The organism is Limnohabitans sp. WS1, assembly GCF_003063265.1.
In the GTDB taxonomy this organism is placed as follows: Bacteria; Pseudomonadota; Gammaproteobacteria; order Burkholderiales; family Burkholderiaceae_C; genus Limnohabitans_A.
The window spans coordinates 1-55,228 of the sequence record NZ_NERU01000002.1 but is presented as its reverse complement, the minus strand read 5'-3'; the positions used below and the strand labels follow the sequence as shown (position 1 = coordinate 55,228).

The 55,228-nt window shown below is 57.8% G+C and carries 57 protein-coding genes (1 of these 57 cut by a window edge); 33 read left to right on the top strand and 24 right to left on the bottom strand.

The features are described from left to right. The 6 genes from B9Z48_RS03985 to B9Z48_RS03960 form a co-directional block, all read right to left on the bottom strand. Nucleotides 1-1,376: the 5' portion of a TRAP transporter large permease subunit gene (locus tag B9Z48_RS03985; RefSeq protein WP_108377229.1), read on the bottom strand. 412 nt of this gene lie to the left of the window's left edge; the window shows 1,376 of its 1,788 coding nt (coding positions 1-1,376); the start codon lies at nucleotides 1,374-1,376; the stop codon falls past the left edge of the window. After that, entirely contained in the window at nucleotides 1,376-1,978 is a 603-nt protein-coding gene (locus tag B9Z48_RS03980) for a TRAP transporter small permease subunit (RefSeq protein WP_108377228.1), read from the bottom strand. The genes B9Z48_RS03985 and B9Z48_RS03980 overlap by 1 nt, the downstream gene beginning before the upstream one ends. A 280-nt stretch (nucleotides 1,979-2,258) precedes the next feature. After that, nucleotides 2,259-3,338 (bottom strand): TRAP transporter substrate-binding protein, encoded by a 1,080-nt coding sequence (locus B9Z48_RS03975; RefSeq protein ID WP_108377227.1) that lies wholly within the window; start codon nucleotides 3,336-3,338, stop codon nucleotides 2,259-2,261. A gap of 189 nt (nucleotides 3,339-3,527) precedes the next feature. Further along, nucleotides 3,528-5,375: a 1-deoxy-D-xylulose-5-phosphate synthase gene (gene dxs / locus B9Z48_RS03970; protein WP_089954660.1), complete on the bottom strand. Its 1,848-nt coding sequence runs from the start codon at nucleotides 5,373-5,375 to the stop codon at nucleotides 3,528-3,530. Nucleotide 5,376: 1 nt separating this feature from the next. Then, the gene (locus B9Z48_RS03965) at nucleotides 5,377-6,279 is read right to left on the bottom strand and encodes a polyprenyl synthetase family protein (protein ID WP_108377226.1); all 903 of its coding nucleotides are present in this window, start codon (nucleotides 6,277-6,279) and stop codon (nucleotides 5,377-5,379) included. Beyond that, nucleotides 6,276-6,530: an exodeoxyribonuclease VII small subunit gene (locus B9Z48_RS03960; RefSeq protein ID WP_089954668.1), complete on the bottom strand. Its 255-nt coding sequence runs from the start codon at nucleotides 6,528-6,530 to the stop codon at nucleotides 6,276-6,278. The genes B9Z48_RS03965 and B9Z48_RS03960 overlap by 4 nt, the downstream gene beginning before the upstream one ends. Nucleotides 6,531-6,817: 287 nt before the next feature. Here B9Z48_RS03960 and B9Z48_RS03950 point away from each other — a divergent pair, with 287 nt between their 5' ends. From B9Z48_RS03950 to B9Z48_RS03940, 3 genes are read left to right on the top strand one after another with little or no spacing between them, the layout of a single operon-like run. Next, nucleotides 6,818-7,945 carry an aromatic ring-hydroxylating dioxygenase subunit alpha gene (locus B9Z48_RS03950; RefSeq protein WP_108377224.1) on the top strand — a complete coding sequence of 376 codons (1,128 nt, stop codon included), beginning with the start codon at nucleotides 6,818-6,820 and terminating at the stop codon, nucleotides 7,943-7,945. Nucleotides 7,946-7,958: 13 nt separating this feature from the next. Continuing rightward, entirely contained in the window at nucleotides 7,959-8,837 is an 879-nt protein-coding gene (locus tag B9Z48_RS03945) for a DMT family transporter (RefSeq protein ID WP_108377223.1), read from the top strand. A gap of 26 nt (nucleotides 8,838-8,863) precedes the next feature. Next, entirely contained in the window at nucleotides 8,864-9,727 is an 864-nt protein-coding gene (locus B9Z48_RS03940) for a sulfurtransferase (RefSeq protein ID WP_108377222.1), read from the top strand. Between the two features lie 8 nt (nucleotides 9,728-9,735). On the opposite strand, the gene B9Z48_RS03935 is transcribed toward B9Z48_RS03940, so the two are convergent. Both B9Z48_RS03935 and B9Z48_RS03930 read right to left on the bottom strand, forming a co-directional pair. Continuing rightward, complete coding sequence (locus B9Z48_RS03935) at nucleotides 9,736-10,593, bottom strand: ZIP family metal transporter (RefSeq protein WP_108377424.1); 858 nt, start codon at nucleotides 10,591-10,593, stop codon at nucleotides 9,736-9,738. A 68-nt stretch (nucleotides 10,594-10,661) separates the two neighbouring features. Further along, complete coding sequence (locus tag B9Z48_RS03930; protein ID WP_089954687.1) at nucleotides 10,662-11,573, bottom strand: dienelactone hydrolase family protein; 912 nt, start codon at nucleotides 11,571-11,573, stop codon at nucleotides 10,662-10,664. Between the two features lie 127 nt (nucleotides 11,574-11,700). On the opposite strand from B9Z48_RS03930, the gene B9Z48_RS03925 reads away from it, so the two are divergent. Next, nucleotides 11,701-12,351, top strand: coding sequence for a glutathione S-transferase (locus B9Z48_RS03925; RefSeq protein WP_089955293.1), 651 nt, complete (start codon nucleotides 11,701-11,703; stop codon nucleotides 12,349-12,351). Between the two features lie 139 nt (nucleotides 12,352-12,490). On the opposite strand, the gene B9Z48_RS03920 is transcribed toward B9Z48_RS03925, so the two are convergent. Next, nucleotides 12,491-13,513, bottom strand: a complete 1,023-nt coding sequence (locus tag B9Z48_RS03920) for a metal-dependent hydrolase (RefSeq protein WP_108377221.1) — start codon at nucleotides 13,511-13,513, stop codon at nucleotides 12,491-12,493. Between the two features lie 193 nt (nucleotides 13,514-13,706). Here B9Z48_RS03920 and B9Z48_RS03915 point away from each other — a divergent pair, with 193 nt between their 5' ends. The 10 genes from B9Z48_RS03915 to B9Z48_RS03870 all read left to right on the top strand — a co-directional run bounded on the left by B9Z48_RS03915 (nucleotide 13,707) and on the right by B9Z48_RS03870 (nucleotide 22,334). Beyond that, complete coding sequence (locus B9Z48_RS03915; protein ID WP_108377220.1) at nucleotides 13,707-14,210, top strand: bacteriohemerythrin; 504 nt, start codon at nucleotides 13,707-13,709, stop codon at nucleotides 14,208-14,210. A 35-nt stretch (nucleotides 14,211-14,245) separates the two neighbouring features. Further along, nucleotides 14,246-15,010 carry an HpcH/HpaI aldolase/citrate lyase family protein gene (locus B9Z48_RS03910; protein WP_089954700.1) on the top strand — a complete coding sequence of 255 codons (765 nt, stop codon included), beginning with the start codon at nucleotides 14,246-14,248 and terminating at the stop codon, nucleotides 15,008-15,010. A gap of 8 nt (nucleotides 15,011-15,018) precedes the next feature. Then, the gene (locus tag B9Z48_RS03905; protein ID WP_089954703.1) at nucleotides 15,019-15,840 is read left to right on the top strand and encodes an NAD(P)-dependent oxidoreductase; all 822 of its coding nucleotides are present in this window, start codon (nucleotides 15,019-15,021) and stop codon (nucleotides 15,838-15,840) included. A 125-nt stretch (nucleotides 15,841-15,965) separates the two neighbouring features. Beyond that, entirely contained in the window at nucleotides 15,966-17,120 is a 1,155-nt protein-coding gene (locus tag B9Z48_RS03900) for an alpha-hydroxy acid oxidase (RefSeq protein ID WP_089954708.1), read from the top strand. Between the two features lie 113 nt (nucleotides 17,121-17,233). After that, nucleotides 17,234-18,466 (top strand): DNA polymerase IV, encoded by a 1,233-nt coding sequence (gene dinB / locus B9Z48_RS03895; RefSeq protein WP_228769123.1) that lies wholly within the window; start codon nucleotides 17,234-17,236, stop codon nucleotides 18,464-18,466. 224 nt (nucleotides 18,467-18,690) lie between these two features. Then, entirely contained in the window at nucleotides 18,691-18,981 is a 291-nt protein-coding gene (locus tag B9Z48_RS03890) for a helix-turn-helix domain-containing protein (protein WP_089954716.1), read from the top strand. A gap of 10 nt (nucleotides 18,982-18,991) precedes the next feature. Then, nucleotides 18,992-20,353: a HipA domain-containing protein gene (locus tag B9Z48_RS03885; RefSeq protein WP_089954720.1), complete on the top strand. Its 1,362-nt coding sequence runs from the start codon at nucleotides 18,992-18,994 to the stop codon at nucleotides 20,351-20,353. A gap of 82 nt (nucleotides 20,354-20,435) precedes the next feature. After that, nucleotides 20,436-21,278 carry an enoyl-CoA hydratase-related protein gene (locus B9Z48_RS03880; RefSeq protein ID WP_089954723.1) on the top strand — a complete coding sequence of 281 codons (843 nt, stop codon included), beginning with the start codon at nucleotides 20,436-20,438 and terminating at the stop codon, nucleotides 21,276-21,278. Nucleotides 21,279-21,314: 36 nt separating this feature from the next. Continuing rightward, on the top strand, nucleotides 21,315-21,794 hold the full coding sequence (locus B9Z48_RS03875) for a GNAT family N-acetyltransferase (protein ID WP_368664962.1): 480 nt from the start codon (nucleotides 21,315-21,317) through the stop codon (nucleotides 21,792-21,794). A 66-nt stretch (nucleotides 21,795-21,860) separates the two neighbouring features. Next, on the top strand, nucleotides 21,861-22,334 hold the full coding sequence (locus B9Z48_RS03870; RefSeq protein ID WP_089954729.1) for an OsmC family protein: 474 nt from the start codon (nucleotides 21,861-21,863) through the stop codon (nucleotides 22,332-22,334). Here the strand turns inward: B9Z48_RS03870 and B9Z48_RS03865 are convergent. Further along, on the bottom strand, nucleotides 22,291-22,590 hold the full coding sequence (locus tag B9Z48_RS03865; RefSeq protein WP_089954733.1) for a type II toxin-antitoxin system Phd/YefM family antitoxin: 300 nt from the start codon (nucleotides 22,588-22,590) through the stop codon (nucleotides 22,291-22,293). The genes B9Z48_RS03870 and B9Z48_RS03865 overlap by 44 nt on opposite strands. Before the next feature lie 464 nt (nucleotides 22,591-23,054). Here B9Z48_RS03865 and B9Z48_RS03860 point away from each other — a divergent pair, with 464 nt between their 5' ends. From B9Z48_RS03860 to B9Z48_RS03850, 3 genes are all read left to right on the top strand, one after another. Next, nucleotides 23,055-23,492, top strand: coding sequence for a GNAT family N-acetyltransferase (locus B9Z48_RS03860; RefSeq protein WP_089954738.1), 438 nt, complete (start codon nucleotides 23,055-23,057; stop codon nucleotides 23,490-23,492). A 35-nt stretch (nucleotides 23,493-23,527) separates the two neighbouring features. Next, complete coding sequence (yfcF, locus tag B9Z48_RS03855; RefSeq protein ID WP_089954742.1) at nucleotides 23,528-24,160, top strand: glutathione transferase; 633 nt, start codon at nucleotides 23,528-23,530, stop codon at nucleotides 24,158-24,160. Nucleotides 24,161-24,237: 77 nt separating this feature from the next. Beyond that, complete coding sequence (locus B9Z48_RS03850; RefSeq protein ID WP_108377219.1) at nucleotides 24,238-25,290, top strand: histone deacetylase family protein; 1,053 nt, start codon at nucleotides 24,238-24,240, stop codon at nucleotides 25,288-25,290. Nucleotides 25,291-25,612: 322 nt separating this feature from the next. Here the strand turns inward: B9Z48_RS03850 and B9Z48_RS03845 are convergent, their stop codons facing one another. Beyond that, nucleotides 25,613-27,019, bottom strand: coding sequence for a Fic family protein (locus B9Z48_RS03845; protein ID WP_089954748.1), 1,407 nt, complete (start codon nucleotides 27,017-27,019; stop codon nucleotides 25,613-25,615). Nucleotides 27,020-27,209: 190 nt separating this feature from the next. Here B9Z48_RS03845 and B9Z48_RS03840 point away from each other — a divergent pair, with 190 nt between their 5' ends. After that, entirely contained in the window at nucleotides 27,210-27,563 is a 354-nt protein-coding gene (locus tag B9Z48_RS03840; protein ID WP_089954752.1) for a type II toxin-antitoxin system RelE/ParE family toxin, read from the top strand. Beyond that, nucleotides 27,560-27,883: a DNA-binding protein gene (locus tag B9Z48_RS03835; protein ID WP_089954755.1), complete on the top strand. Its 324-nt coding sequence runs from the start codon at nucleotides 27,560-27,562 to the stop codon at nucleotides 27,881-27,883. Before B9Z48_RS03840 ends, B9Z48_RS03835 begins: the two co-directional genes overlap by 4 nt. Here the strand turns inward: B9Z48_RS03835 and B9Z48_RS21510 are convergent. Then, complete coding sequence (locus B9Z48_RS21510) at nucleotides 27,880-28,098, bottom strand: hypothetical protein (RefSeq protein WP_158273205.1); 219 nt, start codon at nucleotides 28,096-28,098, stop codon at nucleotides 27,880-27,882. The genes B9Z48_RS03835 and B9Z48_RS21510 overlap by 4 nt on opposite strands. A gap of 56 nt (nucleotides 28,099-28,154) precedes the next feature. Continuing rightward, complete coding sequence (locus B9Z48_RS03825; protein ID WP_108377218.1) at nucleotides 28,155-28,961, bottom strand: molybdate ABC transporter substrate-binding protein; 807 nt, start codon at nucleotides 28,959-28,961, stop codon at nucleotides 28,155-28,157. Nucleotides 28,962-29,149: 188 nt separating this feature from the next. Between B9Z48_RS03825 and B9Z48_RS03820 the strand changes: the two genes are divergently transcribed. Further along, nucleotides 29,150-31,945 (top strand): DNA methyltransferase, encoded by a 2,796-nt coding sequence (locus B9Z48_RS03820; RefSeq protein WP_108377217.1) that lies wholly within the window; start codon nucleotides 29,150-29,152, stop codon nucleotides 31,943-31,945. 242 nt (nucleotides 31,946-32,187) lie between these two features. Here B9Z48_RS03820 and B9Z48_RS03815 read toward each other — a convergent pair whose 3' ends face one another. From B9Z48_RS03815 to B9Z48_RS03800, 4 genes are all read right to left on the bottom strand, one after another. Continuing rightward, nucleotides 32,188-33,582, bottom strand: coding sequence for a DUF1566 domain-containing protein (locus B9Z48_RS03815; RefSeq protein ID WP_158273204.1), 1,395 nt, complete (start codon nucleotides 33,580-33,582; stop codon nucleotides 32,188-32,190). Beyond that, nucleotides 33,579-34,163, bottom strand: a complete 585-nt coding sequence (locus tag B9Z48_RS21340; protein ID WP_146186232.1) for a hypothetical protein — start codon at nucleotides 34,161-34,163, stop codon at nucleotides 33,579-33,581. The genes B9Z48_RS03815 and B9Z48_RS21340 overlap by 4 nt, the downstream gene beginning before the upstream one ends. Nucleotides 34,164-34,193: 30 nt before the next feature. Then, entirely contained in the window at nucleotides 34,194-34,709 is a 516-nt protein-coding gene (locus B9Z48_RS03810; RefSeq protein WP_108377215.1) for a DUF1566 domain-containing protein, read from the bottom strand. Nucleotides 34,710-35,370: 661 nt separating this feature from the next. Beyond that, the gene (locus B9Z48_RS03800; protein ID WP_255419473.1) at nucleotides 35,371-35,814 is read right to left on the bottom strand and encodes a C-terminal helicase domain-containing protein; all 444 of its coding nucleotides are present in this window, start codon (nucleotides 35,812-35,814) and stop codon (nucleotides 35,371-35,373) included. A 238-nt stretch (nucleotides 35,815-36,052) separates the two neighbouring features. On the opposite strand from B9Z48_RS03800, the gene B9Z48_RS03795 reads away from it, so the two are divergent. Continuing rightward, nucleotides 36,053-37,291 (top strand): hypothetical protein, encoded by a 1,239-nt coding sequence (locus tag B9Z48_RS03795; protein ID WP_108377214.1) that lies wholly within the window; start codon nucleotides 36,053-36,055, stop codon nucleotides 37,289-37,291. Nucleotides 37,292-37,312: 21 nt separating this feature from the next. Here the strand turns inward: B9Z48_RS03795 and B9Z48_RS21985 are convergent, their stop codons facing one another. Next, nucleotides 37,313-37,438, bottom strand: coding sequence for a hypothetical protein (locus B9Z48_RS21985; RefSeq protein WP_255419467.1), 126 nt, complete (start codon nucleotides 37,436-37,438; stop codon nucleotides 37,313-37,315). 55 nt (nucleotides 37,439-37,493) lie between these two features. Further along, the gene (locus B9Z48_RS03790; RefSeq protein WP_108377213.1) at nucleotides 37,494-38,681 is read right to left on the bottom strand and encodes a Fic family protein; all 1,188 of its coding nucleotides are present in this window, start codon (nucleotides 38,679-38,681) and stop codon (nucleotides 37,494-37,496) included. Nucleotides 38,682-38,836: 155 nt separating this feature from the next. Here B9Z48_RS03790 and B9Z48_RS03785 point away from each other — a divergent pair, with 155 nt between their 5' ends. Further along, nucleotides 38,837-39,178 (top strand): antitoxin, encoded by a 342-nt coding sequence (locus B9Z48_RS03785; RefSeq protein WP_089954785.1) that lies wholly within the window; start codon nucleotides 38,837-38,839, stop codon nucleotides 39,176-39,178. Beyond that, complete coding sequence (locus B9Z48_RS03780; protein WP_108377212.1) at nucleotides 39,175-39,582, top strand: type II toxin-antitoxin system VapC family toxin; 408 nt, start codon at nucleotides 39,175-39,177, stop codon at nucleotides 39,580-39,582. Before B9Z48_RS03785 ends, B9Z48_RS03780 begins: the two co-directional genes overlap by 4 nt. A 140-nt stretch (nucleotides 39,583-39,722) precedes the next feature. Here the strand turns inward: B9Z48_RS03780 and B9Z48_RS03775 are convergent, their stop codons facing one another. After that, the gene (locus tag B9Z48_RS03775) at nucleotides 39,723-40,622 is read right to left on the bottom strand and encodes a nucleotidyl transferase AbiEii/AbiGii toxin family protein (protein WP_233261015.1); all 900 of its coding nucleotides are present in this window, start codon (nucleotides 40,620-40,622) and stop codon (nucleotides 39,723-39,725) included. Nucleotides 40,623-40,868: 246 nt separating this feature from the next. On the opposite strand from B9Z48_RS03775, the gene B9Z48_RS03770 reads away from it, so the two are divergent. The 7 genes from B9Z48_RS03770 to B9Z48_RS21330 all read left to right on the top strand — a co-directional run bounded on the left by B9Z48_RS03770 (nucleotide 40,869) and on the right by B9Z48_RS21330 (nucleotide 48,496). Continuing rightward, nucleotides 40,869-41,210 carry a hypothetical protein gene (locus B9Z48_RS03770; protein ID WP_108377210.1) on the top strand — a complete coding sequence of 114 codons (342 nt, stop codon included), beginning with the start codon at nucleotides 40,869-40,871 and terminating at the stop codon, nucleotides 41,208-41,210. Nucleotides 41,211-41,362: 152 nt separating this feature from the next. Next, complete coding sequence (locus B9Z48_RS03765) at nucleotides 41,363-42,643, top strand: TolC family protein (protein WP_108377209.1); 1,281 nt, start codon at nucleotides 41,363-41,365, stop codon at nucleotides 42,641-42,643. A gap of 32 nt (nucleotides 42,644-42,675) precedes the next feature. Beyond that, nucleotides 42,676-43,212, top strand: a complete 537-nt coding sequence (locus B9Z48_RS03760; protein WP_233249808.1) for a hypothetical protein — start codon at nucleotides 42,676-42,678, stop codon at nucleotides 43,210-43,212. Between the two features lie 11 nt (nucleotides 43,213-43,223). Continuing rightward, nucleotides 43,224-44,354 (top strand): efflux RND transporter periplasmic adaptor subunit, encoded by a 1,131-nt coding sequence (locus B9Z48_RS03755; protein ID WP_108377208.1) that lies wholly within the window; start codon nucleotides 43,224-43,226, stop codon nucleotides 44,352-44,354. Nucleotides 44,355-44,366: 12 nt separating this feature from the next. Next, a complete protein-coding gene (locus tag B9Z48_RS03750) occupies nucleotides 44,367-47,486 on the top strand; it encodes an efflux RND transporter permease subunit (protein ID WP_108377207.1) in 3,120 nt (1,039 codons plus the stop codon). Between the two features lie 49 nt (nucleotides 47,487-47,535). After that, a complete protein-coding gene (locus B9Z48_RS03745; RefSeq protein ID WP_019425173.1) occupies nucleotides 47,536-47,910 on the top strand; it encodes a hypothetical protein in 375 nt (124 codons plus the stop codon). A 58-nt stretch (nucleotides 47,911-47,968) separates the two neighbouring features. Beyond that, on the top strand, nucleotides 47,969-48,496 hold the full coding sequence (locus B9Z48_RS21330) for a hypothetical protein (protein ID WP_233261014.1): 528 nt from the start codon (nucleotides 47,969-47,971) through the stop codon (nucleotides 48,494-48,496). 243 nt (nucleotides 48,497-48,739) lie between these two features. On the opposite strand, the gene B9Z48_RS03735 is transcribed toward B9Z48_RS21330, so the two are convergent. The 3 genes from B9Z48_RS03735 to B9Z48_RS03725 all read right to left on the bottom strand — a co-directional run bounded on the left by B9Z48_RS03735 (nucleotide 48,740) and on the right by B9Z48_RS03725 (nucleotide 50,820). Continuing rightward, nucleotides 48,740-49,078, bottom strand: a complete 339-nt coding sequence (locus B9Z48_RS03735; RefSeq protein WP_108377206.1) for a YnfA family protein — start codon at nucleotides 49,076-49,078, stop codon at nucleotides 48,740-48,742. Further along, nucleotides 49,075-50,118, bottom strand: coding sequence for a DMT family transporter (locus tag B9Z48_RS03730; RefSeq protein WP_108377205.1), 1,044 nt, complete (start codon nucleotides 50,116-50,118; stop codon nucleotides 49,075-49,077). The genes B9Z48_RS03735 and B9Z48_RS03730 overlap by 4 nt, the downstream gene beginning before the upstream one ends. A gap of 69 nt (nucleotides 50,119-50,187) precedes the next feature. Next, complete coding sequence (locus tag B9Z48_RS03725) at nucleotides 50,188-50,820, bottom strand: cation transporter (protein WP_040505710.1); 633 nt, start codon at nucleotides 50,818-50,820, stop codon at nucleotides 50,188-50,190. A 79-nt stretch (nucleotides 50,821-50,899) separates the two neighbouring features. On the opposite strand from B9Z48_RS03725, the gene B9Z48_RS03720 reads away from it, so the two are divergent. Continuing rightward, nucleotides 50,900-51,325: a Cd(II)/Pb(II)-responsive transcriptional regulator gene (locus B9Z48_RS03720; protein WP_019425169.1), complete on the top strand. Its 426-nt coding sequence runs from the start codon at nucleotides 50,900-50,902 to the stop codon at nucleotides 51,323-51,325. Between the two features lie 636 nt (nucleotides 51,326-51,961). Here the strand turns inward: B9Z48_RS03720 and B9Z48_RS03715 are convergent. After that, the gene (locus B9Z48_RS03715; protein WP_146186229.1) at nucleotides 51,962-52,705 is read right to left on the bottom strand and encodes a hypothetical protein; all 744 of its coding nucleotides are present in this window, start codon (nucleotides 52,703-52,705) and stop codon (nucleotides 51,962-51,964) included. Nucleotides 52,706-53,276: 571 nt separating this feature from the next. On the opposite strand from B9Z48_RS03715, the gene istA reads away from it, so the two are divergent. Both istA and B9Z48_RS03700 read left to right on the top strand, forming a co-directional pair. Further along, nucleotides 53,277-54,815 (top strand): IS21 family transposase, encoded by a 1,539-nt coding sequence (istA, locus tag B9Z48_RS03705; RefSeq protein WP_108377203.1) that lies wholly within the window; start codon nucleotides 53,277-53,279, stop codon nucleotides 54,813-54,815. Then, entirely contained in the window at nucleotides 54,812-55,171 is a 360-nt protein-coding gene (locus B9Z48_RS03700) for an ATP-binding protein (protein WP_108377202.1), read from the top strand. Before istA ends, B9Z48_RS03700 begins: the two co-directional genes overlap by 4 nt. Nucleotides 55,172-55,228 lie beyond the last annotated feature (57 nt).

Here is a 55,228-nt window from a genome sequence, read left to right as displayed (position 1 = left end):
ATCATGGCCTGGTCAGGTGTCATGCCGGGCACGAGGCCAGGCAAGATCTTTTCGGCCACAGGCGCCAGGATCGGGATCACGATGAAAGCGATCTCAAAGAAATCGATGAAACAGCCCAAGATGAAAATCAGCAAGTTCACCACGATCAGGAAACCGATGGCGCCACCCGGCATGTCGACAAACAAGTGTTCGACCCAGATGTGCCCGTCGGCCGCGTTGAACGTGAAACTGAACACGGTCGAACCGATGAGAATGAACAGCACAAACGAAGCCAACTTGGCGGTGCTCTCCAAGGCTTGGTTCAAAAGGGCCTTACCCAGACGGCCTTTGCCAATCGCCAGAATCAAAGCACCCAAAGCCCCCATGGCCCCGCCCTCGGTGGGCGTGGCCACACCGAGAAAGATGGTGCCCAACACCAGGAAAATCAAAATCAAGGGCGGCATCAGAACAAAGGTCACCTGCTCGGCCAATTTGGACAACAAGCCCATGCCCGTGAGGCGGTTGACAATGGCCAAACCCAAAGCAACCAAAGAAGCAACCGTCATGGACATGATGACCACTTCGTCACCCGGTGCTGCCTGGGTGCGGTCCAACCAAGCCATCATGATGCTGTCGTGTGCCGAGGCCCAGGCATAGCCCACCACGGTGCACAAAATCAACAAAAAGGCCAAGGACACATGGCCCGATTTGCCATTGGCTTCGCGGTAGATGCGGGCCTCTGGCGGCAAGGCCGGCACCATGGCAGGCTTGAAAATCGCCACCACCACGATGAACAGCACATACAAACCCACCAGCAACAAGCCCGGCACCAAGGCACCGGCATACATGTCGCCCACCGAGCGACCCAACTGGTCGGCCAGCACAATCAAAACCAAAGAAGGCGGAATGGCTTGTGCCAAAGTGCCAGAAGCTGTGATGGCCCCTGTGGCAATCACCCGGCTGTAACCGTAGCGCAGCATGATGGGCAAAGAGATCAGGCCCATGGAGATGACCGCTGCGGCCACCACCCCCGTGGTCGCAGCCAGCAAGGCCCCGACCAAAATCACCGCGATGGCCACACCGCCGCGCACCGGTCCAAACACCTGACCCACGGTTTCAAGCAGGTCTTCGGCCATGCCGGATTTCTGCAAGATGATGCCCATGAAGGTGAAAAACGGAATGGCCAGCAAGGTGTCGTTTTGCATGATGCCAAATATTCGCAGCGGCAAAGCTTGGAACAAGGATGGCGGAAAAAGCCCCGCCTCCATGCCAATGAAGCCAAAGCCCAAACCGCAAGCGGCCAAAGCGAAGGCCACCGGAAAACCTGTCAACAGCAAAACCAACAAGCCACCAAACATGATGGGCACAAAGTTTTGTGCCAGAAATGTCGCTTCCATCAACGTGCTCCCAGCGCTTGTTGTTGCGCAATCTTTTCAAGTTCCAAGAGTTCTTTTTGTTCGTCAGACATCGTTTCATCTGACGACAAAACATCTTCGCCCTGCCCCAACAAAAAGGCCAAACGCTTGATCAACTCCGACACGCCTTGCAGCATGAGCAAGGCAAAGCCAGCAGGCACCAGCGCATACACAGGCCAGCGGATCAGGCCGCCCGCGTTGGATGACATTTCACCCGTGTTGTAAGCCTGCATGAACAGTGGCCAGGACAGGTAAATGCAAATGACGCAAAAAGGGAACAAGGCCAACACAATGCCGCCCACATCAATCCAGTTGCGCATGCGCGGGCTGAGCATCCCCGAAATGAAATCGATGCGCACATGCGAGTTCTTGAGCAAGCCATAACCCGCACCCAACAAAAACACAGCGGCAAACAGGTACCACTGAATTTCCAAAAGCGCGTTTGAGCTCAAATCGAAGGCCTTGCGCACAATGGCGTTGCCAGCGCTGATCAAAGTGGTGGCCAAAATCAACCAAGTGGTGAAAAGGCCCACACCCTGATTCAAACGGTCAATGCCCCGTGAAATCAACAAGAAAAAAGACATGTTGTCCTCCAGAAAAACTGGCGCAATTGTAAGTCTGCGTTAACCTGCAAACGTGCTTTCAGGGTTGATCGGCGGCTTGATATTTTTATCGCTTGCCGTGAGCGCTTTTCAAAACCCCTGGTTTTCAGGGATAACCCTTGAGTCTGGAGGCTGCGTTCTGAGCGGCCACCCAGGCAAGGTGCTGCGCAAGAACTGCGCCTGATGCAGCGGCCCTGAGCTGGAATCACTCAAAACAAAAGGCCCCGAAGGGCCTTGTGTCATGCGGATCTTGCAGGCTGGATTACAGCTTGGCCGATTGCATGTAGCTGTCGAAGCGTGCTTCGGTGAAACGGAACCACTGATTGGCTTCTTTTCGGAATCCAGAGTAATCGGCGTAGATTTTTTTCCAACCAGGGTTTTTGGCACCGATTTCGTCGTACAGCGCCATGGATTCTTTGAAAGCTGCGTCCATCAAGTCCTTGGGGAAGGGGAACAACTTGGCACCACCAGCGACCAAGTTCTTGAGAGCGGCCGCGTTGCGAGCGTCATAGCGGGCTTGCATGTCCGTCGCTGCGAAACTGGAGGCAGCTTCGATGATCGCTTTGTACTCGCTGGACAAGCTGTCATAGGCTTTTTTGTTGATGTGCAAGTCCAGCTGAGGACCACCTTCCCACCAACCTGGGTAAGCGTAGTTTTTAGCGACTTTGTAAAAGCCCAACTTGAAGTCGTCGTATGGACCCACCCACTCGGCCGCATCGATCGTGCCTTTTTCCAGGGCTTGGTAAATCTCGCCGCCGGGGATGTTTTGGGGCACGCCACCGATGCGCTCGACGACTTTGCCGGCAAAGCCGCCCACGCGGAATTTGGTGCCTTTGAAGTCAGCCAAGGACTTGATGGGCTTGCGGAACCAGCCGCCCATTTGAGCGCCGGTGTTGCCCATCACGAAGTTGACGATGTTGTAGTTGTTATAGTGCTCGCGCATCAACTTCATGCCATTGCCATGCAGCATCCAGGCTGTCATTTGACGGCTGTTCAAGCCAAAAGGAATGGCGCAACCCAAAGCAAACACTTCGTCCTTGCCGAAGTAATAGTAAGGCGCGGTGTTGGACATTTCCACAGTGCCGTCTTTGGTGGCGTCAATGGTGCCAAAAGCAGGCACCAATTCACCGGCCGCGTGGGTGGTGATCTCGAATTTGCCGCCGGTCATCTCTTTGACCTTGGCTGCGAACACATCGTTCACACCAAACAAAGTGTCCAGCGCCTTGGGGAAGCTGGAGGTCAGACGCCAGCGCAAAGCGGCTTGAGCATGAACGGCAGGTGCAGCACCCGCAGCCAAAATACCGGCAATGCCAGCGTTTTTAATGACGGAACGACGATCCATGAATGGACTCCTGTTGAAAATTAAAGACACGCCCGGGACAACCGAGCGTTGACTCACAAGTCGAAGCGTATTGTAGGAAGCTGTTCAAGCCAAAAATGGGGGGGTTTACCCTTTTAATGGGGATTGAAATTCAACAAAGTTGAAGCAACAACAAAAATTGAAAGCTTTTCAAAACTTGTTGAATTGAATTCAAGCAGGCCAACGCTGACCAATGGACTTTTCTATGCCCGCCGCATCAAGCCCTTGCATGGACAAAAGCTTGGCCGGGTCGCCATGCTCAATGAACACGTCGGGCAAGCCCAGGTGCAAGACGGGCCGGGTGATCTGCAAGGTCTGCAGGGCCTCGGCCACAGCGCTGCCCGCGCCACCCATGATGCAGCCCTCCTCCACCGTCACCAAACGCTCGTGGCTTTGGGCGATTTGGGCCAACAACGCCACATCCAGTGGTTTGACCCAGCGCATGTTGACCACGGTGGCATTGAGCTTTTCAGCGGCCTGCAGGGCCGGGGTCAACAAGGTGCCGAAGGCCAAGATGGCCAGCTTTTCGCCTTGGCGGCGCACTTCGCCTTTGCCAAAAGGCAGGGTGTCCAGGTCGCGCCCGGGCTCGGTGCCCACACCTGCGCCGCGCGGGTAGCGCACCGCCACCGGGTGGTTTTGTGCATAAGCCGTGCTCAGCAGCTGGCGGCATTCGCGTTCATCGGCCGGGCAGGCCAGGCTCATGTTGGGGATGCAGCGGATGTAGGCGATGTCGTAAGCCCCCGCGTGGGTGGCCCCGTCAGCACCCACCAGGCCCGCGCGGTCCAAGGCGAACACCACCGGCAGGTTTTGCAGCGCCACATCGTGGATCAACTGGTCATAGCCGCGTTGCAAGAATGTGGAGTAAATGGCCACCACAGGCTTGAGGCCTTCGCAGGCCATGCCCGCAGCAAAAGTCACGGCGTGCTGCTCGGCAATGCCCACGTCGTAATAGCGTTTGGGAAAGCGCTGGTGGAAAGCCACCATGCCCGAGCCCTCGCGCATGGCGGGGGTGATGCCCACCAAGCGCATGTCTTTCTCGGCCATGTCGCACAGCCACTGGCCAAACACCTGGGTGAAAGTGGTTTTAGAAGGTGTGGCCGCAGGCATCAGGCCCACATTCGGGTCGAACTTGCCGGGGCCGTGGTAGGCCACCGGGTCGGCCTCGGCCTTTTCATAACCTTGGCCCTTTTTGGTCACCACATGCAAAAACTGCGGGCCGTCCAGGTGCTTGATGTTTTCCAGCGTCGGAATCAGCGACTCCAGGTCGTGCCCGTCGATGGGGCCGATGTAGTTGAAGCCGAATTTTTCGAACAGCGTGGCGGGCACGACCATGCCCTTGGCGTGCTCTTCCAGGCGCTTGGCCAGCTCAAACAGGGGCGGTGCGTTTTTAAGCACATTCTTGGCCCCGGCCTTGGCCGCCGAATAAAAACGCCCGCTCATGAGCTGAGCGAGGTAGCGGTTGAGCGCCCCCACGGGTGGGCTGATCGACATGTCGTTGTCGTTCAGGATCACCAACAGCTTGCACTCTTCGACGCCAGCGTTGTTCAGCGCCTCAAAGGCCATGCCTGCGGTCATGGCGCCGTCGCCAATCACGGCAATCGAATGGCGCGACTCGCCTTTTTGGCGGGCCGCCACGGCCATGCCCAAAGCGGCCGAAATGCTGGTGGACGAGTGCGCGGTGCCAAAGGTGTCGTATTCGCTCTCGTCGCGGCGCGGAAAACCCGACAGGCCGCCAAACTGACGCAACGTGGGCATGCGATCGCGTCGACCCGTGAGGATTTTGTGCGGGTAGGTTTGGTGCCCCACGTCCCAGACAATGCGGTCTTCGGGGGTGTTGAAGACGTAGTGCAAAGCCACTGTCAACTCCACCGTGCCCAGGTTGGAGCTCAGGTGCCCACCGGTTTTGGAGACATTGTCGAGCACGCAGTGGCGCAGTTCGTCGGCCAACTGGGGCAAGTCGGTGCGCTGCAGGCGGCGCAGATCGGCCGGGGTGTCGATGTTTTTGAGCAAATCGGACATGTCAGTTGTTTCTTTCTACCACCATGGCGGTCAAGGCACGTAAAGCAGCCAAACGAACTTCAGGCAAGCCCGTGTCGGTCAAGGCTTGGGTGGCCTGTGCGGCCAGTGCGTCGGCAAATGCTTTGGCACCCTCCAAGCCCATGAGGGCCACATACGTGGGTTTGTCGGCAGCTTCGTCTTTGCCTGCAGTTTTGCCCAAGGTGGCCGAATCTGCCGTCACATCGAGCACATCGTCCACCACCTGAAAGGCCAGGCCCAAGGCCTCGCCAAAACGACACAAAGCGGCCTGAACCGAGGCGGATACGCCAGGCACACAAGCCGCCCCCATCTGCACGCTGCACAGCAGCAGCGCCCCGGTTTTGAGGCGGTGCATCTGGCGCAACTGGTCTTCGCTCAGGCGTTGGCCCACACTGGCCAGGTCAATCGCCTGGCCCCCAGCCATGCCCTGGTAGCCCGAAGCGCGGGCCAACAAAGACACACAGGCCGCTTGCACTGCCGCAGGCACACGGCCGTCCAGCGGGGTCAAAAATTCGAAGGCCAGGGTTTGCAATGCGTCACCCGCCAACAGGGCTTGCGCCTGCCCAAACTGCACATGCACCGTGGGTTTGCCGCGCCGCAGCACATCGTTGTCCATGCAAGGCATGTCGTCATGCACCAAAGAATAGGCATGGATCAACTCGATGGCGCAGGCGGCATTGAACGCAGCCGGACTGCTCAGGTCATCACCCACCGCCTCGGCGGTGGCCAGCACCAACAAGGGTCGCAGGCGCTTGCCGCCGTCGAGCACAGCGTAGCGCATGGCCTGCCCCAAAGCAGCGGGTGACTCGGCCACCATGCCAGTCGACAAAGCCGACTCCACTCGTTCCAGATGCGCTTGCATCCAGGCTTTCAGGTCCAGGCTCATGCGCCACTCCAGGGTTTGAGTTGTCCGCCGTCCAGCACCTGGATTTGGTCTTCCACGGCTTTGAGTTTGTCACGGCAATAGGCCAACAGCACCGCGCCGCGCTGGTAGCCCGTCAACAGCTGGTCCAAAGGCATTTGCCCAGACTCCAACTGGCCAACCAGCAACTCCAGCTCCGACAAAGCTGCTTCGTAATTCGCAGGCAGGTTGACCGCCTCCGTATCGGCGGGGTCGGGTTTGGCAGCCTTGGGCATGAGGGTATTCCGGCAAAAAACCCGATTTTAGGCCTTAAGCCTTGATGGAGCTGACAGTGACCCATGTCAAGCCCATAAGACAAAAATGGGGGATGGGTGCTGTCGCTCAGGGGAACAAAGACCGGAATTTTCACGGCCTGTGTCCTGATGCACAGCAGCGCAGACCCCCCGGGGTAGAATCGGGCTTCATCGGCAGGATTTTCCTGTCATTTTTTTGCGCCGTTTTCCTTGAATTCAGCGCTTTGTCCCTGCCCCTTCATAGGGGGAGTCTCTAGGTCAGGTCACCCATGTCTGATTTAAGTCTTCAACTGCAGCAGGCCGCAAGCCAACTACCAGTTTCAACTTATTTCGATGAGGCGCTGTTTCAGCGCGAATTGAAAACCCTCTTCCAGCAAGGCCCACGCTATGTGGGTCACCAACTGGCCGTGCCCCATGTGGGTGACTACTACGCCCTGCCCCACGAGGCCCAAGGTCGCGCTTTGGTGCGCAACGCCCAAGGCGGAGTCGAGCTGGTCTCCAATGTGTGCAGGCACCGCCAGGCCATCATGCTCAACGGTCGGGGCAACCTGCAGACCCAGCAAAAAGGCAGCGCAGGCGGCAACATCGTCTGCCCGCTGCACCGCTGGACGTACTCGCCCAAAGGCGAGTTGCTGGGTGCCCCCCATTTTGGGCACGATCCCTGCCTCAATTTGAACAACTACAAGTTGCAAGAATGGAACGGCCTCTTGTTCGAGGACAACGGCCGCTACATCGCTGCCGATTTGGCCGGCATGGGCCCCAGAGCCCAACTGAACTTTGAAGGCTACGCACTCGACCGGGTCGAGCTGCACGAGTGCAACTACAACTGGAAAACCTTCATCGAGGTTTATTTAGAGGACTACCATGTCGGCCCCTTTCATCCGGGGCTCGGCCAGTTCGTCACCTGCGACGACCTGAGCTGGGAGTTCAAGGAACACTATTCGGTTCAGACCGTGGGCGTGTCGGGTGGTTTTGGCCAGCCTGGCTCAGATGCTTACAAAAAGTGGCATGAGGTGTTGCTCCACTACCGCAACGGCCAACTGCCCGAGCGAGGTGCCATCTGGCTGACGTACTACCCCCACATCATGGTCGAGTGGTACCCGCATGTGCTCACCGTGTCGACCCTGCACCCCATCAGCCCGACCAAGACGCTGAACATGGTCGAGTTCTACTACCCCGAAGAAATCGTCGCCTTTGAGCGTGAATTTGTCGAAGCCCAGCAAGCGGCCTACATGGAAACCTGCATCGAGGACGATGAGATTGCAGAGCGCATGGACGCGGGCCGCAAAGCCCTGCTGGCACGCGGCGACAACGAAGTGGGCCCTTACCAAAGCCCCATGGAAGACGGCATGCAACACTTTCACGAGTGGTATCGCCGTCAAATGAGCACGCTGTGAGCTGAAAGCGCCGATGCAAGCCTCCTGGATGATCCTGGCGTCGTTGTTTTTTTCAATGATGGGGGTTTGCATCAAATATGCGTCGGCGCACTTCCACACCTTTGAACTGGTTTTTTTCCGGGGCTTGATTGGCGTGGTCTTCATGGCCTGGATCTGCCGCATGCAAGGCATCACTTTGCGCACCCCCATCCCCATGATGCACGTCTGGCGCTCGGTGGTGGGCGTGACGTCCTTGGCGGCTTGGTTTTACGCGCTGGGCCATTTGCCGCTGTCCACCGCCATGACCCTGAACTACATGAGTGGTGTGTGGGTGGCGGTTTTTTTGGTGGGTGGCACCTTGCTGAGCGGGAAATTGCGTGAAATCCGCCGTCAAGTCCCGATTGTTTTGGCGGTGTTGGCCGGTTTTGGAGGCGTTGTCTTGCTGTTGCGCCCCACCATCGAGCAAGACCAGTGGGTGGCTGGTGTGGTCGGTCTCTTGTCGGGTCTGATTGCCGCCCTGGCCTATATCCAGGTGGCTGCACTGGGGCGACTGCATGAGCCCGAAGCCCGCACCGTGTTTTATTTTTCAGTGGGCACCACCGTGGTCGGAGCCGCCTTGATGCTGATCACCGGCATGAGCACTTGGCTTTGGCCCAGCGTCTTGTGGCTGCTGCCTGTGGGGGTGCTGGCCGCATTGGGGCAGCTGTGCATGACCAAAGCCTACAGCAGGGGCTCTACGATGGTGGTGGCCAATTTGCAATACTCGGGCATCGTGTTTGGTGCCTTGTTTGGCCTGCTGCTGTTTGGTGACCAAATCGCCCTGATGGGCTGGCTGGGCATGGCCTTGATCATGGCCAGCGGCATCGCATCCACCATTTTGCGCAACCGGGCCCTGCCCCGCACACCGGATTGACAACCCCCAACGGAGACTGAACTTTCATGCACACCTTGTTGATCACCGCCACCGAACTGCAACAACTGCAAGCGCAAGGAAGCCCCTGCGCCGTGCTCGACTGCAGCTTTGATTTGATGAAGCCCGAGCTGGCCGATGGTTTTTTTGACAGCGAACGCATCGCAGGTGCCTGGCCAGCCCACTTGGACAAGGACCTGAGCACACACACCCCGGGTCAAGCTGTCAATGGCGGTCGCCACCCCTTGCCGCAGCGCGAGATCGTGGCGCAATGGCTGGGCAGTCTGGGCATTCACAATGGCATGCAAATCGTGGTGTACGACCGCAACAAAAGCCAGTACTGCGGCCGGCTGTGGTGGATGCTCAAGTGGTTGGGGCACGACGCGGTGGCCATCCTCGACGGCGGCTTGCAAGCCTGGAAAAATGCTGGCGGTGCGGTGGACTCAGGCCCAGTAGCCACAGCCCCAGCCACCCCCGCTCAATTCAACTTGAATGCCCCCCTGCGCCAACTGGTGCTGACCGACACCGTGTCAACCGCCCTGGGTCAAGACACCCAAACCGTGGTGGATGCACGCGCAGGTGCCCGTTACCGGGGAGAGGTGGAGCCGCTGGACCCGGTGGCGGGCCACATTCCCGGAGCGCTGAACCGCCCATTCACCGAAAACTTCACTGACGATGGGCGCTTCAAACACCCTGACTTGCTCAAAGCCGAGTGGGACCAAGTGCTGGCGGGCCGTCCGGCCAGCACCGTGGTGCACCACTGCGGCAGCGGCGTGACTGCCGTGCCCAATATGTTTGCGATGGAATTGGCCGGATTTGGCCCCACTGCCCTGTATGCGGGCAGCTGGAGCGAATGGTGCCGAACGCCCGGCCTGCCCTGCGCCAAAGGCTAAGACGCCAGTCAGTGCTGATGCCCCCCCAGGGCACTGACCAGCACCACCATGCCAATGCCCAAGCCCAGCCAGATGATCTGGGCGGCCGTCTCGCGAGCAGACAGGCGTTTTTGCAGTTGGGGGATCAGGTCGGCCAAAGCCACATAAACAAAACTGCTGCTGGCCACCACCAGAAAATACGGCAGCCAGTCGTGCAGGGCATCGACCAACACATAGCCCACGGCACCGCCCAAAGCGGTGATGGCGCCGGCCATTGAGACCTTGAGGATGGCCGCTTGGCGGCTGCTGCTGCCTTGGCGCAACACGGCCAAATCGCCCATGTGGTGAGGAATTTCGTGGGCCAGCACGGCCAGCGCGGCAATCACGCCCAAACGCATGTCGGCAATGAAGGCCGAGGCGATCAGGATACCGTCACCAAAACAATGCACGCTGTCGCCTGCCAACACCGCCCACTGCCCGCGAAGCGGCTCTTGGTCGGCATGAGCGCTGTGCGCATGGGCATGGTCGGCGTGGTGCACATGGTCGTGCCCATGACCGTGTCCATGGTCGTGGCCATGGTCGTGGCCATGGTCGTGGCCATGGTCGTGGCCATGTTCATGTCCGTGGTGCCAAAGTTCGGCCTTGTCGAGCAAAAAGAAAAAGACCAAGCCCACCAACAAGGTCAAAAACAGCTCGTGCGCCCCAGCCTCACTCTCAAAGGCCTCGGGCAAGAGGTGCAAAAACGAAGTGGCCATCAAGGCCCCTGCGGCCAGGCTCAGCATGTGCTGGGTGTAGCGGCTCAAAATGCCAAAACTGAGCCAAGCCGCCACCCAGACGCTGCCAATGCCCGCCACCAAAGTGCCCAACAAAATTGCCAATAAAGTCATCATGTTTCCCGAGGTGCCCTGCACCCCATTAGAAACCGCCCCGAAGGGCGGTCTCTGCGTTCAAAAAATCAGGCCACGCCATGGCGTTTGAGCCAGGCCAGCAAACGCTGCCAGCCGTCTTCAGCGGGTCCTTTGCGGTAGCTGCCCCGGTAGTCGGCATGAAAAGCGTGCGGAGCCTCAGGATAAACCACAAACTCACTGGCTTTGGCCGCTGCGGGCCCCTGAGCCAGTTCCGATTTCATCTTATCCACCGTGTCAAGGGGGATGCCCGTGTCGGCTGCGCCATACAAGCCCAACACCGGGGCCTTCAGGCTGCCCACCAACGCCAGCGGGTGAGCAGGCGTTTGCGCCGTGGCATTGCCCACCAGGCGGCCATACCAGGCCACACCCGCCTTCAGTTTGGGCTGGTGCGCCGCATACAGCCAGGTGATGCGACCGCCCCAACAAAAGCCCGTGATGGCCAGTTTGTCGGTGTTGCCCCCGTTGGCCGCTGCCCAGGCCACACAGGCGTCCAGGTCGCCCATGACCTGCGCGTCGGGCACTTTGGAGATGATTTCGGCTTGCAGCTTGGCGATTTCGCCATATTCATTGGGGTCGCCCTGGCGCACAAACAACTCAGGCGCAATGGCCAAGTAACCGGCTTGGGCCAAGCGGCGCGTGACGTCGGCAATGTACTCGTGGACCCCAAAAATTTCGGAGATCACCAACACCACCGGCAAACCGGTCTTGCCCGCAGGCGCACTGCGGTAGGCGGGCATCTTGAACCCATTCACCTCGATGGTCACTTCGCCCGAAACCAGGCCCGTGACAGGGGTTTTGATGGCTGTTTGCGCCATGATCGGCACGGCAGCGGCGGCATAGCCCACGCCCAAAGCCGCTTTCAAAGCCGTGCGGCGAGTGGCCACGGCGTCTCCCAAGTGTCCGCCCAGCAAGGCTTGTGTGTCTTCAATCAGGTTGTTGTTCAAGGGATGTCTCCTCATTCGAGCCATAAAAAGGGGCTTATCTTGGCACAGTCGCTGAGCGATTGCACAAGACCCACTCGGAAGGCAGCGATGGGCTTGCCATGGCGCACAAAAAGCAATGGCGTCAGACATTTACACTGCCCCCATGTCTGACACTGCCCTGCCTGTCCTGTATTCGTTTCGCCGCTGCCCCTACGCCATGCGAGCCCGACTGGCCCTGCACGCCAGCGGCTTGGCGCATGAACACCGTGAAGTGGTGCTGAAAAACAAGCCTGTCCACATGCTGGCCCTGTCACCCAAAGGCACCGTGCCGGTTTTGTGGCTGCGCGGCACGGCAGGCGAAAAGGTGCTCGAAGAAAGCCTGGACATCATGCTGTGGGCGCTGGGCCAACGCGATCCGCTGAGCTGGCTGCCCGCCTCGGATGAGGCCATGGCCGATGCCCGGACCCTGATCGCACACAACGACGGCCCCTTCAAACGACAACTGGACCGCTACAAATACCCGAATCGATCAGGCCTGGAAAGCGGTGCAGCCGACCGCGATGAAGCGGCACTTTGGCTGCAAACACTGGATGCACGCCTTGGCCATCAGCTTTTTTTGGCCGGCGATCGCTGGAGCTTGGCTGACGCCGCCATCGCGCCCTTTGTGCGTCAATACGCCCACACCGACCCTGCCTGGTTTGCAGCGCAGCCTTGGCACGCGTTGAGGCCATGGCTGGCGGCTTTTGAAAGTTCAGCGCTCTTTGCAGCCATCATGGTCAAGTACCCGCCCTATGGGCCAAGGGAAGTGGCCTGACAGGCTTGCTCAAGTTGTCCCTTTCTTCTGTGCATGAAGCTGTGGACAAACGCAGGGGAATCCGTGCAAACCCTGATGCCATGCGCCCTGCCACACCGTGCGCAAAAAACAGGCAAGGCGATGCAAAGCAGTTTTGGGCTCAGTTGTTGACCGTGCCTGGCGCAGGAAGGTCGCGCCCCAACATGCGCTGGCCCAGCCATGTCAGTCCCTCAGCCACACGCATGCGGCGGCTCAATGACTCGGACTGGGGTGGGGTTTGGCCACTTTGCAAGGGCGCTCCAATGTCGAATGCGAAAACGTAATCGGGCTCTTGTCCCATTCGCAAATCGGTCACCACCAAGCGATCGCCCTGGGTGTGGACCTTGAAAAACCCATCGGTGAACCTGGCCAAACGCTGAATTTGCGGGTGATCCGCGTTTTGCGCAGCCAAAGCGCCACCGCGTGGGTAGGTCACAAATCGGATGGCGCGATCGCCATCCAGCCATGAATAAAAACCTTCATGAAACTGATCACCGTCCAAGGCCACCACACGCCACAGCAGCGTGTTCAAAGGTGTGGGTGTCACGAGCAGGGACTCGCTGGGCAAATTCAGTGCCTGCAAGGACTGGCGGGCATGTTGTGCGACCCCAGCTTGCCCCAGTGCACTCCAGACCAAATAGGCCGTGCTGAAAGCCAAGGTCCAGCCATTGATGGCCAAAGCTCGCCCCACCGTCTTGATGCGCAAAGCCGCCACCACCCCCCACAGCAAAGGCAATGAATACGCAGGGTCCACAATGAATATGCTGCCCAGGCCATAGGCTTCATCGGTGAATGGCTGAAAAACCTGGGTGCCATAAATGGTCATCAGGTCCAACAAAGGGTGCGTGACCAGCGCCAGCATGATGGCCCACCACCATCGCCCATACAACTGAGGCTGGCGGTGGATGCGGCAAACCCCCCAAGCCATGGGAAAGGCCCACAAGGCCAGCAACAGCAAGGCATGGCTTTCGGCACGGTGTCGGATCATGTTGAGGATCGGGTCACCGTGGTCGATCAACACATCCAAATCGGGCAACAGACCCGCCACGCCACCCCACAGTGCAGACTTCCAAAGCGCCGTGCGCCGCCCCATGACGGCCACACCAACAGAGGCCCCCAGCAGTATTTGTGTGACGGAATCCATGGTTTTGACTCAGCGCTAAAAAAAACCCTGAGGTTAACGGCATTTCAATGCCCCATGCACCTGCGCACCCTCTGGCGGCACAGGGCCACCGTCTTGACTTGGCCCCTGCCCTTTGGGGGCTGCTGATGTGGCGTGATAATCAAGCGCTGGCCCATTAGCCGCCTGATTGATCCACTTTTTCAACTGTTCAGCCATGTCCCACACCGCCACTGAAATCGCCACACCCCCCACGCTCATGCCCTGGACCGATTCGCTCCACACCGGCGACGCCCGCATGGACGAGACGCACCAGGAGTTTGTGGACATGATCAACCAGATTTTGGCCACCCCCGAAGACCAGCAGCTGCCGGTTTACAAGGCGTTTTTGAACCACACGGTTGAGCACTTCGCACAAGAAGAGCGCTGGATGCTGGCCACCGGGTTTTCGGCCGACAACTGCCACGCCGAACACCACGCCACCATTTTGGAGACCATGCGCGTGGTCGAAGCCCACTACCTGGACAGCGACACCACCATCATCACCCGCATGGCCGAAGCGCTGGCCGAGTGGTTTCCGGGTCACGCCAACAGCATGGACGCGGGTCTGGCGGCGCACCTCAAGTCAGTGGGTTTTGACAGTGTGACCGAAACCCTGGCCGACCCCTCGTCGATCAAAAACGTGACCATGTCGGGTTGCGGCAGCGTCAGCTGCAGCTGATTGACCGCTCAAAGCCAAACACGGAGACAAGCCCCATGGACATGCCCATCAACCATTTCAAACACGCCATCCAGTCCGGCCAAAAGCAAATTGGCCTGTGGTCGCACCTGTGCAGCAACATCAGCACCGAAATTCTGGCGCACTGCGGTTTTGACTGGCTGCTGCTGGACATGGAGCATTCGCCCAACGACCTGAGCGAAATTTTGGCGCAGTTGCAAGCCATGAAGGGCAGCCCCACCACGCCCATCGTGCGCCCACCGTGGAACGACATGGTGACCTTCAAGCGTTTGCTCGATGTGGGCGTACAAACCCTGTTGGTGCCCTACATCCAAACCGAAGAAGAAGCCCTCCAGGCCGTGTCCTACACCCGCTACCCACCCCACGGCGTGCGCGGTTATGCGGGTGCACCCCGGGCCAGCCACTATGGCCGCATCAAGGGCTACGCCCACCACAGCAGCGAAGAAATTTGCGTGTTGCTGCAGGTGGAGACCCTGCAAGGGCTGGACAACCTGGAAGCCATCGCCAACGTCGACGGTGTGGACGGCGTGTTCATCGGCCCTGGCGATTTGTCGGCGGCCCTGGGCCACTTGGGCAACCCCAAGCACCCCGAGGTGCTCCAGGTCATTGACGAATCCATCGCACGCATCAAGGCCTGCGGCAAAGCGGCCGGCATCTTGACCGGCGACGAAGCCCTGGCCAAACACTATGTCGAACAAGGCTGCCTGTTTGTGGCCGTGGGTGCCGACCAGAACGTGCTGCGCGACAGCGCCACCGCCTTGGCCAGTCGCTTCAAGGCTTGAGCACAGCCATGTTGACCACGCCTGCGTCGCCTCTGCGCTTTCACCGCTTGTTGCTCACAGGTGCCGCCGGTTATCTGGGGCGCGAGCTGCGCCCGCGCCTCAAAGCCTACTGCGAGGTGCTGCGCCTGAGCGACCGCGCCGACCTGAGCCCTGCCACCCAAGGCGAAGAGGTGCAAATCACGGCACTGGAAGACAAGGACCAGGTGCTGGCCTTGCTGACCGAGGTGAGCGCTGTTGTGCATTTGGGTGGTGTGTCCACCGAACAGCCCTGGGACGCCATCTTGGCTGGCAATATTTCGGGCATGGTCAATTTGTATGAAGCGGCACGCCTGAAGGGCGTTAAACGCATCGTGTTTGCCAGCTCCAACCATGTCACGGGGTTTTACCGCCAAGACGAAGTCGTCAACACCCGCATGCCCCCCAAGCCCGATGGGTTTTATGGCCTGTCCAAAGCCTTTGGCGAAGACGTGGCGCAGATGTACTGGGACCGCTGGGGCATCGAGACGGTGAGCATCCGCATTGGCTCTTCCACCCCCGAGCCCAAAGACCGCCGCATGCTGGCCACCTGGCTGAGTCATGACGACTTGGAGCGCCTGGTGGTGGCCGCGCTCACTGCGCCCATCGTGGGCCACAGCATCGTCTACGGCATGTCGGACAACCAGACCACCTGGTGGGACAACACGCACGCCAGGCACCTTGGTTACCGACCGCTCGACTCCTCCGACGTTTTCAGGAACGCCGTCGAGGCCCGCCAGCCCAGCATCGACACCCAAGACCCTGCAGCTATTTTTCAAGGCGGCGGCTTTGTCAAGGTTGCTCCGCACGGCTGAATCCCCTGCCGGAGGGCTCAGAAATTAATTTCAAACGCACTGTCCCAAGTTTCACAGCCTGCAGTGCGGCCAGCCGATACGATAGGTGCCACTGACTTACGCATCCAACCCTCTGGAGACAACCCATGCCCGTGATCACCAACATCGAAGACCTGCGCGTTCTGGCCGAAAAGCGCGTGCCGCGCATGTTCTACGACTACGCCGACAGCGGCTCCTGGACCGAGGGCACCTACCGCGCCAACGAGACAGATTTCCACAAGATCAAGCTGCGCCAGCGCGTGGCGGTGAACATGGAAAACCGCACCACGGCCACCCAAATGGTCGGCATCGACACCAAAATGCCCGTTTGTATTGCCCCCGTGGGCCTCACGGGCATGCAGCACGCCGACGGCGAAATGCACGCCGCCATGGCCGCCAAGAAGTTCGGCATCCCCTTCACGCTGTCGACCATGAGCATCTGCTCCATCGAAGACATCGCGGCCCACACGCAAGCGCCGTTCTGGTTTCAGCTGTACATGATGCGCGACCGCGAGGCCATGGCCCGCATGATCGACCGCTGCAAAGCCGCCAATGTGAGCGCCATGGTGCTCACACTCGACTTGCAGGTGATTGGCCAGCGCCACAAAGACCTGAAAAACGGCCTGACCGCGCCCCCCCGCCCCACCATCGCCAACATCATCAACCTGATGACCAAGCCGCGCTGGTGCTTAGGGATGGCCGGCACCAAACGCCACACCTTTGGCAACCTGGTGGGACACGTCAAAGCTGTGACCAACATGAAGTCGCTGGCCTCGTGGACCAACGAACAGTTTGACCCAACGCTCAACTGGGAAGACATCGCCTGGGTCAAAAAGCAATGGGGCGGCAAGCTGATCTTGAAGGGCATCATGGACGTGGAAGACGCCAAGTTGGCCGTGGCCAGCGGTGCCGACGCGATAGTTGTGAGCAACCACGGTGGTCGCCAACTCGACGGCGCACCCAGCTCCATCGAAGCCTTGCCAGCCATCGTGGCGGCTGTGGGCGACCAAATCGAAGTCTGGATGGACGGAGGCATCCGCAGCGGCCAAGACGTGCTCAAAGCCTGGGCGCTGGGTGCCAAGGGCGTGATGATCGGCCGCGCCATGGTCTATGGCCTGGGCGCCATGGGCGAAGAAGGCGTGACCAAAGCACTGCAAATCATCCACAAAGAGTTGGACGTGACGATGGCCTTTTGCGGTCACACCGACATCCAGAACGTCAACACCAACATCTTGCTGCCGGGCACTTTTCCGACCGCATAAAACCTCGCTGGGCACCTCCCGCCACATGAGAGGCCCAGCGCTGGCGCTATGCTCCAAGGGTGACTGAAACTGCACCTTCAACCCCTCTGCCTAGGCGCATCGCCCACCTCGACATGGACGCGTTTTACGCGTCCTGCGAGTTGCTACGCTACCCGCAGCTCAAGGGCCTGCCCGTGGTCATTGGCGGCGGCCGCCGCAAAGAAGATGATTTACTGGGCAAGCTGCAAACGGCCTACCCCGACGGTGAATGGACCGAAGAGACTTTTGCCGAACGGCTGGACCGCATCCCGGTCGACTTCTTCCCTCGCTTGAATGGCTACACCGGTCGCGGCGTCATCACCACCGCCACCTATGCGGCCAGGCAGTTTGGCGTGGGCTCGGCCATGGGCTTGATGAAAGCCGCCAAGCTCTGCCCGCAGGCGATCCTGCTGCCTGTGGACTTTGACCGCTACCGCTACTTCTCACGCACCTTCAAAAGCATCATTACCGACATCGCGCCCGTCATGCAGGACCGGGGCGTGGACGAGGTCTACATCGACTTCACCGACGTGCCCGGCGGCCAGCGTGAAGGCGGACGCGTGCTGGCGCGGCTGATCCAGAAAAGCATTTTTGAGGCCACGGGCCTGACCTGCTCGGTGGGCGTGGCCCCCAACAAGCTGATCGCCAAGATGGCCAGCGAGTTCAACAAACCCAACGGCATCTCAGTCGTGCACGAAGCCGACCTACAGACCCACATCTGGCCACTGGCCTGCCGCAAGATCAACGGCGTTGGCCCCAAGGCCGATGAAAAACTCAAGGCCTTTGGCATCCACACCATCGGCGACCTGGCTGCACGCGAACAGCACTGGCTGATTGAAAACTTTGGCAAAAGCTACGGTGCTTGGCTGCACGAAGCCGCTTGGGGCCGCGACGACCGCCCGGTCGAGACCGAGAGCGAACCCGTCAGCATGAGCCGCGAAACCACCTTTGAGCGCGACCTGCACGCCGTGCGCGACCGCGCCGAGTTGGGGGCCGTCTTCACCCGGCTGTGCGAACAAGTGGCCGCCGATTTGCAGCGCAAAGGCTACGAAGGCAAAACCATCGGCATCAAGCTGCGGTACGACAACTTCCAGGCCGTCACCCGCGACCAAAGCCTGACGGAATACACCGCAGACGCCAAACGCATCCGGCAAGTGGCCGGCCAGTGCCTCAAACGCGTGGACCTGTCGCGCCGCATTCGGTTGCTGGGTGTGCGGGTGGGCTCGCTGGTCAAGGCGGGGACAGCGCCTGATTTGGTGAGTCACCCCATGAAGGCCGAAGAGCCGGGTCATGAATGGCAAACGCAGCTTCTGTTCACAGACGACTGAGAGGCATGCCGCTGGTCTGCGGTTTGGGTCCAGAACTGTCCCGGAAGATGACACTTTTCATTTCGGAATAACTGAAATAAGTTCCTGGCCACGCATACCAAGATGTAAATTTCTGAAATACCGAAATATTTGTTGACGACGGAAGCAAAACCCGATAGTTTCGGATTGTGAGAAATACCAACCCCAAACCATGCCCCCGGATGCCTCTCAACCGAAAGTTCCACATGGATGATCAGCCCACCCGACAAGCCACAGTTTTGACGACAGCCAACGCACTCGGCCCCATCGTGCGCGAGCGGCGCAAATCCCAATCGCTGCGCATCGACGACGCGGCCGGGCTGCTGGGCGTGTCGGTGGACCTCATGTCCCGGCTCGAAAACGGTCAAGGCACAGTGCAACTGGACAAAGCCATGGCTGTGCTCGACGGCTTGGGCCTGGCGCTGATGGTCTTGCCCAAAGAACACCCTTGGGCGCGCGAAGCCAGCACCCAAGGCGGCGGCTCGCCCAAGGCATGAAAGCACTGCCATGACCGACGCGCTGCATGTCTGGACCGACCAAACACCCATTGCTGTCATCGAGCACGAAGGCCGCGATGACCAGTGGCGCTTGCGCTATGCACCGCCCTGGCTCGCCAACCCCCAAGCTTTTCCGTTGTCTCCCGCGCTGCCCTTGGCCAGCGCAAAAAGCGCACACGATGGGTACGGCTCTGCCACGATCAAGCGCTTCATCGAACACCTGCTCCCAGAAGGCCGGGCACTGGACGTGGCGGTCGTCTACAAGGGCCTGACCCCAAGCAATGTCTTTGGACTCATCCGGGCGCTCGGTGCCGAGACGGCAGGCGCCTTGCAATTCACAGGTGATGCCACGGCCGCACCCGCCGATGCGCCCATGCAGCGCGAAATACCCCTGAGCGAACTGGCAGAGCGGATCGCCCAGCGCGAGCAGCTGCCGCTGACCGTGTGGGACGGCCAAGTACGCATGTCGGTCGCAGGCTTGCAAGACAAGCTGGTGGTTTTCATCGACACACCGCTGGCCGAAGGGGGGCGGCTGTGGCTGGTGGATGGGCAGCGCCTGGCCTCCACACACATCCTCAAACCCGACACAGGCAACCCCAAGACACCGCACCTGGCCGTCAACGAGCACTTTTGCATGTCACTGGCCCGACGCATGGGCCTGCCGGTGGCTGAGGTGACCTTGTTGCGCACACCACGCCCCGTGCTGGTGGTGCGCCGTTTTGACCGGGCGATTCTGGGCTCTGGCGATCCGGTGCAGGTCCAGCGCCTGCACATCATCGACGCCTGCCAAGCCTGCGACTTGCCGGTGAGCTACAAATACGAACGCAACCTGGGCAACGCTGCCGAAGTGCGGCACATCCGCGATGGCCTGAGCCACGAAAAGCTATTCGCCTGCGCCGAACTGAGCGGCAACAAGGCCAGCACGCGGCTGGCGATGCTGCGCTGGGCACTGTTTCAGTTTCTCATTGGCAACAGCGATGCACATGGCAAGAACTTTTCGTTTTTCGTGCGCCCTGGCGGACTGCTGGAGCCGACGCCTTGGTACGACCTGGTGAGCGTGGTGCAGTACGACGGCTTTGACACCGAACTGGCTATGGCCTGGGGCGATGTTTTCGAGCACGAAGCTGTGAGCCCCTTCGCCCTGGCCGACTTCGCCACCCGCTGCGGCATCGACCGCAAACTGCTGCGCCGAGAAGGTCAGCGCCTGGCCAAACTGGCCGAACCCGCAGCCATGGCACAAGCCCAAGCAGCGGATTACGAACAAGACGAACGAGCCTTTGCCCAAGACATCGCCAGCTTTGTGGCCAAACAGGCCAAACGGCTGACACAGCTTGTCGAAGACGCTGCCCGCATCAAGGCCGAGTATCTGTGAATGCGACAACCCACCGACAGGTCAAAACCGAGACACAGCCGACCTTCCGCAACGGCTACATTGCAAAAACAGGAGACCACATATGAACAAACTCAACTGCTTTTCCCTAACGACTGAAGGCCACGTCGCCCACCTGGTGATGAACCGCCCCGAGGCGATGAACACCATGCACCCGACCTTTTGGCGCGAGCTGCACGAGGTGCTGACCAACATCCACAAGGCGGGCACCGCCCGGGCGCTGGTGATCTCCAGCACGGGCAAACACTTCAGCGCGGGCATGGACCTGCAGACCTTTGGCAGCGCCATTCAGATGGACGACACCAGCGCCGAAGGCCGCTCGGCCGTGTACGACCTGCTGACCGACATGCAGCACACCTTCACCCTGCTTGAAGAACTGCGCATCCCGGTCATTGCCGCCATCCACGGCGGCTGCATTGGCGGCGCGGTGGACATGGTGACCGCCTGCTGCATGCGTTATGCCTCAGCCGACGCGTTTTTCTGCATCCAGGAAATCAACATCGGCATGGTGGCCGACGTGGGCACCTTGCAACGCCTGCCCAAGCTGCTGCCCATGGCGCTGGTCAAAGAACTGGCCTACACGGGTCGCCGCCTGAGTGCCGACAAGGCGCTCGCCCACGGCCTGGTGAACGAGGTGCTGCCCACCCACGAAGCCACCGTGGCCGCCGCCCTGCAAGCGGCCAAAGAAATCGCCAGCAAACCACCCGTGGCCATCTGGGGCACCAAGCAAGTGCTGCACTACGCCCGCGACCACAGCACCGAAGACAGTCTGCGCCACATGGGCTGGCTGCAAGGCGCGATCTGGAGCAACGCCAACGTGCGCGAAGCCATCAGCGCCATGCAACAAAAACGCGAGGCCAACTTCGCGCCGCTGCCAGCGCTCAAGGGGTTTCGGGAATTTGGCTGAGGCGAGTTGGGCCACCACACAAAAACACCACACGCCATGTCAATGACCATTGCACCCGACGATCCCGCTCGGCCAGATGTGTATGCGCTGCTCGACGAGCACTTGCGGCACATGCATGAACTTTCACCGCCTGAAAGCGTGCATGCACTCGATGTGGCCCAACTCAAACGTCCCGAAATCACCTTCTGGACCGCTCGCGATGGCGATCTGCTTTTGGGATGTGGTGCCCTCAAGGAACTGTCCCTTGATCATGGCGAGATCAAATCCATGCGAACCCCAACGGTCCAGCGACGTCGGGGCGCGGGTCGTGCCATTCTGAATCACATCATCAGCGAAGCCATCGTGCGTGGCTACCAACGACTGAGCCTGGAAACCGGGCCAGCCAGTACGTTTGCGCCAGCGCACCAACTGTATAAAAGCGCCGGATTCCGGCCCTGTGGCCCCTTTGGCGACTACCAACTCGACCCCCATAGCGTCTTCATGACCATGGACCTCCAAAGTCATACGGCAGCTTGACTTCAGGTCACGCACGCCTGCGTTAAAGCTCTGAAAAAAATCACGCACAGGGAAGCGACAAACCACATGGCCATCTACACCGCCGAAATTCTTTGGGCTCGGTCTGATCAAAAGTTCACCGACAACCGCTACAGCCGCCAACACATCCTGCGCTTCGACAGCGGCATTGAGATTGCGGGGTCTTCATCCCCTCACGTTGTTCCACTGCCCTATTCCGTGGTCGATGCGGTAGACCCCGAAGAGGCCTTCGTCGCGTCACTGTCCAGCTGCCACATGCTTTGGTTTTTATCCTTTGCAGTCAAACATGGTTTTGTGGTCGACACCTACCATGACGCAGCAGAGGGCGTGATGGGCAAAAACCCAGAAGGCAAGCTCATGATGACCACCGTCACGCTCCGCCCTGAGGTCAAATTTTCTGGGGACAAACTACCGACCCAGGCTCAGCTGCAAGAGATGCACCACTTGGCGCACGACGAATGCTTCATCGCTAACTCTGTCAAGACAGACGTGCGTTGCGAGCCAAGGCAAGTGGCTCACTGAATTCCGCTGGCTTCTGAGCCATTTTTTTGACTTGTCCGCGTCGCGGGACGAGCATGTCGGTTCGTGCTTGGTCTGAGAGCAGCAGTTCTTTCAACGAAGGGCGTGCTGCAGATTGCAACCGTCGCCACTGCAGCAACGGCACCAAAACAGCGACCCCAATGCCATGCCGCGTGACCATTTGGGGCCCTTCGGACAGGCATGCATCCAATAATTCACTGAACCGGACTTCCGCGTCTTTTACTGGCCATGTGCGCATTGCTACCCCTGAACTGGTCATCTCAATTGCCAGGTGACTTCATTGTTTGTCATCCCGAATGCCACCGTCCTATCCTTGGGCATCGTAGCCAAAAATAATGCAAAAAAATTTTCAAGATGATTGCGTTTGAGAAAAAATCATCAAAAATTGCACCATAATTTCTTGAACAACTAATCCGAGCTCTTAGCGTGGCATGACCATCTGGGGCACGGGGGGAAAAGCCGGCAAAAGCCGGTTTTTTCGTTTCAGGGGGTCCTTTGGCTTCGTACCTCGTTTGCATCGACGGCTGCCTGAAGGGTACAAGAGACAAATGGCTTGACCTGGGGAGGTTGTTCAAAGACAAGGTTCTTCCGTCCTTCTCAGCGCAGCCAACGGCGTGCAAAGGGTTTTGAAAATTTGGGTGTATCGACTTTCCCTTAGGGTTTATGTAGCGAACGATAAATCACAAAAAGTGGAGGACTGACATGAACGAATTCACCATCACATTTGATCAATCACGTTTTGACGTGGATGCCATTCACGCGTTTCTCACCGAGGCTTACTGGTGCGTTGGCATTCCTCACGAGGTTGTGCGCAAGGCCATTGAAGGCTCCTTGTGCATCGGGGCACTGGCCGATCAACAACAAGTAGGCTTTGCACGCCTTGTGACAGATCGTGCAACTTTTGCGTACCTGGCTGATGTGTATGTTCTTCCTGCGTATCGCGGACAAGGCCTGTCTTACCGGATGCTCAATGCCTTGTTTGATCATCCTGATGTTCAAGGACTCAGGCGTATGCTGCTCGCCACACGCGATGCACATGGTCTCTATGCCAAATTTGGGTTTACACCACTGGCCGCTCCACCCCGTTTCATGGAGCTGCACAAACCTGATGTGTATCACACGCCAAACATCAGCCCATAGAAATCATCCACAACACCCACCGCAGCAGGAGCCTTATGGAACACGCCACCCTACGCCTATATGTTGATGCGCAATTCGCAAGTCCGTACGCAATGTCTGCATTCGTCGCGCTTCATGAAAAAGGCTTGTCATTTGAAGTCTCGACCGTAGACCTCGCCGCGAAAGAGAATCACGCTGACGACTTCGCCAGCATGTCCATCACACGCCGAGTGCCCACCTTGGTTCACGGCGACTTCTCTCTTTCGGAGTCGTCAGCCATCACCGAGTACATCGACACATTGTTTCCAGGGCCACCGCTGTATCCCGTTGACCCACGCGGCAAAGCCAAAGCACGCCAAGTTCAGGCTTGGCTTCGCAGCGATCTGATGCCCATCAGACAAGAAAGGTCTACCGAGGTTGTTTTTTACGGTCCAAAGATGCCACCGCTTTCCTCTGCCGCACAAGAATCGGCGCAAAAGCTCTTCTCAGCTGCAGAGTCCTTGCTTGTTGACGACTCCGAAAACCTGTGCGGCCAATGGTGCATTGCGGATGTAGACCTTGCGGTCATGCTCAATCGGCTCATCATGAATGGTGATTCGGTTCCAGAAAGACTGATCGCTTATGCCCAGCGACAGTGGCTTCGCCCCACCATACAGCTCTGGATCAACCAAACACGACCGCCTTTGTGATGACATGGGCAACACTTGACTTCAATCGATAAGACCTGTGGCGATACATTCATCAAGTCAACCGCAACACAATCACCATGAAAATCTTCCACAACACCCACCACGCCCAACACGCAGGCCGCCAGGAAATGTTCCGGGGCCGCTTGGTCGATTGCCACGAAGTGCCTGACCGTTTGCGATATGTGCTCGATGAACTGCAGCGCCGCCCTGTGGTGCAGTTGCTGACGCCCGATGCCGCGGCGGATGTGAACGCCGCCATGGCCCGCGTACATGCACCGGACTATTTGGCTTTTTTGGCTCGGGCGTGGAACGACTGGGTGGCGCTGGACCCGACCAATGCCGAGCGCGACGCCCTGCCCTCGGTCTGGCCGCTGGCCTCCAAACACGGCTTTCGCACCGATGTGCCGCCGCTCAACTTTGCGGCGCGGCTGGGGCAGTTTGCGTTTGACTCGGGCACGCCTTTGACGGCGGGCAGCTGGGCCGCCGCCCGCGAGGGCGCGGCCTGCGCATTGGCGGCCGCGCAAGCGGTGCTGGCAGGCGAGCGCTTTGCCTTGGCCCTGACCCGCCCACCGGGCCACCATGCGGGGCCCAACTACATGGGCGGTTACTGCTTCATCAACAACGCCGCCGTGGCCGCGCAAGCCCTGCGCGATGGCGGGCTGCAGCGCGTGGCCGTGCTGGATGTGGACTACCACCACGGCAACGGCACACAAACCATCTTTTACGAGCGCAACGATGTGTTCACCGCGTCCATTCACGGCGATCCGCGCACCGAGTACCCCTTCTTTTTGGGCCATGCGGATGAGCGCGGCGCGGGGGCTGGCGAGGGCTACAACCTGAACCTGCCGCTGCCGCGTGGCACCGGGTTTGACGTTTGGTGGGCCACGCTGCAAACCGCCATGCAAGCGGTGAGCGACTTTGCCCCGCAAGCGCTGGTGGTGCCGCTGGGGCTGGACACGTTTGAGGGCGATCCGATCTCGGGATTCAAATTGCGCAGTGCCGATTACCTGAAGCTGGGGCAAGCCATTGCGCAGCTGGGCTTGCCGACGGTGCTGACGTTTGAAGGCGGGTATGCCGTGGCCGAGGTGGGCGTGAACACGGTGAACGTGCTGGAGGGTTTGCGCGGCTGACAGGCTTGGCCATAGTGGTTCACCAGCGCCACGTCGGAGCTGAAGCTCCGACCTACGGGGAGCGTCTCTTGTAGGTCGGCGGCTTCAGCCCCGACATGGACCTGCGCCAAATCGGATCGATGTCGGAGCTGAAGCTCCGACCTACGGGGGGCGTCTCTTGTAGGTCGGCGGCTTTAGCCCCGACATGGACTTGCGCCAAATCGAATAAACGTCGGAGCTGAAGCTCCGACCTACAGGGAGCGTCTCTCGTAGGTCGGAGGCTTTAGCCCCGACAAACCTGCGCATGTCGGACCTGAAGGTGCCGACCTAAAAATAAGACTAATCACCCCTGAATGCTGCGCCAGCGCTCCATCTCTGCAGGGCGCAGGCCATAGCGGGCCAGCACGCCTTCGTGCAAACGGCGCAGCTCTTGCATGACCAAAGCCCGAACATTTTCACGATCTGGCCCGGGTGCGGCCAGGGCCACTTGGGTGGCCACCAGCGCCAGCGGGTCTTGCTCCGGGTTTTGCACCACGGCTTTGACAATGTGGCGAATGGCATCGCGGTAAGTCAGGCGCAGCACATCGGGCTCCACCACGCTCGACTTAGCAGTGAGGTATTCCTTGGTCGAGCGCTCATAGGCCCACATGAACAAATCGCGCAGCAGCTCCACGCGCCTCATCTCGTAAACGCCCAGCACCGAGGCGGTGTACCAGTCCTGCGACACGCCCAAAAACGTGAGCGGGCACAGGTTCGCCTGCAGCAGCGGCCAGTTGGCCAGAAGGCGCGACGTGCGCTTGTTGCAGTCGGCAAAGGGCTGCAAATACGGCAAGTGCACCATGGCAAAAAACGACTGCTCAAACGGGTCTTCGATGGCGTTGAATTTGGCCAGCGCTTCATCCAGCAAGGTGCCAATCAGCGACTGACCCGACGGCGGCTGGTATGGGCTTTGGCCTATTTGCACCGGATGCAACCGTAAGCGGCCTTCGTCCTCGGGTCTTTCGAGCAAGTTTTCTGACAAAGCGCTGTGCAGGTTCATCAGCAGGTAGCGGCTGAACTGCGGCGCGTCCATGTTGTCCATGAGCAGCTCGATGGCAGCCTTGTGGTTCAGGATCATCTGCGTCTCGGTCACGCCATGGCCTTGCGCCTGCTGACCGTGGGCGATCAGGGCGCGGGTGTCCAGGCGCGTGTAGGTGTTGCCCTCCAGGTGGCTGGACGCCCAAGACAAATCGATCAACAAACGGTCGAGCACGGCACGGCCATAAGTGCCCGCCGGTTGCGGCCCCGGCCCGGTGCGGCCCATGCGGTGCAACTGCGCCCGCACAGGCTGGGGCAGATAAAACGTGGCGTTGGGCTGGTAGGCCTGCAAAAACTCAGACTGGTAACCCACGGCTTGGCGCGTGCTCCAGGGCTGGGCCAGATAGGCGCGGATGTCTTTGCTGTCGGGCGAGAGCGGCCACTGGCCGCTAGAGAGTTCTTCTTCGGCCCGCCAAGTGGATGACTCGGACAAACCCACCGAAGTGGGTAAAGCGTGAACCACCACTTTTGGCGCGATTTCAATATTAGCCACATAACGGGTAGCACGAGCCTTGCCAACTGGCGCGATTTCACCTTCCGCCACCCACTTTGCCAAAGCTCTTTGCATGCTGCGGCGCGGCACATCGGGCCATTTTTCAGAGGCCTCTGCAAGCGACAAGCCGTCCGACTGGGCCTGAATGACGGTCAAGAGTTGGGTATTGAAGTCTGACATGATTGGCGCGATTATAAATAATCGCGCCAATTTGGCAAATCACGCCATAAGCTGTTAGCGGATTTCTGGTCTGCTTGGACTCGAAAAAATCAACGCTTGTCACCACGCCCAACGCTTCCTACACTGACTGGAAAAAAAGGGAGGCACAGATGATGACCAAGAAAAGTAACACAAGTGTTACCATTGAGCCATGAAGCGCCGGCTCGAAGAATACGTCCGGGAGGATGGCGGTAACCCCTACCAAAAGTGGTTCAACGGATTGGATGCCCAAGCGGCGGCCAAAGTCACTGTCGCCAAGGCCCGTCTGGAATTGGGGCACACCTCCAACTTGGAATGGTTCAGGGGAATCGGTGAATACAAGATCGATTGGGGTCCGGGGTATCGGATCTATCTGGCCAAAGAAGGTGATGCCTTGATCATTTTGTTCGGTGGCAGCACCAAGAAAGACCAGCAAAAGGCGATTGATCAGGCTGTCGCCCTGCATGATGAATACAAAGCCAGAAAGAAGGCCTTGGCTGTCAACAAAAAAGGAAAGTCAACATGACCTTGACGCGTGATTTCAGGCAAACCGTGGTTGAACGTGTGCAACGTGATCCGGCTTTTGCCAAAGCATTGCTCGACGAAGCGGCCACGCTGTTTCTGAGCGGTGAGCCCGATTCGGCGCGATTGATCCTGCGCGATCTGGTCAACGCCACGGTGGGGTTTGAAGGCTTGGCCGAACTGACCCAAAAACCCAGCAAGAGCCTGCACCGCATGCTTTCGCCCAAAGGCAACCCCAGCATGGACAACCTGGCCGCTATTTTTGATGCCATCAGAAATTGGCTCAAAGTGACTTTCGATGTTCGCGTTGTCGAGCTGGCTTAGACCCAAAAAAATGAATTATCTTTTTCCAGATAAAAATGGGTAATTGCTTGATCGCATTCCAACGTACAGCCTTGGGCCAGCAGCTGGGTCAGGCATTGCAGGGGCGTTCTTTGATGGGCGATGCCCACAACGGTGTGTTTTTGGCTGCTCCCACGCCAACCAGCAAAAGTACTTTTTTGCAAGGCGGCCTGCCCTTCGACGACGAATGAAACCATTCGGCATTCCAAAGTCAGCCAAGCCAGTAAGCCACTGACCTCACCCACTCAAAAAATCAAGGGCTGCCAAAGCCATAGCGTGCAAAGATGGTCTGTGCGCTGGGTGCCAGCAGGGCGTCGGCGAAGGCCTGTGCAGCGGGGTGGGCACCACGGCGCACGGTGAGGCCATAGCCCGCAGAGACCTGCAACTGCGGCGGCACGGCCACGATCTTCAAACGCGGTACCTCTTGTTGTGCCGCCACCGCATTGGTGCAATAGGTCAGAAAAATGTCGGCTTGCCCCTGGTCCATGACCCAAGCGTAGGCACCGCGACCTGCCGGGGGTTTGGGCGAACTGGGGCCGCCGGTCAACTGCAAAGCCTTGCGGTCCAGCGTGGCGTAAGCGCCTGCACTCAGCGCATCGGCTTTCCGAAACAGTGCCCACGCATAGTCACCCGCCGGATCGGCCTTGGGCGTGCTGGTGCCCAGGCGGATGGCTGGATCGAGCAAAGCACCCAGTAAACGCTCAGGCGTCAAATTCAGATGGGCTTGGGTGAGCGCACACAGTTGATTGCGCACAAACACGCGTGGCGCGCTCCAACTGCCGGCGTCCGCCAGTTTTTGCGGATGGCCCATGTCGGCCGACGCAAAAACCTGGGCCGCTTCCCCCTTTTCGATGCGCTCGCGAAGCAGGCCAGAGGCGGCAAAAGACAAGGTCAATTTTTGACTGGTACGCGCTTCATGCGCTCTTGCAATGTCGGTCATCGCTTCACGCAAACTGCCCGCCGCGACCACGGCAATGGGGTCAGCACTCAACGGCGTTTGAGGCGTGGCGCAGGCGGTCAGCAAACTTGTTGCCAGCAAAGCAGGGGTGATGAGTCGCATGGTGATGTTGGGGGCTCGGTCAGTAGCAAGGGCAAGAGACCGATGCTAACCAGCCCCAAGGGTTGTGCCATACGTGAAGACACGGTAGGAAATGCTTTGCATAGCCCGTTTTGTGACCCATATAGATCCAACAATCTTAAAAATAGAGAACTTTCCATTAACATCCAGACTCACTTTATGAGTACAAAATGGGTCTTAATTGGAACGAAATCAAATCCAGGGCATTGCAATTCAGCAAAACCTGGGCCGACGCCTGCAACGAAGACAGCGAAGCCAAGCCCTTTTGGATCGACTTCTTTGAAATCTTTGGCATCACCAACAAACGCGTCGCCACCTTTGAGCTGAACGTCAAAAAGCTCGGCGGCGCACAAGGCTTTGTGGACCTGTTTTGGCCCGGCGTGCTGTTGGTGGAGCACAAGTCGCGCGGCAAAAACCTGGACAACGCGGTGGACCAGGCCATTGGCTACCTGCACAACCTGCCCGAGCGCGACCTGCCCCAGCTGGTGGTGGTGTGCGACTTTGCCCGCTTTCGGGTGCGCCGCTTGGCCACGGGCGAGACGGTGGAATTTGAACTCAAGCACCTGCACAAACACGTCAAGCTGTTTGGCCTGCTGGCGGGCTACAAGGTGCAAGACATCCAGGCCGAAGACCCGGTCAACATCAGGGCCGCCGAACGCATGGGCCGACTGCATGACGCCCTGAAGGCCAGCGGCTACAGCGGCCACGCGCTGGAGGTGCTGCTGGTGCGTCTGCTGTTTTGTTTGTTTGCCGATGACACGGGCATCTTCCAGCCCGCGCAATCGTTCAGAGACTTTGTCGAAGAACGCACCGCGCCCGACGGCTCGGACCTGGGGCCGCGCCTGGGGCAACTGTTTCAGGTGCTCAACACACACGAAAGCCAGCGCAGCAAAAACATCGACGAACAGCTGAACCAGTTTGCGTACATCAACGGCCGCCTGTTTGAAGAAACCCTGCCCATGGCCGACTTCAACACCGCCATGCGCGAAGCCCTGCTGGACGCCTGTGGGCTCGACTGGTCGGCCATCAGCCCGGCGATTTTTGGCAGCTTATTTCAGAGCATCATGGACGAAAAGGCCCGTCGTATTTTGGGTGCGCACTACACGTCTGAAAACAACATCCTCAAAGTCATCAAGCCCCTGTTTCTGGACGAACTGCACGCCGAGTTTGAGCGCGTGAAAGGCCACCGCAACAAGCTGTTTGAGTTTCACAAAAAGCTGCGCCAGCTGACGTTTTTTGATCCCGCCTGCGGGTGCGGCAACTTCTTGGTCATCAGCTACCGCGAACTGCGCGAGCTGGAGCTGAAAGTGCTGCGGGCCGACCACGAACTGAGCGCCCACAAAGGCCAGTTGACGATGGATGTGCACAGCCTGATCGGCGTGAACGTGGACCAATTCTTTGGCATCGAGATCGAAGAGTTTCCGGCCCAAATTGCCCAAGTGGCCATGTGGCTGGTGGACCACCAAATGAACCTGCGCGTGAGCGTGGAGTTTGGCCTGTACTTTGCGCGCATACCGCTCAAAAGCTCACCGCAAATACGCCACGCCAACGCGCTGCGGCTGGACTGGAACGATGTGCTGCCTGCTGGGCGGTGCAGTTACTTGCTGGGCAATCCGCCGTTCATCGGTGCCAAATTCATGGGCGATGCTCAACGCGAAGACTCGCGTCTCGTTTTTGAAGGCATCGACAACTCGGGGCTGCTGGACTTTGTGGCGGCTTGGTATGTGAAGGCCACGCGATATGTGAAGTCTGAAACGAATTGCCGCTGCGCTTTTGTTTCCACCAACAGCATCACCCAAGGCGAGCAAGTTGGCGTGCTGTGGGGCTGGATGCTCAGCCAAGGCATTCGCATTCAATTTGCACACCGCACGTTCAACTGGAGCAATGAGGCAAGAGGAAAAGCCGCCGTGCATTGCGTGATCGTAGGCTTTGGGCTGCAAGACCTCACCAATAAAACGATCTACGAATATGTAGACATCAAGGGCACGCCTTTAGCCGTGCCTGCAAAGAACATCAATCCTTACTTGGTGGATGCACCTGATGTCGTTTTGCCAAGACGGAACAACCCCATCTGCGATGTTCCCGAAATTGGCATTGGAAACAAACCCATTGACGATGGCAGCTACCTTTTCAGCACAGAAGAGCGTGACGCATTCATTGCGCTTGAGCCCCAAAGTGAAAAGTGGTTTCGCCGCTGGTTGGGTGCCGACGAATTTTTGAATGGCTACGAACGCTGGTGCCTTTGGTTAGGCGACTGTTCACCGACGGCACTCAGGGCAATGCCTGAAGCGATGAAACGTGTTCAAGCGGTTAAAGCTTCACGCCTTTCCAGCAAAAGTCCTCCAACGCGGAAACTTGCAGATACCCCGACACGATTTCATGTTGAGTTCATGCCCACAAGCCCTTACTTGGCAATCCCAGAAGTATCTTCAGAGCGCCGCGAATACATACCGCTTGGCTACCTTACACCCTCCACTCTTGCAAGTAACAAACTGCGTCTGCTACCCAAAGCCAGTTTGGCCGAATTTGGCATCCTTCAGTCTTCAATGCACATGGCATGGACCAGATCAGTGAGCGGACGCCTCAAAAGTGATTTTTCGTACTCAATCAGCATCGTCTACAACAACTACCCTTGGCCGGGCTTCGCTGGCGAACCACTCAGCGACAAACACCGCAACTCCATCGAACAAGCAGCCCAATGCGTGCTCGACGCCCGCGCCCAATTTGCAGACGCATCACTGGCCGACCTCTACGACCCACTGACCATGCCCCCGGCCCTGCTCAAGGCCCACCAAAAACTAGACACCGCCGTAGACGCCGCCTACCAACCCAGCGGCGGCAAAAAGTCCTACGCCTCCGACGCCGAACGCGTGGCCTTCCTGTTCGAGCTGTACCAACGCATCACCAGCCTGCTGCCTGCGCCAGCCGCCAAGAAATCACGCAAAACCAAAACCACAGAAAATTGATCACGGTGACAGCGACAACCCATCGCTGAAAGCCGACACAACGAGGCGTGTGACCTCTATCCAGCAGGCGCTGACATTGACAATGCGGCCCGCACTTGCGGGTTGTCGAGCAACTTGGCAATCAGTTCATCATGGCTGAGCATGTTTCACATCTAATAATCGTTTGCGGGCCAAAGCCAAATCAGCCATGGGTTTGCCGCGCTACCTGATTCAACAAACCAAATGCGGCTACGCCGCCCCAATCACTGACTGGCACGCACCAACCGAACATGGACGTAGTGGTTGCCGCGGTCGAGTCTGTAGACGTTGCCATAGCCGAAATATACGTACCAAGCGTAGCTGGCGTCGCCCACATCGGGCGACGAAGACCAGAACGAGCTAGGTGGTGTGGCCGGGAATGCCATGTTGTCGATCGCGGGGGGTTGGCAGCCATTGTCGGCCAGACTGGCCAGCTCTTTCACGTTGGGCAGGCGCCAGAGGGTGGCGCTTTGGCTGGTGTTGGCGGCTTTAGCCAGTGTCAAAGCAGCCTCGTGGTTGTGTAACGTAGCGCTGCCGGTGCAAGTGCTGCCGTTCCAGTTCTGGCCCTCACTGCAGCGTTTCCAGGTCAGACCGGTGCGCTTGTCGATCACTTCCGCCCCGTTCAGGGTAAAGCGGTCTGCCGTGGGCCAAGTGGGGCAGATTTGTGCCCTCACTGTAGAGGCAAACAGTGTAGCGGCCAACAAACTGGCAAAAAGTGGCTTATTCATGGTGCGATCTCCGTAAAAATTTGGAAGTGAGTGATTTCGCGCCTGCTGGTGCCGTGGCGCAGCCAGCCGGTTTGCCTGGCGTGCACGCGGCTGACGTCGGGCGTTTGCGGCGAGGCAAAGCGCAGGGTTTCGTAGCCTTTTTGCTCGCTGCACGCTGCACACCGCAAGCGGCCATTGGTTGTGCAGCCCCTGAGCGTCATTCCCGCGAAGGCGGGAATCCATGGATGCCCTATCAAGACGGGCATGACGCGCGTTTACATAACGGAAGGTCACATGGCGCTGCGCCCAGGCGCTCAGCTTGCCCTTGCAATGCGCCACCACTCGGCGACGCACCAAACGGTGACTGGGGTAGAGCACATAGCCCAAAAAGTCCACCCCCTGCGCCAGCGGGGCCAGGCGGGGTTCGTCTTTGAGCCGCAAGCTCAAACGCGCTTGCAAAAACTGCGCAATTTGGTCGTACCACTGGCGCAGGGTGGCCGCGTTGGGGGCCAGCAGCACAAAGTCGCCCACATAGCTCACATAGTGCTTGGCTTTGAGCGTCTGTTTGACGAATTGGTCCAGCTCATTGAGGTACACGTTGGCAAAAAACTGGCTAGTCAGGTTGCCAATGGGCAAGCCGCAACCGGCGGGCGCATTGCGCAGACGCTTATGTGGCGGCACTTTGACGGCAGCGGCAGGATCGGCGCACCACTCTTGCACCGTCTGTGCCAGCAGTTTGTGGCACAGGCTGCGCAGCGCGCCGCCGCCCGAGCTCTTGCGGGTGTAGAGGTAGCGGCACATCAACCATCCATGCCCGTTGCGCTGGCGCATAAAAGCATGCAGGCGGTCCACCGCCGCGTGGCTGCCTTTGCCCGCGCGGTTGGCAGAACGCAGGTAGCATGGCTTTGTCATGGTTTGCCCTCTGGCCCTAGTAGTTCTGCAGAGCCCAAGGGCACAGAGGTGGCGCATCCACTCAGTGAAGCGGGATGGTACTGCACCGGCGGTGCAGGCTGTGACCCGGCGCCCGCGCTGGCCATGCCAGACGGAGCAGCTTGCTCTGCGCGTCGGCGAAGGCGACGGGCCAAAACCTGCACCCAACTGCCGCACTGTTTGCCAACGGCAGCGGCAAGGGTGGCCGCTTGCTCAAAATTTTGGAAGCTCAATCTTGCTTTGACCCTAGCCTGCGATATACCCGCTGCATTTGCACCACCAGCACTACCTTGTTGACCAGGAGCAAATAGGCCCACGCCCATGCTCAGCTGCGGCGTCGGCTTATAGTCGTCCCCCCGCCAAACTAGAGCCTGCACGTGCTGGGCCTGGCGCGGTTTGTCGTACACGGCTTGATTGACGGTGCGCATGATGCCCATGGCTGACTGACGCAAGTCGGTGCCCAGGGTATATTTGTGGTAACAGCTGAAACGCAGCACCATGTCTTCGGTCGGCACTAGCAACCTGCGGCAGTTGGGGTAGATGGACGGTAGAGGTGTGCTCATGCTTTTATGTCCAAAGCGCTTCGCGCCCGATCACTGACTGGCACGCACCCACCGAACAGGGTGGCTGTAGCGGCGGTAGTTGGGGCCGACGTTGCCCCGGCCGAAATAGACGTTCCAGGCGAGGTCGGGGGTAGCGCCCACATAGGGCGACGACGCCCAGTAGTAAGAATAGCTCGGCGTGTTGGGGAACCAGGCGGTGTTGATTGTGGGGCCGGGGAAAGGCTTGCTGTAATCCACGATGGACTGCAGTTCGTCCACGGTGGGCAAGCGCCAACCACTCTGCCCACACAGGGTGGCGTTATCAGCCGCGTACTTGCTGGCGTCACCTGCGCGGTTGTCGCCCCAATTGGTGAAGGTGGCGGGGGGGACTTGGTGGTTTTGCCACAGCAGGCCAGTCACGTTGTCTTTGACCGCGCACCAACTGCTGGCGTTGTCAGGCAAGGCCTCGCCGCTAAAGCCCACTTTGCTATAGCTCATGGCGTTAATGTTGGCGCGGTGCCCGTCTTGCTGGGCGTTCAAGTCATTGGCCACACCGCTGCATGTCATGAGGGTGTTGCTGCCCGCGCTGTAGCACTGGCTGGCGGTGATTCCGGTGTGGGGTAGTTTGCTTGTGGCTGCTCCTGATCCTGATCCTGATCCTGATCCTGATCCTGCACCTGCACCTGCACCTGCACCTGCACCAGCACCTTCCCCGGAACCTGACCCGCCCCCACAAGCCACTAACACTACGGACGTCACGAGTGAAAGCACCAATCTAGCTGATGGTTGGATGTTTACCCTTGAGTTTTTCCATTTCGTTTGCCATGCAATGCTTCTCATGCTTGTACTTTCTTTACTTTAAGTTGGGGATGAGGCCAAACCGGCCGCAGTGTGTGTGCGTGTTGTCAGCGATATCTTTGGTTCAGAACAAAGAAAGGGGTAACAAGCTGTGACTGGGTGCACAGTCTGGGACGTGGGGAAGTGTTTGGAAAATTTTCAGAAGTTGTTTGTATCAATATCATTTATTTTATTTATTTTTTATTTGTAATTAACTTTTTTATAAAATTAATTATTTCGGTGCCATATCCCAACACCACATTACCATGTCAGAACCGCCAGAACTAGCGGCTTAACTTCAAACAGCCCTGTTGGACTTTGTATCCCGCCGCTCCCGCTTATTAGGTTGAAGGCCAAACGAACAGGCCGAGCGGGCAGGGTTGACGCGGGCCTATTTGCACCGGCTGCTTTCGGGTGGCGAGCCCAAACCTGGGGTGCTGGCCCTACAGCGTCTGGCGCTGGCTTTGAAGGTGTCATCCACCGCTTTGGTGCGCCACGCCTCGCCCATGGACCCGAGCGATGCGATGGCTTCTGTGCCGGATGTGACGGTGTCCGACCATTCAGGTTTGCCCATCTCATGCGCCATCCGGTAACCCCCCACCCCCTTCACATAAGCCAACATCTCACCAAAAAACGGATGGCTGCAAAGCGTTGACAAGTCGCCCACCAGCAACAACTTGCGCCGTGCGCGGGTCATGCCCACGTTCATGCGGCGGATGCCAGACAGGAAGCCGATCTCGCCTAGGGGGTTGCTGCGTGTCAAGGTGATGGCAATGATGGCGCGCTCTTGGCCCTGAAGCGCATCGACGGTGCCCACGCTGAGCTTACGTTGCAGCAGCTGTTCACGCAGCCGTCAAAGGCGCCATGCGCACCACGGCACGCGCCCCCACAGCACGGGCATGGCGCTAGACCGTTCGTTGAAGTACAGACTGTGCAAGGCTGACAACGCAGACTGCATGCAATCCTTGGCCTGAGCCCAGGCCCCAGGTGCCGCGCTCTGCGGCACTGTCAGCGCACTGCCCATGGGGCAGGTCTCGCCGTCATGGTGTCAACGCCAACAAAAAGGAATTTGCATGCAAGCTCGTCACACCCCACTCAAGCTGACCAGCGCCAGCCTGGAGGAACTTGTTGGGTTGCACGCTCGGCCCTGCCTGTCTCTGTACATGGGCACCCACCGCAGTCACCCCGATAACCAGCAAGATCCGATCCGTTTTCGCCATCTGGTTGGCGCACTGAAGACATCCCTGCAGCACCAAGCGCCCGATGCACTGCGCGCCCTCATCGCGCCATTTGAGGCCTTGGAAAACGACCACGCGTTTTGGGAGCACACGCTCGACGGGCTGGTGGTGATGGGAGCGACTGATTTTTTCCGCATCTACGTGTTGCCCAGACCGGTGGCCGACTTGGCGGTGGTGGCCGACTTGGCGGTGGTGGCCGACTTGGCGGTGGTGGCCGACTTGGCGGTGGTGGCCGACTTGGCGGTGGTGGCCGACAGCTTTCACACCCAACCTTTGCGGCAATTTTTGCAATCGGTTGAGCGTTACCAAGTCTTGGCTTTGAGCTTGAACAAGGTGCAACTGTTCGAGGGCAACCGCGACAGCCTGGAGGCTTTGAGCTTGGCGTCAGAGGTTCCGCGCTCTTCAAGCGACACGAGCAGCGATCGCCAACAAACGGCGCACAGCTCGGTGTCATCGTACGGTGGCCTGGGCGCTGGCCATTCGGCCATGCACCACGGGCAAGGCGGCAAGAAAGACGGCATGGACAGCGAGGTGGAGCGCTTTTTCCGGGCGGTGGATCGGGCGGTGCAGGCGCACCACTCCGACGTTTCGGGCTTGCCCCTGATGCTGGCAGCTTTGCCTGAACACCACCACCTGTTTCAGGCCATCAGCCACAACCCGCGGCTGATGAAGCAGGGCCTGCTCATCAACCCCGAAAGCCTGAGCCCCACCGAGTTGCAGCAACGCGCCTGGGCAGTGGCCGCCCCGGCACAACAAGCCCAACAAAGCGCATGGTGCAACGACTACGCCGTGGCCAAGTCCAAGGGACTGGGCAGCGACAACTTGGCCGATGTGGCGCATGCGGCCGCAGCGGGACGCGTGGGCATCTTGTTGATCGAAGCCGGTCGCCTGGTCGCCGGGCGCATCGATGGCACAACAGGCCGCATCGACTATTCCCAACTCGGCTACCCCAGGGTCGACGATGTGTTGGACGACCTGGGCACTTTGGTTGAGAAGTTAGGCGGCCAAGTGCATGTTCTGGTGGCCGAACGCATGCCCACAACCACGGGTGTTGCGGCGAGTTATCGCCACTGAAGCCGTCAAGCCCCATCCCTGTCATTCGTGGATGGGTTTTCCAATCCGTTCACGGGCTAGCTCAAACTCGGGTGCCTGTGCGTCATAGGCTTGGCGAACGGCGGGGTTGGCCATCAGTTGGGCTTTTACGTCTTTCAGGCTTTTCACGTCGATTCCTCCAAGCGTTTCAATGTGGCATACACCGCGCCTTGTGTCTTGCGTCTCAAGTTCCACTGGATTTTCCCAATTTGGCATCGTCCTCGGCCCAGCCTTCTATCGCGGGGTAATACCGTGTTGATCGACCATCACCGTACCGGGTGAGCAGCCCAAGCCTTTCCAGATCGATGAGGTCTCGGGCTGCTGTGGGTGTGGAGGTTTGCGCAATACGCTCGTGCTTGCGCGTGGTCATGCCGCCTTCGTAACCTTTGGGGCCAGCATCCAGCAGCTTCTTCATGGTTTTTTGCTGACGTTCATTGAGCGAGACCGATGACATTTGGGCCTGAAACCGAATGCGTTGAATGGCCGAATCAATGGTGCGGTTGGCGAACTCGCTGGCCAGTGTGACTTGCTCCAGCATCCATTCGACCCATGCCGTCACGTCCATGCTTTTGGAACGCTGCGCCCGCTCCAGCTCGCTGTAATACCGGTCTTTGCAGGACTCGATTTGCCTCGACAGCGTCACGATGCGCCCAGGCTGCCCCATGTCTTGGCCCAGTGCCAATTGCAAGATAGCCCGGCCGATGCGCCCATTGCCATCGTCAAAGGGGTGCAGCGTCTCGAACCACAGATGCGAGACAGCGGCACGCACCAAGCCGTCCATGGGGTGAGTGCCGACCTTGGGCTGGGTTTGGTTGAACCACGTCAAAAAAGCGTCCACTTGGCTAGCCAGGCCTTCAGCGGGTGGCGCGGCGTAATGCACCTTGCTGTGGCCCACGGCCCCACTCACGATCTCCATGGGCACAGAACGCAGTGCGCCCACATCGATGCGCTGCATGCCCGAAAAACCCGTTGGGAAAAGCGCCCCGTGCCAGCTGCACAGCCGCTCCAGCGTCAAGGGTGAATCGGTGTTCAGGGTGGCGTCTTGCAGCACATCGATCAGTCCCTCGATGTTGCGCCTGCCTTCGCGTACGGGGGCACCAGACGTGTCCAGCCCCAAGCGCCGGGCCACGGAGGAGCGAACGCTTTCAGGGTCCAGCTTTTCGCCTTCAATGGCTGAGGTGGTCAATGCCTCTTGCGTCAGCGAGTCGCGGATGTGGGGCTGCAGCCCTTCCAGGCCAATCGCCTCCGCTTTGCCAAGAAGAATTCCTTGGGATGTTCTTGCGGCCGCCAATGCCGCCTGGATTCGCTTCGCGTCGAACACCAATGCTGGCCACTCTGGCAGCTGCCAAATCCAACGTTGATATGATTTCATGGCTTAATCATATCAATATATGATTTGAATGGAATGGAAATCGTATCGTGCGCGGTGTCAAGATCAATTCAGCTGTGGGTTTTTGACTTGGCCTGAATCATTTTCTTGGTGATAAAGTAGGTACGTTTTCATAGATACATTCCAAGGAGGGTGCCATGCTCGCTACCGCCAAAGTTTTTACCAACGGCAACAGCCAGGCGATTCGCTTGCCCAAGGCATTTCGTGTGGATGTCGATGAAATGTGGATTGCCCGCAACGAGGTGACGGGAGAGATCACGCTCAAGCCCAAGGACGCGGAAACATTGCGTCAGCGTCGACTGGATGCGCTGATGGCTGCCATTGCGGACAACCCATTGCCCGACGACTTTTTGTCGGATGCCCTCCGGCAAAACAATCCACCCAAAAATCCGTTTGCGGACTGGGATACGCCAACAGCTCCCAAAGCCACAGCAAAAGCCTCTGCTAAACGCACAGTCAAAACCAAGGCCCGCAAGTGATCAAGTTCTTGGTGGACACCAACATCTTGGGCTACTTTGCACGCAACAATTCTGCCGCGCTGCAAACGCGCATGTTGGCGGCGCTCAAAAAGCAGGAGGTCGCCATCTCCGCCATCACCCGCGCCGAAACTCGGTTTGGGCAGGCACTGCTGCAAGCCGAAGACAAACGCCGCCGAACCATTGATTTGCTGCTCAATGAGTTGCCCGTTTTGCCATGGACGTTGGAGGCCGCAGACCGATATGGCGAAATTGCCGCCCACCTGCAGCAAACCGGGCAGCCCATTGGCGACATGGACACCCAAATCGCCGCGCACGCATTAGCGCTGGGCCTGCCCTTGGTAACCCACAACACACGGCACTTCAAGCGGGTGCCGGGCTTGAAGCTTGAAGACTGGATGGCATAAGCCCCGAATGCGCGACCAGCTGCAACAGCTTGCGTCTCAATGCAGAGGGTGACCATCCCGTGACGGTTTGTCACGGGTTGAAACTGATGGCCCTCTGACATTAGGCAAAGGGCTATCCACAATCGTGGATCGAGAAAAGGCTATTGCCGTTTGAATCGCTCATCAAGCGCTTCGCGTTGAAGCTGGAATTTCGCAGGGTTTTTTGACTTCAGATGGCTCAAATTCTGCAGTTTCCATTGGATCGCAGGCAATTCTTGCAAATGCTTGAACGGCAGGAGCGACCAGTCCGGGTTGCTTTCCAGTAGCGATAGAAGGAAATTTCTGTGGTTTTGCGTGAGCGCCCGTGGTAGTTCGGTCATCAATCGTTTTTGGGTTTGGAGCAGATCATCCAAGTGGATGGGTTCTGAAGTCATTCCCACAAACTCGTTCTTAAATGTCGCTTCCATCGGTTGCGGGTTGGTAAACAAGACCTCGTGCACGGGTCTGTTGTGCCCCGCCAGATAGGCCACAAAGCAGTCCAAAATTTCTTGCGTTAAGCCATGGCTTTCGTACATCTTGAGAACGTCAAAAAAATCACGTGGATGCTGTCTGTCCATCGCTGCGACCAGTTTGCTGCCATAGAGTTCAGAGGGGGAGAGCACGGGAACCTGGATATTTTTGGAGAACAGGGCTTGTGTTTTTTCTGACAGTGAACGTGTCTCTATCGGTAAAACGGTTCCCCGAAAAACAAAATTCACTTCAACCTTGACTTCAGCTTCTGCGCTGAAGATGTCAAGCTTCACTTCGTCACCCCCATGCACTTTCCTGGTTCGGGTTTCATAACCCATGACAGCAATCGCTGCATCAATGCGCTGGAGCTCTTGGGCGATTTCTTTCAGTGCGTTGTCTCTGTCGACTTGGTGGTTGATGAAGACGACGTCGATATCCACTGACAGTCGTGGCAAGTCCTGAACGAACAAGTTCAGTGCCGTTCCCCCCTTCATCGCAAATCGCGGGGTTTGGAAGACGGTGGGTCTGCGTATTCCAGTGATGTTGACCAATCAATCCAGCAACGTGACCAACTAGTCCAATCGTTGTAACCATCGACAGCTATCGGCCAAAAGCGGCCAGCCACAAATTATTGTTAATTTGCAAACAATGAAAAGTCGTATTGAATAAACGTAAATTGGAGCGCTTGCCAAAGCATCTGAATCCTTCTTTATTGACCTCAACCTCCACGGGGACAAATAAATGCCCGGTGACTTTGAAAAATTTGAGTCGCTATAATGTGGCCTATGAGACGGTACTTGGCGATTTTCTTGCTGGTGTTGTTGCCCTTGCAATACAGCTGGGCAGCAATGGCAAGCTATTGCGAGCACGAAACCAGTGTGACTGCCAAGCACCCTGGTCACCACACCCATGACCATGCGTCAATTGACCAGCAAGAGTCCAGCAAAAATGCCCCTCAATCGCCGGGCATGGACCATGACTGTGCCACTTGTCATATGGGTTGTGCCGCCGCCCTGGTCAGCGATCTGAGCAAGACCACATTAGCAGCCTCTGACGATCACCCGCTTCACCTTCAGGTCATTGCTTCTCATATGGCAAGTGAACGTCCTGAACGGCCTCAATGGCCCGTGCTTGCCTGATCGGCGAGCCTCGGGTTTCTTTACCTTTCCCTCTTTTCGAATCCCTTGTGTGCGGATGCACATGACGCTTTGCGCGTTGTGCGTCATCGCCTAGCGACGTGTTGTCGCTGCTCGCTGATCTCCTTGGATGTTTTCACCATTGGAGATGAGCTATGAGTTTGTACAAAAAAAGATCGGCACCGATTCGAATCGCGCTGTCGGTCATGACCCTGAGTGGCTTGGTGCTGACGGCCCAAGCACAAGGCACATCCGCCGCCGCGTTGAGTGGATCGGTGTCCTTGAAAGATGTTTTCGAAACGGCGTGGCAAAGGCAACCCGAGGCGCACGCGCTTCAATCGCGTCGCGATGCCGCCCAGGCCCAGGCCAAAGCCGCGTCGATGCTGTCCCCCGAGCCGCCCTCGCTGGAGATAAGTCAGCGATCAGACCGGATGACAGGCAACAGCGGTGCGCGGGAAGCTGAGGTGGGTATCGCCGTTCCCATCTGGCTACCCGGACAACGCACGGCCAGTACCGATCTGGCGCAAGCTGAAATCTCGTTGGTTGAGCGCAAGCTGCTCGCCTCACAACTGCGGCTCGCCTCTTCCGTCAGGGATGCTTGGTGGGGCTGGTTGCGAGCTCGCGTCGATGCTGAACTGGCGAGCGAACAACTGGCCAATGCACAACGCCTCGCCGCTGATGTTGCCAAACGGACCAACGCGGGTGATCTGGCAAAGTCCGACCAGCATCAAGCCGAAGGCGCTGTCGCTGCGGCCCAAGCGCATGCCGCCCAAGCTCAAGCTGCATCTGCCGCAGCCTTGGCACAAGTGATGGCGCTGACAGGCAGGACGGCTCCGGCAGACTTGAAAGTCAACGCGGCGGTGGAGCCAACGCCAGATTCGACCCCACATACGGGTGCGTCAGTGGGGCATCCCTTGTTGGCTGAACTGGAGGATCGCATCACGATGGCCGAGCGGACGGCTCAGCTGATCAGCGCCCAGAGGCGATCCAACCCGGAACTCACGGTGGCCACAGCGCGCGGCCGTGGGGCATTTGGAGAACGCTATGGCCAGACTGTGCTGATTGGCATTCGCGTGCCCTTGGGTGCTGGCCCTAGGCATGACGCTCGTCTTGCGACTGCACAAGCCGAAGCGATAGAAGTGCAGTCACAACTGGTCCTCGAGCAGGCGCGCATTCAAGCCGACAAACAAGGCGCTGCAGCTCGTCTGGAGGCCGCACGCACTCAACTTGATGCTGCGCAGCGACGAGCCCAGCTGGCCAACGAGTCCCGCAGCTTTTTTGACAAGTCGTTCAGGCTGGGCGAGTCGGATCTGCCCACCCGCTTGCGCATTGAAGCAGAGGCTGCAGAGGCCGCGAGACAAGCCGCTCGAAGCCGAATTGACCTGGCCTCCGCCATTTCGGCATTGCGGCAGTCCTTGGGCCTGCTGCCTCAGTGATGCTGACACCCCTCAAAAACTCAAGGAACACCATGAAGATCATTCATTCAACAGCCGCCACCTTTATGGCGCTGATATTCACATTACTCAGTCCTATGGCCATTGCCGGTGAGGGTCACGATCACGCGGAAGCTGCGCCAAAAACCCAGGGAACAGCACTGCCGCGTTTCGTCGCGGTTTCAGAGGATCTTGAAATGGTCGGCATTGTCAATGGCAAGCAGCTGACGATTTACCTGGACCGTTTTACAGACAACAGTCCGGTCAATGACGCCCAAATTGACATCGATATCCAAGGCGGCAAATACAAAGCCGAAAAACACGGCGTAGGTGAATACGAAGTCATCCTCAGGGACACGCTCAAACCTGGCGTCATTGCCATCACCGCAACCATTCAGGCCGGTGAACTGAACGACCTGCTGACTGGCGAACTCGATTTGCACGAGGACGAAGATGAACCTGTCAGTGGTTCTTCTTGGAAAGGCATCGCCCTGTGGATCGGCGGGGGGTTATTGGCCCTGATGGCATTAGGCGCGATCGTTCGCTTTCGTCAACAAGCTCGTACGGCCTAAGGAGCCTCAGCATGAAAACAATCAACACTTCAAAAAAACGCCACTGGATGGCACTGGCCACTGCTTTGACCCTTGCAGGTGCTGCACTGCCTACGTACGCGGGCGAAGGCCATGACCACGGCGCTGCGCCTGCGACGGCCAATGCCAATGGTCCACAGCGCATGGCCGATGGCAGCGTGTTTCTGCCCAAACCAGCCCAACGCCAACTGAATGTGCGCACGATGGTGGTGGAAACCGCTGAGCTGCCACGCGCCTTTGAACTCAATGGTCAGGTACTGATGGACCCCAACGCTGGGGGCAAAGTCCAGCCCATCAACGCCGGACGCATAGAACCCGGCCCTAATGGCCTGCCCAACGCAGGGCAAACCGTCAAGAAGGGACAGGTCTTGGCCTACGTCGTCCCTGCGTTCGCCCCCCTGGAGCGGGCCAGCCAGTTGACTCAATTGGCCGAATTTCGCGCTGCCAAAGCGCTTGCCGAAAAGCGTTTGGCACGTTTGCGCGAGTTGTCGGACACCGTACCGCGCAAGGAAGTGGAAGCCGCAGAGAGTGAGGTGCTCAGCCTGACCGATCGCATGTCGGCCGTCGGTGGCGGCCTCAGCAGCAAAGAAGCACTGGTCGCGCCTGTTTCTGGGGTGATTGCCTCGGCGCATGTCGTGGCAGGCCAAGTGGTGGACACGCGGGATTTGATTTTTGAAATTGTCGACCCGAAGCGGCTGCGCATTGAAGCCTTGGCTTTTGATGGCTCAGTGGCCAACAACATCGGCGGTGCCTCATTGGCTGTTGGCGACCAGCGCACGCCACTGGTTTTCATGGGTGCAGCGCGCAGTTTGCGCGAGCAAGCGCTGCCGCTGAACTTCCAAGTGCAAAGCCCGGAACTACTAGGTCTGGCCGTTGGACAGCCCGTCAAAGTCTATGTGCAGTCCAAGCAAAAGACACAGGGTATTGCGGTCCCCCAGTCGGCACTGATGAAAAACGCTGCCAATCAGAACGTGATGTGGGTCAAGTCTGCAGCTGAGCAGTTTGAACCCCGCACGGTGACGTTCGAGCCCCTGGATGGCGCGCGCGTCACGGTGATCTCGGGCTTGAAGTCTGGCGATCGTGTGGCGACCCAAGGTGCCACGCTCATCAACCAAGTCCGTTAAAGGGGTCACGATATGTTCAAGTGGCTTCTCGAAAATAGCCTGACCAACCGGCTTCTGGTGTTGATAGCGGGTGCCGTATTGATGGCTTACGGGGCATTCACATTGTCTCGAACGCCAGTCGATGTCTTTCCCGACCTCAACAAACCTACTGTGACGATCATGACCGAGGCGGGTGGCATGGCGCCCGAAGAGGTCGAGCAACTGATTACCTTTCCTCTGGAGACGGCCATGAATGGCTTGCCTGGGGTCGAATCGGTTCGTTCTACTTCCTCTGCTGGCCTGTCCTTTTTGTATGTCACCTTCAACTGGGACACAGAGATTTTTCGGGCACGCCAACTGGTGTCTGAACGTCTCTCGTCCATGGAAGAAGGTTTGGCTGCCGGGGTGATACCCCGCATGGGACCGATCAGCTCCATCATGGGTGAGATCATGCAGATCGCTATTCCTGTCGATCCGCAGAAAATCTCCCCTATGGCCGTGCGTGAGTACGCCGACTGGGTGCTCCGGCCTCGACTCCTGTCCATCCCCGGCGTCGCACAGATCATCCCCATTGGCGGCGAAGTGCGCCAGTTTCAGGTGCAGCCCAATACAGCGCGCATGTCGGACTTAGGTATCTCCTTGGACCAGTTGGAGTCAGCGTTGCGCGGGTTTTCGGCCAATACATCCGGTGGGTTTCTTGAACTCAACGGGCGCGAGTACTTAATCCGAAATTTGGGCCGCACGTCCCGTCTGGAGGACTTGCGCAATCTGGCCATCACCGCCAAGAACGGTCAGCCCATTTTGTTGCGGCAGATCGCTGAGGTCACTTTTGCCGCAGCCATCAAACGTGGGGATGCAGGCTTTGAGGGCAAGCCAGCCGTGATTCTCGGCGTTCAAAAGCAGCCCACTGCTGACACGACCCGTTTGACCCAGTCGATTGAAGAAGCGATTACGGATCTCAAGGCATCCCTTCCTGCGGGGATGGAGGCACCCCGTGTGACCTTCCGGCAGGCCAGCTTCATTGAGGCGTCGATCTCGACGCTGCAAGGCAAGTTGATCGGTGCGTCGCTGTTTGTGGCCGCGATCCTGTTCTTCTTCTTGGGCACAGTTCGTCCCACCATCATCGCGCTCACCGCCATCCCAGTGTCCATCTTCATCACGGCACTGGTGTTCAAGTATTTTGGCTTGTCGATCAACACCATGACGCTGGGGGGGCTGGCGATTGCCATTGGCGGACTGGTGGACGATGCCGTGGTGGATGTGGAAAACATCTTGCGGCGCATGAAAGAAGACCGTGCCAAGGACCCAAGCCAGCGCCTGTCGCTGCTCGCGCTCGTGGCCAAGGCGTCCATGGAAGTCCGCTCGGCGATCCTCTATGCGACGGTGATCATCGTGCTGGTCTTCCTGCCGCTTTTTGCTTTGCCGGGCCTGGAAGGCAAGTTGTTTGTGCCGCTGGGCATTGCCTTCATCATCTCGACACTGGCCTCTTTGTTGGTGTCGGTAACGATGACGCCGGTGCTGAGCTACTACCTCTTGCCGGGCATGAAAAACTTGGACCATGGCGACACCAAAGTGCTGGCATGGCTCAAGCAAGGCTACAAAGGCAGTTTGCAAAAAGTGCTGGACAAGCCACGCGTGGCGATAACCAGTGCATGTGTGGCGGTAGTGTTTGCAGCGGCGGCTGTTCCGTTTTTTCCGACCACCTTCTTGCCTCCTTTCAATGAAGGCACCTTGCTGGTGGGCATACGGCTGAACCCGGGCGTGACCTTGACCGAGTCCTCTGACCTGGCGCGCCAGGCCGAAGTGCTGGTCAAGCAGGTGCCCGAAGTGCTGCATGTGGGCAGACGCAGCGGACGTGCTGAATTGGATGAGCATGCCGAAGGCGTTCATGTCAGCGAATTGGACGTGGGCATCAAACCCTCAGGCGAGTTGACGCGCTCAATGGATGAGGTCCGTGCCGACATCCGTGCACGCTTGGTCAACCTGCCTGCTTCGATTGAGGTGGGGCAACCCATCTCACACCGCATCGACCACATGCTGTCTGGGGTGCGCTCCCAAATCGCCGTCAAGATTTTTGGCGAAGACCTGGACGTGCTGCGCGGGCAAGCCGATGCGCTGCGCTCACGGCTGTCAGGCATCGAGGGCATAGCCGACCTGCAAATCGAAAAACAAGTTCTTGCGCCCCAAATCAAGGTACGGTTGGACTATGCGGCAGCGGCGCAATACGGCCTGTCTGGCGCGCAAGTGCTTGCCACACTGCAGACCCTGGTGGAAGGTGAACGTGTCACGCAAATCATGGAGGGAGGTCGCCGCTTTGCGCTGGTTGTGCGTTTACCAGAATCCGCACGATCGCTGGAAGGCCTGGGCCAGGTGTTGATCGAAACACCCTCGGGCAGAATTCCGCTGTCCAAAATCGCAACGATTGAAGACGCCGATGGTCCCAACCAAATCAGTCGGGACAACGGCAAGCGGCGTATCGTGATTTCTGCCAACGCTTCGGGCCGCCCATTGTCAGAAGTCGTGGCCGACATACGCAAAGTGACGGCGGATTCTCGATTGCCAGAGGGCTACTTCATCACCCTTGGAGGACAGTTTCAGGCGCAAGAAGAAGCCTCGCGCCTGATCTCTTTGCTCTCGGTGGTCTCTGTGGTGTTGATGTTTGTGGTGCTTTACAGCCGCTACAAGTCCGCCGTTTTGTCGGCCTTGATCATGGTGAACATTCCCTTGGCGCTCGTGGGTGCCGTGTTGGGTCTTTGGCTGTCAGGTCAGCCCTTGTCGGTGGCCGCCCTGGTCGGCTTCATTACGCTGGCGGGCATTTCGGTGCGCAACGGCATTTTGAAGGTCAGTCATTACATCAACCTGATGCGCTTTGAGGGAGAGTCCTTCACCAAGCCCATGATCTTGCGCGGTTCGATGGAACGTTTGAGCCCGGTGTTGATGACGGCCTTGGTGACTGCCTTCGCATTGGCACCATTGCTCTTCGAGGCCGAACGCCCCGGCACCGAAATTTTGCACCCGGTCGCCGTGGTGATTTTCTCGGGCTTGATCAGCTCGACGCTGCTCGACACCTTTCTGACGCCTGCCATGTTTTGGCTCTTTGGCCGCAAACCTGCCGAGGCGCTTTTGCAAGACAAAGATGCTGAAGCATTCTGACCATTCATTCGTTTCTTCAACCTCAACCAAAACCTCAAAAGGACATCTCATGAAATTCCATACGCTCTTGATCACATCGTCACTTTTCCTCAGCGGACTCGCATGGGCAGGGCCACACGATACAGATCACAAACCAATGCAAGGGGGTGTTTTGACCACCGTCAAGGATGTTGACTACGAACTGGTCGCCAAACCTGATGTGCTGCAGTTGTTCGTGCGTGACCATGGCAAACCCGTTGACGTGAGTAAAACGACGGCAAAAGTCACACTGCTTTCTGGCGCTGACAAGCAAGAAGTTGAGTTGAAACCAACAGGCGACAAGCTTGAAGCCAAAGGTAGCTTCAAGGTAGCTCCTGGGACAAAGGTTGTTGCTCAATTCAGTTCAGCTGGGAAAACCACTTCTGCACGTTTTGTTCTGAAATGAGGCGTTTACAACTTACTTGTATTTGCCACAAATGGTGGATCAATTTTGGGAAAATATTATGAAAACTTGGATTACTAAAACAATCGTCGTCTCAGCTTGCGTACTTGGCATCGCAGGCTGCGCTTCACCGGTTGATCGAATCGCTGAGAAGCCGCATTGCCATACGGATCGAGGAAGAAATGCTTACTGCACCAAAGATCCTGCACCCAGCATTGCCAAAGATGATGAAGCAAAGTCGTTTGCCTCAGTGCCTGAAGCTCTGACGGTTTACGTCGTGCGTTATTGGGGCGACGGACATCATCCGTTGGACATTTCTGTGGATGGTGGCGCAGCGATGGAGACTGTTCCAAACTCCATGATACGCCTCCGATTAAAAGAGGGGACTCATCAAATCACTTTCAATGTTGGAGGTAAAACGTTTGAGCGAACAATTTCAGGTATGAAGGGAGAAGTTCAGTTACTAGGGATTACGGGTACCGATTGGATCTGGGGCAACTCTTCACATTGGTGGACAGATGACTCAGTTGATCAACTCAAACGGCGCGCACTGCGTTCCCGTTTGATCAAAGACATCACTTTGCTTTGATGCTCCGAGGCCATCCGCCATGACTGATTGTCATTGGCGGGATTGCTTCAACCTGTCTGGACAAGTACCATCTTTACTCCGCAAGACTTTGGATGGTCTTTGTAGCACTTGTTGCTCTGATGTTCTGGAAGCACCTGCCATGCCAAGCTGTCATTGGGAATGGTTCGTTTGGAGAGTTTTGAGCATGACTCTGAGAAGCGGGGGCAGCGCTTATCGCCTAGACACTCGAAAGCACATGCTGAGTCAAAGCGACACGTTGCGCGGTGCAAAATAAATCACAGCCACTCCGGCAAGCACGAGTGATGCGCCTACCAAGTCCCAGCGATCAGGCAACACGCCATCGACTAACCACAGCCACAAGACTGAAACAACGATGTATACCCCACCGTAGGCGGCATACACACGTCCAGCAGGATGTGGATGCAGCGTCAGCAGCCACGCGAACAGGCCCAAACTTGCTGCGGCAACAATCAACCACCATGGAGACGCACTTTTCTTGAGCCATAAGTACGGCAGGTAGCAACCAATAATCTCTGCGCAGGCGGTTAGCGCGTACAGGCCAAATGCTTGGATCGGTGTCATGAATGCGAATGTCGGTGGTGAATGTCCGGAAAATGTGAATGCTCGTGTTTGAGTTTTGCATGCTTGTGATCATGTGTGTGAGGCTCAACGCCATCCCATTCAAAGTCATGGACATGCTGGTGGTGCTCGTCATGTTCATGTTCGTGTTCATGCTGCAGCGTTTCGTGCAAATGTTCATGTGCATGGTGCTCGGTCAGATGAAGCCAAACACCAAGGCCCATCAGCGCCGCAGCAACCCAAAACGCCAAAGATGTGGTTTCCGGGAAGACCATCAAGGCCGTAGCCGCTCCTATAAATGGTGCCGTAGAAAAGTAGGCGCCGGTGCGGGCTGTTCCCAGACCCCGCAAGGCCAGTACAAACAGAACAAGACTGATGCCGTAGCCCAAAAGACCGACCGCCATCGTGGCCAACAGAGTGGCAAATCTGGGCAGCACGGCACCCATACCCATCGCAATCAACGTATTGACTGCGCCTGCCATGACGCCCTTGGTAGCAGCAATGAACAGGGCATCCGATGCTGACACCTTGCGGGTTAGGTTGTTGTCAATAGCCCAGCACAGGCATGCTAAACCCACCAAGGCGGGGCCCGTGATGCTGGGTTGGACAGCGGAGGCAGTCGGCCAGCTCAACGCAACACCACCGGCCACGATCGCTAGCATTCCCAATATGATGCGCTTATCAGCGTTTTCCTTGAAAACAACCCAGGCAATTACAGCAGTCAGAACCGCTTCGAGGTTCAGCAACAGCGATGCAGTGGAACCGCTTGTTGATAGCAATCCAAACATCAGCGCCACAGGGCCTAGCATCCCACCAAAAAAGATCGCCCCCAGAAGCCAGGGCCAGTCACCTTTGGGCAGGCCCGACGGCCTTACGCCGCGATCACGAATCACGCGTGCCAGACTTAGGCCAAGCCCGCTTCCCAAATAAAGCAACCCCGCCAAAAGAACTGGTGGTGTATCACCCGTCAATAGCTTAGCAAACGGGGTGCTAGCGCCAAACAGTGCCGCAGCACAAAGCGCGTAAAGGACGGCTCTATTCATACCGAGGTTGTCTGACACACAGCGGAAGGATTCAATCGGATTGGTTCAGTGGACGTGGCCATGGTAGTCTTACTTGGCACTATCTTCGCCCTGTTCCCCGCGCGCCAGCTGCAGCACGGTCCAGCCACCGTGCAAGGCGAGCGCCGCCATCAGGCTGGCCACCGCAAGATCAGGCCAGGCCGATCCAGTGCCGAACACGCCCAAGGCGGCGATGAACACGGCAAGGTTGCCGATGGCGTCGTTGCGAGAGCATAGCCACACGCTTCGCATGTTGGCATCGCCTTCTCGGAAGGCATAGAGCATCCATGCCACGGCCACGTTGGCCACCAGCGCCACGAGGGCTATTGAACCCATAGTGGTGGCCTGGGGCACGCCGCCATTCCACACCGACCACAGTGCTGCGCCCAGCACATACAGGCCAAAACCCATCATGCTCAAGGCTTTGAGCATGGCGGCGCGCGCTCGCCATGCCAGCGCCGAAGCCAGCACCGCGAGCGATACCGCGTAGTTCATCGCGTCGCCCGCAAAATCGACCGCGTCCGCCAGCAAAGAAAGTGACCCAGACTGAACGCCAGCCACGATCTCGACCAGGAACATCGCGGCATTGACCACGAGGGCGATCCAGAGGATCTTGCGGTAACGGACCAGGTTGACAATGGCATCAAGTTTGGGTGCGACGTGGTCACAGCAGTGGGTTGACATGGGTTTTCCTTTCAATACTTGCATTAGAAACCCTGGAGCCGCTACAGTGTCAAATACTTATTTAAAGCAGGATCATGTAATGCAGATAAAGGAACTTGCCCTCGCCACCGGCGTGGATGTCGAAACCATCCGTTACTACGAAAAACAGGGCTTGATGCCCGCGCCGGCTCGGCGCGAAAACGGCTACCGCGACTACGCGGTGGCTCACCTGGAGCGCCTGTCGTTCATCCGCCACTGCCGGGCTCTGGACATGCCGCTGGGCGATGTGAAGCGGCTACTTGGATTCGTTGATAAACCGGACAGAAACTGCGGCGATGTCGATCTTCTGGTGGACGACCAACTGGCCCGTGTGCGCGCCCGCCTAAAGAGCATGAGGGCACTGGAGAAGCAGCTGCTTCGGCTGCGGGCGCGATGCCTCGGTACCCACGAGGGGGCGCACTGCGGCATTCTTGAAGAGCTAGTGTCCGCCGCTCACGGGGAGTCTTGCGCATGCCATCCAGCTTAATGCTGGGACGCCCAGAAACTTAAATGAGCCAAATGGCAGTCAATCAGTTCGATTTAGCTGATTGGCTTCATAACGGTAATCAGTTCAATGCAGCCATTAACATTTTTCAGCCTACGTCAGCTTCTGGCCGGTAACAGGTAGCCTCCGCCGTAAACCGCTGTCTGCTAACGCTGCATTACCGCCGCCCAAAACAACACAGCGACCGTTCGCTTTGGGTCGGAAGCTGACTGACAAAATTTGTGTTGCGAAATAGGAATTTGACATTAAATGCGGGGGGGTACCGTCCAACCCATGGAAGAGTTAGTGTCAAAGCCATTGATCTCATTGACTGTCCACTGACAGTAATTTTGGAACCCACACACGCAGAAACACGTTTAAGAATGGCTGAGGCACAACGCGGCAAGCCAATCTGGGAGACGTGGGTTGACCGGGCTGGGCCTGTCAAGCTCTTGAAACGAGCCGACTATGGTCAGACTGCTGTTGGTTGGGGTGGGAGCAACGGCCCTTGAAGAAAGACGGCGGTAATGGGGGCCTCGCTGGTTGAAAACCAGGTTGACCAAGGTCGGTCCAGAGAAAAACCATTGACCAGATGCCCAAGTTTCAGATGTCGGTTTGATTTGATGTTCGACCAAGGGGTCATCGATTGATCTCACGGGAGAAGATGACCACTTCCATTCGCCATTCAGGGGATGGGTAGATCCAGTGTTTGCACTTGAGATCAATTTCATGAAATAGATCGAGTGCGATAGGCGCAATCTCTGGCAACACCTTCACCCAAGACTGGCAATGGTGGTAAGCGTTGAGGGCCAATTCTCGTAACTCTTGAGAGGAAATCAGTTCTGATTTCTTGACAAGCAAGATGAGCGCAACCAACGCTTCAAATGTCCCGATTTCTGCCAACCGATAGGCCGTTTCTTCATCAAATTTCTGGAAACGATCTGGTTGCGGGATGGCCTGAAGCATTGGAGGTGCTGAAACCATCAGGAGATCCGTGATTGCGGGGGCTAATGCTTTGAGATTATCGTCAATCCACCTCTGATTGAGCTGATCCCCACGCAACACAGCCCAAATTGGCGAATCAAAGTAGGACGCAGTACCGGGGTAGTTTTGATCGGCAATAACAACGGAATATGGCTTGCCGACCATTCTTTGCGGGACACGCAAACCCGTTTGATAGCCATCCCATTTACGCGGACGCACCACTCCCGCCTCTTTGTGTTTGACGATGGACGGCTCTATTGCCAACTCAATGGCATAGGCACTTGGCAAACCTGACCTGGCTTTGACGGCATAAAACCAAACCTTCGTGCGCAAGACATCAATCGGATTTCGCTTTGGGCGACCCGGCTTTGGCGGTTGCAAAAAGGTGGGCATGGTCATGGTGTACAGAAACTCCGATTATCCGTTCGGGTTCCACAATTGCTAACTTTCGGAAACACTGCGTGACAACCGTAGAGAGACCCGAACAAATGACCACGAGTTCATGCGAGCCAGGCACCTTGGCAGAAAAATTGAAAACAGAAATGGAGCAAACCCATGGCCCACTGCTGGGAGGCCTGCGGTTGGCCAACGCTCTGGGACACGCCAGTGTGGCGGGGCTAAGACAAGCCAGATACCGTGGTCAAGTCGCCGTAACGCTGTTCACGTTGCCACATCGACGAGGTTTTTATGCACTAACCAGAGATGTCGCCCACTGGCTTGCACAGGCACGAATCACGTCTAGCGCTGAATAAAACGAGGAGGGAAAAACCAGAACGACGCTAAATCTAGCCACCCAGAAACGCAAAAGCCCGAGGCGGACACCTCGGGCCTAGCGTCCGACCGAAGCCGAATCAAGTAGTACCTTGTGGGTTGGAGTATCGGTCGAGCATCCCCTCATGTCAAGTGGGCGGGAGTGGGTTAACTCACCCCGAGTGCATGCCTCCTGCACTCGTTTGACCAAAGGAGCGCCATGAGGCTACCCGTTCATTTGCAGCGTGACATTGCACGCCAGCACTTTTATGACCCGACGTTGGCTCACCGAGCAATTTCAAGAACAACAGGGACGCACCACGACACGATCCGAAAATTTCGACAGCAAGTGGATGCCTCTGGCTTGTGTTGGCAAGAGCTTTCGCCGTTAGATGATGATGCCTGGCGGGCAGCACTTGGAACCCAAGATAGATCTGTTGCGCAACTCAAGACGCATCCAGATTGTGAATGGATTCATAACGAGATGCGACGACCCGACGCGACTCTGGAGCGTCTTTGGCGAGAGTGGCGCGAGACCACCCCTGAAGGGGTCGGCTACTCACAATTTGCCATGCTCTATAGAGTTTGGACAAAAAATCAGCATGTGGTGATGCGACGCACGCACCGACCAGGTGAAAAGCTGTTTGTGGATTTTGCGGGCCGGACCGTTGAAATCCGAGATCAAAACGGTGGCCCATCGACCTTTGCTCAAATCTTTTTGGCTGTGCTTGGGTACTCAAACTACACGTACATCGAAGCCACGGCAAGTCAGACCACCAAAGACTGGCTGAAATGTCACGCCAATTGTTTCGAGGTTCTGGGTGGTGTGCCAGAGTGGGTCGTCAGCGACAACCTTAAAGCGGCCGTTTGGCGGCGTGAACGGGATCGAACGGTGATCAACCCCGCCTACAGAGATTGCCTGAGCCATTACGCCACGGCACCTTTACCGACGGGGGCACGAAAACCCAAACACAAAGCCAAGGCTGAAGTGGGAGTGCAGATCGCTCAACGATGGGCCTTGTTTTCACTTCGTGATCGCATTTTTTTCAGCCTTGCCGAGTTGAATGCAGAGCTCCGTATCAAGGCCGAAGAAATGAATCGCCATCCATTTAAACGGCTACCAGGCTGTCGATTGGATCGCTTTCTGGAAACAGAAAAAGCGAGCCTCAAGCCATTGCCTGGAACGGCATTTGAATTGAGTGATTGGCGATATAGCGTCAGGGTACAGGATGACTATCACGTCGAACATCAAAGACGCTTCTATTCAGTGCCTCATACGCTTGCACGAGAAGGCGTGGACCTCAGGTTTACCGCCACTGTGATTGAAATCTTCCACCGAGGTCGAAGGGTTGCCCTTCACCCTTTGATTGAGACACAAGGAGATGCCAGAACGATACCAGAGCATCAGCCCGTCATACACAACCGAGTGCTTGATGCCGAACCTCGGGCATTGTTGGCATGGGCGATGAATGTCGGCGGCAATGTGGAGTTGATGATTCGGCATCAACTTGAAAACCGAAGCGACATCACAAACGTCGTCAAAGCTGCACGACGAATGCGTGACCTCGCAAGGGACTACGGTGAGGTCCGATTTGAAGAGGTCTGTGCCTACGCGATGCCATTGAATATCACCTCACTTCGCAGCATCACATCCATCCTCAAAGAGGATGCAGACAAACGTTTTTCTATCACTCAAGCACCAAAAGTCAAAGTCATTGGTGAATTGCGTGGTCCTAGTTATTTTGGAGAATCAGCATGAGCAGCACGCAACAAACCATTACTCGCCTTCGAGAGCTCAAGCTCGTTCCAATGGCCGATGCTTACGACATGCAGCTTCAGCAACCCAAATTGCATGATGTCAGTTTTGATGATCGCTTTGCAATGCTTGTTGATCACGAGGCATCCGAGCGTGAGGCCCGAAAGTTGAAGCGTTTGATCCGAGGCGCAGGGATGCCTGAATTGGCTTCATTTGAGGATGTTGAATACAAGGTAAACCGTGGACTAGACAAGGCACAGTTGGCATCTTTGGCAAGCTGTGATTGGATTGTCACTTTTCGGCATAAAGGAGCCAGCTGTTTTCGGCATATAGGAGCCAGCTGCAAGCGCTCAAACTGACATCTTTCGGGTTTGGATTTTGCCCTTATTTGGCGTCTTTTTGTGGGTTTGAATTCT

What these genes read in the sequence shown, in the direction of transcription:
- dxs (WP_089954660.1), bottom strand. Translation starts at nt 5,375, where the DNA reads ATGTCCGATTTGCTCAAAAACATCGACACCCCGGCCGATCTGCGCCGC.
- B9Z48_RS03960 (WP_089954668.1), bottom strand. Translation starts at nt 6,530, where the DNA reads ATGCCCAAGGCTGCCAAACCCGACCCCGCCGATACGGAGGCGGTCAAC.
- B9Z48_RS03940 (WP_108377222.1), top strand. Translation starts at nt 8,864, where the DNA reads ATGCACACCTTGTTGATCACCGCCACCGAACTGCAACAACTGCAAGCG.
- B9Z48_RS03935 (WP_108377424.1), bottom strand. Translation starts at nt 10,593, where the DNA reads ATGACTTTATTGGCAATTTTGTTGGGCACTTTGGTGGCGGGCATTGGC.
- B9Z48_RS03980 (WP_108377228.1), bottom strand. Translation starts at nt 1,978, where the DNA reads ATGTCTTTTTTCTTGTTGATTTCACGGGGCATTGACCGTTTGAATCAG.
- B9Z48_RS03715 (WP_146186229.1), bottom strand. Translation starts at nt 52,705, where the DNA reads ATGACCATGCCCACCTTTTTGCAACCGCCAAAGCCGGGTCGCCCAAAG.
- B9Z48_RS03735 (WP_108377206.1), bottom strand. Translation starts at nt 49,078, where the DNA reads ATGACACCGATCCAAGCATTTGGCCTGTACGCGCTAACCGCCTGCGCA.
- B9Z48_RS03825 (WP_108377218.1), bottom strand. Translation starts at nt 28,961, where the DNA reads ATGCGACTCATCACCCCTGCTTTGCTGGCAACAAGTTTGCTGACCGCC.
- B9Z48_RS03865 (WP_089954733.1), bottom strand. Translation starts at nt 22,590, where the DNA reads ATGCGCACATGGCCAGTAAAAGACGCGGAAGTCCGGTTCAGTGAATTA.
- B9Z48_RS03925 (WP_089955293.1), top strand. Translation starts at nt 11,701, where the DNA reads ATGTCTGACACTGCCCTGCCTGTCCTGTATTCGTTTCGCCGCTGCCCC.
- B9Z48_RS03760 (WP_233249808.1), top strand. Translation starts at nt 42,676, where the DNA reads ATGAAGATCATTCATTCAACAGCCGCCACCTTTATGGCGCTGATATTC.
- B9Z48_RS21330 (WP_233261014.1), top strand. Translation starts at nt 47,969, where the DNA reads ATGAAAACTTGGATTACTAAAACAATCGTCGTCTCAGCTTGCGTACTT.
- B9Z48_RS03975 (WP_108377227.1), bottom strand. Translation starts at nt 3,338, where the DNA reads ATGGATCGTCGTTCCGTCATTAAAAACGCTGGCATTGCCGGTATTTTG.
- B9Z48_RS03915 (WP_108377220.1), top strand. Translation starts at nt 13,707, where the DNA reads ATGTCCCACACCGCCACTGAAATCGCCACACCCCCCACGCTCATGCCC.
- B9Z48_RS03815 (WP_158273204.1), bottom strand. Translation starts at nt 33,582, where the DNA reads ATGACAAAGCCATGCTACCTGCGTTCTGCCAACCGCGCGGGCAAAGGC.
- B9Z48_RS03845 (WP_089954748.1), bottom strand. Translation starts at nt 27,019, where the DNA reads ATGTCAGACTTCAATACCCAACTCTTGACCGTCATTCAGGCCCAGTCG.
- B9Z48_RS03905 (WP_089954703.1), top strand. Translation starts at nt 15,019, where the DNA reads ATGTTGACCACGCCTGCGTCGCCTCTGCGCTTTCACCGCTTGTTGCTC.
- B9Z48_RS03945 (WP_108377223.1), top strand. Translation starts at nt 7,959, where the DNA reads ATGCAAGCCTCCTGGATGATCCTGGCGTCGTTGTTTTTTTCAATGATG.
- B9Z48_RS03725 (WP_040505710.1), bottom strand. Translation starts at nt 50,820, where the DNA reads ATGTCAACCCACTGCTGTGACCACGTCGCACCCAAACTTGATGCCATT.
- B9Z48_RS03880 (WP_089954723.1), top strand. Translation starts at nt 20,436, where the DNA reads ATGAACAAACTCAACTGCTTTTCCCTAACGACTGAAGGCCACGTCGCC.
- dinB (WP_228769123.1), top strand. Translation starts at nt 17,234, where the DNA reads ATGGACGCGTTTTACGCGTCCTGCGAGTTGCTACGCTACCCGCAGCTC.
- B9Z48_RS03790 (WP_108377213.1), bottom strand. Translation starts at nt 38,681, where the DNA reads ATGAAATCATATCAACGTTGGATTTGGCAGCTGCCAGAGTGGCCAGCA.
- B9Z48_RS03900 (WP_089954708.1), top strand. Translation starts at nt 15,966, where the DNA reads ATGCCCGTGATCACCAACATCGAAGACCTGCGCGTTCTGGCCGAAAAG.
- B9Z48_RS03765 (WP_108377209.1), top strand. Translation starts at nt 41,363, where the DNA reads ATGAGTTTGTACAAAAAAAGATCGGCACCGATTCGAATCGCGCTGTCG.
- yfcF (WP_089954742.1), top strand. Translation starts at nt 23,528, where the DNA reads ATGGAACACGCCACCCTACGCCTATATGTTGATGCGCAATTCGCAAGT.
- B9Z48_RS03950 (WP_108377224.1), top strand. Translation starts at nt 6,818, where the DNA reads ATGTCTGATTTAAGTCTTCAACTGCAGCAGGCCGCAAGCCAACTACCA.
- B9Z48_RS03875 (WP_368664962.1), top strand. Translation starts at nt 21,315, where the DNA reads ATGTCAATGACCATTGCACCCGACGATCCCGCTCGGCCAGATGTGTAT.
- istA (WP_108377203.1), top strand. Translation starts at nt 53,277, where the DNA reads ATGAGGCTACCCGTTCATTTGCAGCGTGACATTGCACGCCAGCACTTT.
- B9Z48_RS03930 (WP_089954687.1), bottom strand. Translation starts at nt 11,573, where the DNA reads ATGAGGAGACATCCCTTGAACAACAACCTGATTGAAGACACACAAGCC.
- B9Z48_RS03745 (WP_019425173.1), top strand. Translation starts at nt 47,536, where the DNA reads ATGAAATTCCATACGCTCTTGATCACATCGTCACTTTTCCTCAGCGGA.
- B9Z48_RS03750 (WP_108377207.1), top strand. Translation starts at nt 44,367, where the DNA reads ATGTTCAAGTGGCTTCTCGAAAATAGCCTGACCAACCGGCTTCTGGTG.
- B9Z48_RS03720 (WP_019425169.1), top strand. Translation starts at nt 50,900, where the DNA reads ATGCAGATAAAGGAACTTGCCCTCGCCACCGGCGTGGATGTCGAAACC.
- B9Z48_RS03810 (WP_108377215.1), bottom strand. Translation starts at nt 34,709, where the DNA reads ATGACATGCAGCGGTGTGGCCAATGACTTGAACGCCCAGCAAGACGGG.
- B9Z48_RS03730 (WP_108377205.1), bottom strand. Translation starts at nt 50,118, where the DNA reads ATGAATAGAGCCGTCCTTTACGCGCTTTGTGCTGCGGCACTGTTTGGC.
- B9Z48_RS03835 (WP_089954755.1), top strand. Translation starts at nt 27,560, where the DNA reads ATGACCTTGACGCGTGATTTCAGGCAAACCGTGGTTGAACGTGTGCAA.
- B9Z48_RS03965 (WP_108377226.1), bottom strand. Translation starts at nt 6,279, where the DNA reads ATGAGCCTGGACCTGAAAGCCTGGATGCAAGCGCATCTGGAACGAGTG.
- B9Z48_RS03885 (WP_089954720.1), top strand. Translation starts at nt 18,992, where the DNA reads ATGACCGACGCGCTGCATGTCTGGACCGACCAAACACCCATTGCTGTC.
- B9Z48_RS03910 (WP_089954700.1), top strand. Translation starts at nt 14,246, where the DNA reads ATGGACATGCCCATCAACCATTTCAAACACGCCATCCAGTCCGGCCAA.
- B9Z48_RS03785 (WP_089954785.1), top strand. Translation starts at nt 38,837, where the DNA reads ATGCTCGCTACCGCCAAAGTTTTTACCAACGGCAACAGCCAGGCGATT.
- B9Z48_RS03890 (WP_089954716.1), top strand. Translation starts at nt 18,691, where the DNA reads ATGGATGATCAGCCCACCCGACAAGCCACAGTTTTGACGACAGCCAAC.
- B9Z48_RS03795 (WP_108377214.1), top strand. Translation starts at nt 36,053, where the DNA reads ATGCAAGCTCGTCACACCCCACTCAAGCTGACCAGCGCCAGCCTGGAG.
- B9Z48_RS21510 (WP_158273205.1), bottom strand. Translation starts at nt 28,098, where the DNA reads ATGGTTTCATTCGTCGTCGAAGGGCAGGCCGCCTTGCAAAAAAGTACT.
- B9Z48_RS03860 (WP_089954738.1), top strand. Translation starts at nt 23,055, where the DNA reads ATGAACGAATTCACCATCACATTTGATCAATCACGTTTTGACGTGGAT.
- B9Z48_RS03870 (WP_089954729.1), top strand. Translation starts at nt 21,861, where the DNA reads ATGGCCATCTACACCGCCGAAATTCTTTGGGCTCGGTCTGATCAAAAG.
- B9Z48_RS03755 (WP_108377208.1), top strand. Translation starts at nt 43,224, where the DNA reads ATGAAAACAATCAACACTTCAAAAAAACGCCACTGGATGGCACTGGCC.
- B9Z48_RS03920 (WP_108377221.1), bottom strand. Translation starts at nt 13,513, where the DNA reads ATGGATTCCGTCACACAAATACTGCTGGGGGCCTCTGTTGGTGTGGCC.
- B9Z48_RS03850 (WP_108377219.1), top strand. Translation starts at nt 24,238, where the DNA reads ATGAAAATCTTCCACAACACCCACCACGCCCAACACGCAGGCCGCCAG.
- B9Z48_RS21340 (WP_146186232.1), bottom strand. Translation starts at nt 34,163, where the DNA reads ATGAGCACACCTCTACCGTCCATCTACCCCAACTGCCGCAGGTTGCTA.
- B9Z48_RS03840 (WP_089954752.1), top strand. Translation starts at nt 27,210, where the DNA reads ATGAAGCGCCGGCTCGAAGAATACGTCCGGGAGGATGGCGGTAACCCC.
- B9Z48_RS03700 (WP_108377202.1), top strand. Translation starts at nt 54,812, where the DNA reads ATGAGCAGCACGCAACAAACCATTACTCGCCTTCGAGAGCTCAAGCTC.
- B9Z48_RS03820 (WP_108377217.1), top strand. Translation starts at nt 29,150, where the DNA reads ATGGGTCTTAATTGGAACGAAATCAAATCCAGGGCATTGCAATTCAGC.